At 61.0% G+C, this 56,458-nt stretch carries 56 protein-coding genes (2 of these 56 only partly in view); 32 read left to right on the top strand and 24 right to left on the bottom strand.

Translation table 11 applies throughout. The features are described from left to right. Positions 1-473, bottom strand: the beginning of a protein-coding gene (locus A7J50_RS03290) for an aspartate aminotransferase family protein (protein WP_064450534.1). Its footprint begins 877 nt before the window's first position; 473 of the gene's 1,350 nt are visible here — the first part of the coding sequence; the start codon lies at positions 471-473; the stop codon falls past the left edge of the window. A 125-nt stretch (positions 474-598) separates the two neighbouring features. Here A7J50_RS03290 and A7J50_RS03285 point away from each other — a divergent pair, with 125 nt between their 5' ends. The 6 genes from A7J50_RS03285 (at position 599) to A7J50_RS03260 (ending at position 6,769) form a co-directional block, all read left to right on the top strand. Beyond that, positions 599-1,519, top strand: coding sequence for a LysR family transcriptional regulator (locus A7J50_RS03285; RefSeq protein WP_064450533.1), 921 nt, complete (start codon positions 599-601; stop codon positions 1,517-1,519). A gap of 88 nt (positions 1,520-1,607) precedes the next feature. Further along, positions 1,608-3,002: a uracil-xanthine permease family protein gene (locus tag A7J50_RS03280; RefSeq protein ID WP_064450532.1), complete on the top strand. Its 1,395-nt coding sequence runs from the start codon at positions 1,608-1,610 to the stop codon at positions 3,000-3,002. An 87-nt stretch (positions 3,003-3,089) separates the two neighbouring features. Beyond that, positions 3,090-3,749 carry a TetR/AcrR family transcriptional regulator gene (locus tag A7J50_RS03275; RefSeq protein WP_053254183.1) on the top strand — a complete coding sequence of 220 codons (660 nt, stop codon included), beginning with the start codon at positions 3,090-3,092 and terminating at the stop codon, positions 3,747-3,749. 12 nt (positions 3,750-3,761) lie between these two features. After that, positions 3,762-4,343 carry an IMPACT family protein gene (locus A7J50_RS03270; RefSeq protein ID WP_064450531.1) on the top strand — a complete coding sequence of 194 codons (582 nt, stop codon included), beginning with the start codon at positions 3,762-3,764 and terminating at the stop codon, positions 4,341-4,343. A gap of 186 nt (positions 4,344-4,529) precedes the next feature. Further along, positions 4,530-5,216: an SDR family oxidoreductase gene (locus A7J50_RS03265; protein ID WP_064450530.1), complete on the top strand. Its 687-nt coding sequence runs from the start codon at positions 4,530-4,532 to the stop codon at positions 5,214-5,216. A gap of 194 nt (positions 5,217-5,410) precedes the next feature. Continuing rightward, positions 5,411-6,769, top strand: coding sequence for an 8-oxoguanine deaminase (locus A7J50_RS03260; protein ID WP_064450529.1), 1,359 nt, complete (start codon positions 5,411-5,413; stop codon positions 6,767-6,769). 134 nt (positions 6,770-6,903) lie between these two features. On the opposite strand, the gene A7J50_RS03255 is transcribed toward A7J50_RS03260, so the two are convergent. Beyond that, positions 6,904-7,995, bottom strand: a complete 1,092-nt coding sequence (locus tag A7J50_RS03255; protein ID WP_064450528.1) for a calcium:proton antiporter — start codon at positions 7,993-7,995, stop codon at positions 6,904-6,906. Positions 7,996-8,189: 194 nt separating this feature from the next. Here A7J50_RS03255 and A7J50_RS03250 point away from each other — a divergent pair, with 194 nt between their 5' ends. Then, on the top strand, positions 8,190-9,143 hold the full coding sequence (locus tag A7J50_RS03250; RefSeq protein WP_064450527.1) for an adenosine deaminase: 954 nt from the start codon (positions 8,190-8,192) through the stop codon (positions 9,141-9,143). Positions 9,144-9,277: 134 nt separating this feature from the next. Here A7J50_RS03250 and A7J50_RS03245 read toward each other — a convergent pair whose 3' ends face one another. From A7J50_RS03245 to A7J50_RS03235, 3 genes are all read right to left on the bottom strand, one after another. Further along, positions 9,278-10,648 (bottom strand): MFS transporter, encoded by a 1,371-nt coding sequence (locus A7J50_RS03245; RefSeq protein WP_064450526.1) that lies wholly within the window; start codon positions 10,646-10,648, stop codon positions 9,278-9,280. A 102-nt stretch (positions 10,649-10,750) separates the two neighbouring features. Beyond that, a complete protein-coding gene (locus A7J50_RS03240) occupies positions 10,751-11,437 on the bottom strand; it encodes an ArsR/SmtB family transcription factor (protein ID WP_064450525.1) in 687 nt (228 codons plus the stop codon). 137 nt (positions 11,438-11,574) lie between these two features. After that, on the bottom strand, positions 11,575-12,501 hold the full coding sequence (locus A7J50_RS03235) for a LysR family transcriptional regulator (protein ID WP_064450524.1): 927 nt from the start codon (positions 12,499-12,501) through the stop codon (positions 11,575-11,577). Positions 12,502-12,619: 118 nt separating this feature from the next. On the opposite strand from A7J50_RS03235, the gene A7J50_RS03230 reads away from it, so the two are divergent. The 3 genes from A7J50_RS03230 (at position 12,620) to A7J50_RS03220 (ending at position 14,280) form a co-directional block, all read left to right on the top strand. After that, entirely contained in the window at positions 12,620-12,913 is a 294-nt protein-coding gene (locus tag A7J50_RS03230; RefSeq protein WP_064450523.1) for a putative quinol monooxygenase, read from the top strand. A 24-nt stretch (positions 12,914-12,937) separates the two neighbouring features. Next, entirely contained in the window at positions 12,938-13,951 is a 1,014-nt protein-coding gene (locus A7J50_RS03225; protein WP_064450522.1) for a zinc-binding alcohol dehydrogenase family protein, read from the top strand. A 146-nt stretch (positions 13,952-14,097) separates the two neighbouring features. Then, on the top strand, positions 14,098-14,280 hold the full coding sequence (locus tag A7J50_RS03220) for a hypothetical protein (protein WP_064450521.1): 183 nt from the start codon (positions 14,098-14,100) through the stop codon (positions 14,278-14,280). Between the two features lie 8 nt (positions 14,281-14,288). Here A7J50_RS03220 and A7J50_RS03215 read toward each other — a convergent pair whose 3' ends face one another. Both A7J50_RS03215 and A7J50_RS03210 read right to left on the bottom strand, forming a co-directional pair. Continuing rightward, positions 14,289-15,482 carry a multidrug effflux MFS transporter gene (locus tag A7J50_RS03215; protein ID WP_064450520.1) on the bottom strand — a complete coding sequence of 398 codons (1,194 nt, stop codon included), beginning with the start codon at positions 15,480-15,482 and terminating at the stop codon, positions 14,289-14,291. Between the two features lie 87 nt (positions 15,483-15,569). Further along, on the bottom strand, positions 15,570-15,770 hold the full coding sequence (locus A7J50_RS03210; RefSeq protein WP_064450519.1) for a heavy-metal-associated domain-containing protein: 201 nt from the start codon (positions 15,768-15,770) through the stop codon (positions 15,570-15,572). Positions 15,771-15,917: 147 nt separating this feature from the next. On the opposite strand from A7J50_RS03210, the gene A7J50_RS03205 reads away from it, so the two are divergent. The 3 genes from A7J50_RS03205 (at position 15,918) to cueR (ending at position 18,964) form a co-directional block, all read left to right on the top strand. After that, positions 15,918-16,298, top strand: coding sequence for a hypothetical protein (locus tag A7J50_RS03205; protein WP_053254169.1), 381 nt, complete (start codon positions 15,918-15,920; stop codon positions 16,296-16,298). A 66-nt stretch (positions 16,299-16,364) separates the two neighbouring features. After that, positions 16,365-18,566 carry a heavy metal translocating P-type ATPase gene (locus A7J50_RS03200; RefSeq protein ID WP_064450518.1) on the top strand — a complete coding sequence of 734 codons (2,202 nt, stop codon included), beginning with the start codon at positions 16,365-16,367 and terminating at the stop codon, positions 18,564-18,566. Next, on the top strand, positions 18,563-18,964 hold the full coding sequence (cueR, locus tag A7J50_RS03195; RefSeq protein WP_064450517.1) for a Cu(I)-responsive transcriptional regulator: 402 nt from the start codon (positions 18,563-18,565) through the stop codon (positions 18,962-18,964). The genes A7J50_RS03200 and cueR overlap by 4 nt, the downstream gene beginning before the upstream one ends. A 126-nt stretch (positions 18,965-19,090) precedes the next feature. Here cueR and A7J50_RS03190 read toward each other — a convergent pair whose 3' ends face one another. After that, positions 19,091-19,990 carry a PA4780 family RIO1-like protein kinase gene (locus A7J50_RS03190; protein ID WP_064450516.1) on the bottom strand — a complete coding sequence of 300 codons (900 nt, stop codon included), beginning with the start codon at positions 19,988-19,990 and terminating at the stop codon, positions 19,091-19,093. A gap of 134 nt (positions 19,991-20,124) precedes the next feature. Further along, positions 20,125-21,402: an acetyl-CoA C-acetyltransferase gene (locus A7J50_RS03185; protein ID WP_064450515.1), complete on the bottom strand. Its 1,278-nt coding sequence runs from the start codon at positions 21,400-21,402 to the stop codon at positions 20,125-20,127. Between the two features lie 114 nt (positions 21,403-21,516). Here A7J50_RS03185 and A7J50_RS03180 point away from each other — a divergent pair, with 114 nt between their 5' ends. The 4 genes from A7J50_RS03180 (at position 21,517) to A7J50_RS03165 (ending at position 27,673) form a co-directional block, all read left to right on the top strand. Further along, entirely contained in the window at positions 21,517-22,869 is a 1,353-nt protein-coding gene (locus A7J50_RS03180) for a 3-oxoacyl-ACP reductase (RefSeq protein WP_064450514.1), read from the top strand. 2 nt (positions 22,870-22,871) lie between these two features. Further along, positions 22,872-23,720 carry a MaoC family dehydratase gene (locus A7J50_RS03175; protein ID WP_064450513.1) on the top strand — a complete coding sequence of 283 codons (849 nt, stop codon included), beginning with the start codon at positions 22,872-22,874 and terminating at the stop codon, positions 23,718-23,720. A gap of 301 nt (positions 23,721-24,021) precedes the next feature. Then, on the top strand, positions 24,022-25,818 hold the full coding sequence (locus A7J50_RS03170) for a collagen-like triple helix repeat-containing protein (protein WP_237140881.1): 1,797 nt from the start codon (positions 24,022-24,024) through the stop codon (positions 25,816-25,818). Positions 25,819-25,990: 172 nt separating this feature from the next. Then, a complete protein-coding gene (locus A7J50_RS03165) occupies positions 25,991-27,673 on the top strand; it encodes a ShlB/FhaC/HecB family hemolysin secretion/activation protein (protein WP_064450512.1) in 1,683 nt (560 codons plus the stop codon). A 34-nt stretch (positions 27,674-27,707) separates the two neighbouring features. Here the strand turns inward: A7J50_RS03165 and A7J50_RS03160 are convergent, their stop codons facing one another. The 3 genes from A7J50_RS03160 to A7J50_RS03150 all read right to left on the bottom strand — a co-directional run bounded on the left by A7J50_RS03160 (position 27,708) and on the right by A7J50_RS03150 (position 28,629). Then, a complete protein-coding gene (locus A7J50_RS03160) occupies positions 27,708-28,115 on the bottom strand; it encodes a response regulator (protein ID WP_053254161.1) in 408 nt (135 codons plus the stop codon). Between the two features lie 60 nt (positions 28,116-28,175). Beyond that, a complete protein-coding gene (locus A7J50_RS03155; RefSeq protein ID WP_064450511.1) occupies positions 28,176-28,370 on the bottom strand; it encodes a Flp family type IVb pilin in 195 nt (64 codons plus the stop codon). A gap of 64 nt (positions 28,371-28,434) precedes the next feature. Further along, positions 28,435-28,629, bottom strand: coding sequence for a Flp family type IVb pilin (locus A7J50_RS03150; protein ID WP_053254159.1), 195 nt, complete (start codon positions 28,627-28,629; stop codon positions 28,435-28,437). A 330-nt stretch (positions 28,630-28,959) separates the two neighbouring features. Between A7J50_RS03150 and cpaB the strand changes: the two genes are divergently transcribed. Genes cpaB through A7J50_RS03110 form a run of 8 tightly spaced genes read left to right on the top strand, consistent with a single transcriptional unit; the run spans position 28,960 to position 36,381 of the window. Next, complete coding sequence (cpaB, locus tag A7J50_RS03145) at positions 28,960-29,886, top strand: Flp pilus assembly protein CpaB (protein WP_064450510.1); 927 nt, start codon at positions 28,960-28,962, stop codon at positions 29,884-29,886. 15 nt (positions 29,887-29,901) lie between these two features. Then, positions 29,902-31,131, top strand: coding sequence for a type II and III secretion system protein family protein (locus A7J50_RS03140; protein ID WP_064450509.1), 1,230 nt, complete (start codon positions 29,902-29,904; stop codon positions 31,129-31,131). Beyond that, positions 31,128-32,321, top strand: coding sequence for an AAA family ATPase (locus A7J50_RS03135; RefSeq protein ID WP_064450508.1), 1,194 nt, complete (start codon positions 31,128-31,130; stop codon positions 32,319-32,321). Before A7J50_RS03140 ends, A7J50_RS03135 begins: the two co-directional genes overlap by 4 nt. Next, positions 32,318-33,586, top strand: a complete 1,269-nt coding sequence (locus A7J50_RS03130) for a CpaF family protein (RefSeq protein ID WP_064450507.1) — start codon at positions 32,318-32,320, stop codon at positions 33,584-33,586. Before A7J50_RS03135 ends, A7J50_RS03130 begins: the two co-directional genes overlap by 4 nt. 13 nt (positions 33,587-33,599) lie before the next feature. Beyond that, positions 33,600-34,481 carry a type II secretion system F family protein gene (locus A7J50_RS03125; protein WP_064450506.1) on the top strand — a complete coding sequence of 294 codons (882 nt, stop codon included), beginning with the start codon at positions 33,600-33,602 and terminating at the stop codon, positions 34,479-34,481. A gap of 1 nt (position 34,482) precedes the next feature. After that, positions 34,483-35,376, top strand: coding sequence for a type II secretion system F family protein (locus A7J50_RS03120; protein WP_064450505.1), 894 nt, complete (start codon positions 34,483-34,485; stop codon positions 35,374-35,376). Positions 35,377-35,386: 10 nt separating this feature from the next. Next, positions 35,387-36,109: a tetratricopeptide repeat protein gene (locus tag A7J50_RS03115; protein ID WP_064450504.1), complete on the top strand. Its 723-nt coding sequence runs from the start codon at positions 35,387-35,389 to the stop codon at positions 36,107-36,109. Positions 36,110-36,111: 2 nt separating this feature from the next. After that, positions 36,112-36,381 carry a DUF3613 domain-containing protein gene (locus A7J50_RS03110; protein WP_064450503.1) on the top strand — a complete coding sequence of 90 codons (270 nt, stop codon included), beginning with the start codon at positions 36,112-36,114 and terminating at the stop codon, positions 36,379-36,381. Between the two features lie 142 nt (positions 36,382-36,523). On the opposite strand, the gene A7J50_RS03105 is transcribed toward A7J50_RS03110, so the two are convergent. Together A7J50_RS03105 and A7J50_RS03100 are read right to left on the bottom strand one after the other, a co-directional pair. Further along, complete coding sequence (locus A7J50_RS03105; RefSeq protein ID WP_064450502.1) at positions 36,524-37,306, bottom strand: response regulator transcription factor; 783 nt, start codon at positions 37,304-37,306, stop codon at positions 36,524-36,526. A 126-nt stretch (positions 37,307-37,432) separates the two neighbouring features. Beyond that, positions 37,433-37,906 (bottom strand): prepilin peptidase, encoded by a 474-nt coding sequence (locus tag A7J50_RS03100; RefSeq protein WP_064450501.1) that lies wholly within the window; start codon positions 37,904-37,906, stop codon positions 37,433-37,435. 71 nt (positions 37,907-37,977) lie between these two features. Here A7J50_RS03100 and A7J50_RS03095 point away from each other — a divergent pair, with 71 nt between their 5' ends. After that, positions 37,978-38,415: a TadE/TadG family type IV pilus assembly protein gene (locus tag A7J50_RS03095; RefSeq protein ID WP_064450500.1), complete on the top strand. Its 438-nt coding sequence runs from the start codon at positions 37,978-37,980 to the stop codon at positions 38,413-38,415. Next, positions 38,412-41,144: a PAS domain-containing sensor histidine kinase gene (locus A7J50_RS03090; RefSeq protein WP_064450499.1), complete on the top strand. Its 2,733-nt coding sequence runs from the start codon at positions 38,412-38,414 to the stop codon at positions 41,142-41,144. Before A7J50_RS03095 ends, A7J50_RS03090 begins: the two co-directional genes overlap by 4 nt. Here A7J50_RS03090 and A7J50_RS03085 read toward each other — a convergent pair. From A7J50_RS03085 to A7J50_RS03065, 5 genes are all read right to left on the bottom strand, one after another. Further along, a complete protein-coding gene (locus A7J50_RS03085) occupies positions 41,141-43,117 on the bottom strand; it encodes a pilus assembly protein TadG-related protein (protein ID WP_064450498.1) in 1,977 nt (658 codons plus the stop codon). The genes A7J50_RS03090 and A7J50_RS03085 overlap by 4 nt on opposite strands. Before the next feature lie 132 nt (positions 43,118-43,249). Beyond that, the gene (locus A7J50_RS03080) at positions 43,250-43,807 is read right to left on the bottom strand and encodes a DUF4136 domain-containing protein (RefSeq protein ID WP_064450497.1); all 558 of its coding nucleotides are present in this window, start codon (positions 43,805-43,807) and stop codon (positions 43,250-43,252) included. Between the two features lie 45 nt (positions 43,808-43,852). After that, a complete protein-coding gene (locus tag A7J50_RS03075) occupies positions 43,853-44,455 on the bottom strand; it encodes a DUF4136 domain-containing protein (RefSeq protein ID WP_053254146.1) in 603 nt (200 codons plus the stop codon). Between the two features lie 23 nt (positions 44,456-44,478). Beyond that, entirely contained in the window at positions 44,479-45,228 is a 750-nt protein-coding gene (locus A7J50_RS03070) for a methyltransferase (protein WP_064450496.1), read from the bottom strand. Continuing rightward, positions 45,221-45,529: a MazG-like family protein gene (locus tag A7J50_RS03065; protein ID WP_064450495.1), complete on the bottom strand. Its 309-nt coding sequence runs from the start codon at positions 45,527-45,529 to the stop codon at positions 45,221-45,223. The genes A7J50_RS03070 and A7J50_RS03065 overlap by 8 nt, the downstream gene beginning before the upstream one ends. A 163-nt stretch (positions 45,530-45,692) precedes the next feature. On the opposite strand from A7J50_RS03065, the gene A7J50_RS03060 reads away from it, so the two are divergent. The 3 genes from A7J50_RS03060 (at position 45,693) to A7J50_RS03050 (ending at position 47,879) form a co-directional block, all read left to right on the top strand. Beyond that, the gene (locus tag A7J50_RS03060; protein WP_053254143.1) at positions 45,693-45,983 is read left to right on the top strand and encodes a hypothetical protein; all 291 of its coding nucleotides are present in this window, start codon (positions 45,693-45,695) and stop codon (positions 45,981-45,983) included. 3 nt (positions 45,984-45,986) lie between these two features. Then, positions 45,987-47,342 (top strand): MATE family efflux transporter, encoded by a 1,356-nt coding sequence (locus A7J50_RS03055; protein WP_064450494.1) that lies wholly within the window; start codon positions 45,987-45,989, stop codon positions 47,340-47,342. A 105-nt stretch (positions 47,343-47,447) separates the two neighbouring features. Next, on the top strand, positions 47,448-47,879 hold the full coding sequence (locus A7J50_RS03050) for a hypothetical protein (RefSeq protein WP_064450493.1): 432 nt from the start codon (positions 47,448-47,450) through the stop codon (positions 47,877-47,879). Between the two features lie 8 nt (positions 47,880-47,887). On the opposite strand, the gene A7J50_RS03045 is transcribed toward A7J50_RS03050, so the two are convergent. The 5 genes from A7J50_RS03045 to A7J50_RS03025 form a co-directional block, all read right to left on the bottom strand. After that, positions 47,888-48,751 carry an alpha/beta hydrolase gene (locus A7J50_RS03045; RefSeq protein WP_064450492.1) on the bottom strand — a complete coding sequence of 288 codons (864 nt, stop codon included), beginning with the start codon at positions 48,749-48,751 and terminating at the stop codon, positions 47,888-47,890. A gap of 156 nt (positions 48,752-48,907) precedes the next feature. Next, the gene (gene speA / locus A7J50_RS03040) at positions 48,908-50,821 is read right to left on the bottom strand and encodes an arginine decarboxylase (RefSeq protein WP_064450491.1); all 1,914 of its coding nucleotides are present in this window, start codon (positions 50,819-50,821) and stop codon (positions 48,908-48,910) included. Between the two features lie 212 nt (positions 50,822-51,033). Beyond that, positions 51,034-51,405, bottom strand: coding sequence for a translation initiation factor Sui1 (locus tag A7J50_RS03035; RefSeq protein ID WP_064450490.1), 372 nt, complete (start codon positions 51,403-51,405; stop codon positions 51,034-51,036). A gap of 193 nt (positions 51,406-51,598) precedes the next feature. Then, positions 51,599-52,135, bottom strand: coding sequence for an NUDIX hydrolase (locus A7J50_RS03030; RefSeq protein ID WP_064450489.1), 537 nt, complete (start codon positions 52,133-52,135; stop codon positions 51,599-51,601). A gap of 2 nt (positions 52,136-52,137) precedes the next feature. Next, a complete protein-coding gene (locus tag A7J50_RS03025; RefSeq protein WP_407015981.1) occupies positions 52,138-53,115 on the bottom strand; it encodes a DUF2333 family protein in 978 nt (325 codons plus the stop codon). A gap of 404 nt (positions 53,116-53,519) precedes the next feature. Between A7J50_RS03025 and A7J50_RS03020 the strand changes: the two genes are divergently transcribed. After that, positions 53,520-55,190, top strand: a complete 1,671-nt coding sequence (locus tag A7J50_RS03020; RefSeq protein ID WP_064450487.1) for a response regulator — start codon at positions 53,520-53,522, stop codon at positions 55,188-55,190. A 53-nt stretch (positions 55,191-55,243) separates the two neighbouring features. Further along, positions 55,244-56,458, top strand: the 5' portion of a protein-coding gene (locus tag A7J50_RS03015) for a methyl-accepting chemotaxis protein (RefSeq protein WP_064450486.1). 747 nt of this gene lie beyond the right edge of the window; only the first 1,215 of its 1,962 coding nucleotides appear in the window; the start codon lies at positions 55,244-55,246; its stop codon lies beyond the right edge, outside the window.

Genomic DNA, 56,458 nt, shown 5'->3' with positions numbered 1-56,458 from the left:
ATGTTGACACCGTGATAACCACGGGCGCGGCCGATCATTTTGGTCTTGGTCGCCTGGCCCTTCAGGCGCCAGTAAGCGCGCACCATCTTCACTGCGGTATCGGCGCACTCGGAGCCGGAATCAGTGAAGAACACGTGGTTCAGGTTGCCTGGGGTCAGGTCGGTAATCTTTTCTGCCAGTTGGAATGACAATGGATGACCGTATTGGAAGCCCGGGGAGTAGTCCAGGGTGCCCAATTGCTTGGACACAGCTTCCTGGATTTCCTTGCGGGTGTGCCCTGCGCCGCACGTCCACAGGCCCGACAATGAGTCGTACACCTTGCGGCCCTTGTCATCGGTCAACCAGCTGCCTTCGGCGGCCACGATCAGGCGCGGGTCACGCTGGAAGTTACGGTTGGCGGTGTAGGGCATCCAGTGAGCATCCAACTTCAGTTGGCTGGCCAGGGACGAAGGGGCGTTTTCGGGCATGTTCATCAGCAAAACCTCGCAAGGCAAAAGGCAGCGTCGGGATTGAAAAGCGTTCTTGCAGCTAAATTGCCACGGGGATAAAGTCGGTGAAATTCAACTCTTCTAACCTTCAGTTAGGCCTTCACTAAACTATGAGCATCCGTCGACCCGATCCTCTGGCCCAAGTCAGCGACTTCGATATTCGCCTGTTGCGCATTTTCCGCAGCGTGGTGGAGTGCGGTGGCTTTTCGGCGGCGGAAACCGTACTGGGTATCGGCCGCTCGGCTATCAGCCAGCAAATGAGCGACCTGGAGCAACGCCTCGGATTAAGGCTGTGCCAACGCGGGCGCGCCGGGTTCTCCCTGACCGAAGAAGGCCGTGAGGTTTATCAATCGGCCCTGCAGCTATTGAGTGCCCTGGAAAGTTTTCGCACTGAGGTGAACGGACTGCACCAGCATTTGCGCGGCGAGTTGATCATCGGCCTCACCGACAACCTCGTCACCCTGCCCCATATGCGCATCACCCATGCCCTGGCGCAGCTGAAGGAACGCGGCCCGGACGTGCAAATCCAGATTCGCATGATCGCCCCCAACGAAGTCGAGCAAGGTGTACTCGACGGCCGCCTGCATGTCGGTGTGGTGCCCCAGGCCAGCGCCTTGTCGGGCCTCGAATACCAACCGCTGTACAGCGAGCGCTCGCTGCTCTACTGCGCGGTCGGCCACCCATTGTTTTATGCCGACGACAAGCAACTGGACGACACCCGTATCGACAGCCAGGACGCCATCGCCCCAACCTTCCGCCTGCCCGCCGACATCCAGGCCCATTACCAGGCACTCAACTGCACCGCCAGCGCCTCGGACCGCGAAGGCATGGCCTTCCTGATTCTCACCGGCCGCTATATCGGCTACCTGCCCGATCACTACGCCAGTCTTTGGGTACAACAAGGCCGACTGCGCGCGCTGAAACCGGCTACCCGTTTTTACGATTTAAGCCTCGCATCGGTCACGCGCAAGGGGCGTCGCCCTCATTTGGTGCTGGAAAGCTTTCTCGAGAGTCTGGCGGCAACGCGCTAACGCGCGCCTTTCGCTAAAAGCTGAGCAACTGGACAGCTTTTTGCAAGGGAGCAAGGACCTTGAACCGTCCGCCTCGAGTTTGCCCGCCATGCCACCAGAATCCTCCAGCCCCAGCGACCTGATCTACGGCCTCAACGATCGCCCCAAACCGATCCCCGCTCTACTGGCAGCCCTGCAACATGTGCTGGCTGCCTTCGTCGGCATCATCACTCCACCGCTGATCATCGGCTCCACCCTGGGCCTCACCGCCCACCTGCCCTACCTGATCAGCATGGCGTTGATGGTTTCCGGCGCAGGAACGTTCATCCAGGCGCGTAGACCTTTTGGTATCGGTGCCGGGATGATCTGCCTGCAAGGCACCAGCTTTGCGTTTCTCGGCGCGGTGTTGTCGGCGGGGTTCCTGGTGAAGCAACGTGGCGGCAGCCCGGAGGACATCATGGCGATGATCTTCGGCGTGTGCTTCTTCGGCGCGGCGGTACAAATTGTGATGAGCCGGTTTATCGGGCAACTGCGCCGAGTCATCACGCCATTGGTCACCGGAATCGTCATCACCTTGATCGGTATCAGCCTGATCAAAGTCGGCATCACCGACCTTGGCGGTGGTTTCAACGCCCCCGACTTTGGCGCGCCGACCAACCTGGCCCTGGGCCTGTTCGTGGTGCTGACCATCATCCTGCTGAACCGCTCGAACACCCCGTGGGTGCGCCTCTCGGCGATCATCATCGGCCTGGCCCTCGGCAGCCTCGCGGCATGGTTCAGTGGCAAGCTGGTGCCGCAAGCCTTGCCCGACCTGCCGCTGGTCAGCCTGCCGATACCGTTTCGCTTCGGTTTCAATTTCGACTGGAGCGCCTTCCTGCCCATCGCGCTGATTTATCTGATCAGCAGCATCGAAACCGTCGGCGACCTCACCGCCAATTGCATGATCGCTCGCCAGCCTATCAGCGGCCCGTCTTATATAAGCCGGCTCAAAGGCGGCGTACTCGGCGATGGCGTGAGTTGCATGATCGCCGCCACCTTCAGCGCTTTCCCTAACACGACCTTCGCGCAGAACAATGGCGTGATTCAACTCACCGGCGTGGCCAGCCGCTACGTCGGCTTATACATCGGCGTGGTGCTGTGTTGCCTCGGCTTGTTTCCGCTGATTGGCGCCGTACTGCAGCAAATCCCCAAGCCGGTATTGGGCGGCGCGACCCTGGTGATGTTCGGCAGCGTGGCCGCCGCCGGTGTGCGCATCCTCGCGCAGGCACCGCTGGACCGGCGCAGCATGCTGATCATCGCCACCTCATTTGGTGTCGGCCTGGGCATTGCCGCCCAGCCGAACCTGCTGCATTTGATGCCGCCCTTGGTGCAAAACCTGTTCGACTCGGCCATCACCAGCGGCGGCCTGACCGCTATCGTGTTGTGCCTGTTATTGCCGGAAGCCAAAGCAACATCAGTTGCCGCAAACCACGCACTGGAAAGCGACACGCTGGAACCGCTTTGACGGTTTTATTGCATCGGGACTTGTCTGAGGCTTGAGGGTGGGTTATCTGTGCACACGTCGTCTCTATCGATCAGCACGGAAACCTCCATGAGCCTCGAAGTTCCTGCCCACAGCAACCACGCCGGTAAACCCGCCAGCCGCATTCGGCAAAAGAACGAACAAGCGATTCTCCAGGCTGCTGAAGACGAGTTCGCGCGCCATGGCTACAAAGGCACCAGCATGAACACCATTGCGTCGAGTGCCGGGCTGCCCAAGGCCAACTTGCATTACTATTTCACCAACAAGCTCGGCCTGTATATCGCGGTGCTCAGCAATATCCTCGAACTGTGGGACAGCACCTTCAATGCGCTGACCGCCGAGGACGACCCGGCCGTGGCGCTCACCCGCTACATCCGTACGAAGATGGAGTTTTCCCGGCGCCATCCGCAAGCTTCGCGGATCTTCGCCATGGAAATCATCAGTGGCGGCGAATGCCTTACCGAATATTTCAGCCAGGACTACCGCGCCTGGTTCAGCGGTCGGGCAGCCGTGTTCCAGGCCTGGATCGACGCCGGCAAGATGGACCCCATCGACCCCGTGCACCTGATCTTCCTGCTGTGGGGCAGCACCCAGCACTACGCCGACTTCGCCACCCAGATCTGCCGTGTCACCGGGCGCACCAAGCTGACCAAGCAAGACATGGAAGACGCCGGCACCAACCTGATCCACATCATTCTCAAAGGCTGTGGCATCAAGCCGGCCCTATAAACGAAGCGATTTATGCCTTTCACGCTCACAGGCCTTTGCGAATTTCGTGAAGAAATACGCAAAAGCCGCTTTATCACCCTGGCGGCGCCGATCACCAGCCCGCAAGACGCCCAGGCGTTTTTCGAGCAGCACAGTGACCTGAACGCCACGCACAACTGCTGGGCCTGGAAACTGGCCGACCAGTACCGCAGCAATGACGATGGTGAGCCCGGCGGCACTGCCGGGCGACCGATTCTGGCGGCCATCGAAGCCCAGGGGTTTGATCAAGTCGCGGTACTGGTGATTCGCTGGTACGGCGGCATCCAGTTGGGCACCGGCGGCCTGGCCCGTGCCTACGGCGGCGGTGCAAACAAATGCCTGCAGACTGCCGACCGCATCGAGTTGATCAGCCGCGTACCGCTGAGTTGCGCCTGCGGCTTTTCCGAATTGAACCTGGTGAAACTGCGCGTTGCCGAACTGGGCGGGCTGGTGATGGAAGAAACCTTCACCGCCAACGGCGTCGAGTTACAGCTTGCGCTGGGAGAAGCACACATCGACACGCTGCAGACTCAACTCGCCGACCTGAGCCGTGGGCGTATCCTGCTGGAACGCTGAAACTGCCCACATCTACTGTGCACCCGCCTGTGGATAACCTGAGCACATCCGCCTGTAACCCTTCTGTCACAAGGCGTTGCGCGCGCTGTTCACTTTTTGTCCAATGAGACTTCGCGCCATTTACCCAAGTCTGCGCTAATGTAGTTCGCTCAATTCCCTGAACCGCGACGTCAAAGGAAGCCCTGCATGTCTACGCCAAAAACTGCACTGATCATCGGCGCCTCGCGCGGACTGGGCCTTGGCCTGGTCAAGCAATTGCTCCAGGACGGCTGGGACGTGACCGCCACCGTGCGCGATCCGAACAAGGCCGATGCCCTGAAATCCGTTGGCCCGGTACAGATCGAGAAACTGGACATGGACGATCAGCAAGCCGTGATCGCCCTGAGCCAGCGCCTCAAGGACCGCACCTTCGACCTGCTGTTCGTCAACGCGGGCGTCAAAGGCCCGGCCAATCAGGAACCCGGCCACGCCACCCTGGCGGAAGTCGGCCAGCTGTTTTTCACCAACGCCGTCGCGCCGATCAACCTGGCCCAGCGTTTTGTCGGGCAGATCCGCAAAGACAGCGGCGTTCTGGCCTTCATGAGCTCAGTGCTCGGCAGCGTGACCATTCCCGATGGTTCGGACCTGGCGCTGTACAAGGCCAGCAAGGCCGCACTCAACTCCATGACCAACAGCTTTATCACCCAACTGGGCGACCACAAACTCACCGTGCTGTCGCTGCACCCGGGCTGGGTGAAGACCGACATGGGCGGCGAAAACGCACAGATTGATGTCGACACCAGCGTGCGCGGCCTGGTGGATCAGGTGAATGCCTACACAGGCAAGGGCGGCCATCATTTTGTCGACTACAAAGGCGACACCATCGCCTGGTAAGGACCACGGTTCAACAGGTGGGAGGGCGCGCGACTTGCTCCCTCCCACACTGATCGCACCCGATTTCCTACACCTAGACCAGATCGCGAACTACACGTAATCTAGCCACCTCGCCTTTACCGGCGACCCTGGATCAGCAGACAGGGCAACACTGAGCTGGCAAACCTGAACCCATCATTCAGAGGAGCCGGCCAATGCCTGCGACCCGTATCTGGTTAAAAAACCCCCTCGCGATTTTCACTGCCAATGGCCTCGATGCCCGTGGTGGCCTGGTGCTGCAAGACTGTGTGATCACCGAAGTGCTGGGCTGGGGCCAAGAGCCCGCAGTACCTTGTGGACAAGTGTTCGACGCCCGTGAGCACGTGATTCTTCCCGGCTTGATCAACACTCACCACCATTTCTATCAAACCCTGACACGCGCCTGGGCGCCGGTCGTCAATCAGCCGTTGTTCCCGTGGCTGAAAACCCTGTATCCGGTTTGGGCACGGCTAACCCCTGAAAAACTCGCCCTGGCCTCAAAAGTCGCGCTCGCGGAACTGCTGCTCTCGGGCTGTACCACGGCAGCCGATCACCACTACCTGTTTCCCGACGGTCTGGAAAATGCCATTGACGTACAGGTGGATAGCGTGCGCGAACTGGGCATGCGCGCCATGCTCACCCGAGGTTCCATGAGCCTGGGCGAAGCCGATGGCGGCCTGCCGCCGCAACAAACCGTGCAACAAGGCCAAGTCATTCTTGAAGACAGCCAACGCCTGATCCGCGAATACCACCAGCGTGGCGACGGCGCGCAGATCCAGATTGCCCTGGCGCCCTGCTCGCCGTTTTCCGTGACGCCGGAAATCATGGAAGCCAGTGCCGAACTGGCCAACAGCCTCGACGTGCGCCTGCACACTCACCTGGCGGAAACCCTCGACGAGGAAGACTTCTGCCTGCAGCGTTTCGGCCTGCGCACCGTGGATTATCTCGACAGTGTCGGCTGGCTCGGCCCACGCACCTGGCTGGCCCATGGCATTCACTTCAACCCGGATGAAATCGCGCGCCTGGGGGCTGCAGGCACGGGTATCTGCCATTGCCCGAGTTCAAATATGCGCCTGGCTTCCGGAATCTGCCCGACCCTGGACCTGCTTGCCGCCGGTGCGCCCATTGGCCTTGGCGTGGACGGTTCCGCCTCCAACGATGCGTCCAACATGATTCTCGAAGCCCGCCAGGCCCTGTACATTCAGCGCCTGCGTTACGGCGCCGAAAAGATCACGCCTGAAGGCGTGCTGGGCTGGGCGACCAAGGGCTCGGCGCAACTGCTGGGGCGTACGGACATCGGTGAGTTGGCGGTAGGCAAACAGGCTGACCTGGCGCTATTCAAACTCGACGAGCTGCGTTTCTCCGGCAGCCACGATCCGATTTCGGCGCTGCTGTTATGCGGCGCCGACCGTGCGGACAGGGTGATGATTGGCGGCAAATGGCGAGTCATCGACGGCCAGGTTGAAGGCCTGGACCTCAAAGGCTTGATCGCCGACCACACCCAGGCGGCGCGGCAGTTGATCGCCGGAACCTGAGTCAAACATAAATCAAAATGTGGGAGCGGGCTTGCCTGCGACAGCGGTATGCCAGTCGACGCTGAAGGTGACTGAACCACCGCCATCGCGGGCAAGCCCGCTCCCACATGAGTTCTTCGGCACTACTAAATCGGTTACAACCCAAGCAGCGACAGCATGATAAAGGTCGCAAACAACACGAAATGGGTCATCCCTTCGATGGCGTTGGTTTCGCCATCGTTGAGGTTGATCGCGCTGACGACCAGCGTGATCAACACCATCACGGTCTGCACCGGCGTCATCGCCATCTGGAACGGCTGGCCGGTGTAAAGCGCCATGGCCTCCATCACCGGCACCGTCAGAATGACGGTCGACAATGAAGCGCCCAAGGCGATGTTCACGACAGATTGCATACGGTTGGCCAGGGCCGCGCGCAATGCAGTCAAAATTTCCGGTGCCGCCGAAATGGCCGCGACCACAATTGCCGTGATGACCGGCGGTGCGCCGGTGCCTTCCAGGCCCAGGTCGAGGGTCTTGGACATCACCTCGGCCAGCGCGCCGATCACAATCACCCCGAACACCAGCGTACCGATGGAGAACGCCAGACTTATCGGCGGTTCCTGCTGTTCTTCAGGCTGTTTTTTGCGGCGTTTTTCCGGGTAGCTGTAGCTGAAGAAATAGCTGTGCGGCCCTACCTGCATGCGCAGAAACAAGGTGTAGAGCACCACCATCGCGCCGATGGTGAAGGCCGAGTAAATTTTCCAGTCAGCCTCTGGGATAAATTCCGGCACCACCATCGACACGCCCATCGCGGTGAGGATCATCACACTGTAAGTACGTGCCGAATCGTCGTTGTAGGACTGCTCGCCATGCTTGATGCCGCCCATCAATGCGGCCAGGCCGAGGATGCCGTTGATATCGAGCATCACCGCCGAATAGATGGTGTCACGCACCAACGTGGGCGACGGCTCGTTGCTCATCATGATCGCCAGGATCACCACCTCCACCAGCACGGCGGCGAGCGTCAGGATCATGGTGCCATAGGGGTCACCGACTTTTTCCGCGAGTTGTTCGGCATGGTGCGCCACGCGCATCGACGCCACGACGATAAAGCCGATCAGTGTTACGCCGGCCAGCAGCGCCACCATTTGCCCGTTGTGGAGCATCCAGTGCTCCAGCGGGTAGGCTGCGATGGCGGCAATCAGCGCCAGCAGCATGTATTTTTCTTGCTTGAGGGATGTGAGCATTCCGGGCCTTTTCATACGGCTAATCAGTCATTGATGGGGTACAGACTGCACCACGCTGCTAACGTTTCGTTACACCTTAGTTCACAAGGCCTATACGTGAAGAAAAACGAATACTCTCCTGCTGGTCAGGTTTTGCCGATTATTTCAGCCATGGCCTGTAGAATGCCGCCATTGCACCTGATGAGAATTTAGACATGTACGATTGGCTCAACGCCCTGCCCAAGGCTGAATTGCACCTGCACCTGGAAGGCTCGCTGGAGCCTGAGTTGCTGTTCGCCCTGGCCGAACGCAACAAGATTGCGCTGCCGTGGAACGACGTCGAAACCCTGCGCAAGGCCTACGCCTTCAACAACCTGCAAGAGTTTCTCGACCTGTATTACAAGGGCGCCGATGTGCTGCGCACCTCCCAGGATTTCTACGACCTGACCTGGGCCTACTTGCTGCGCTGCAAAGAACAGAACGTGATCCACACCGAGCCATTCTTCGATCCGCAAACCCACACCGACCGTGGCGTGCCATTTGAAGTGGTGCTGAACGGCATCGCGGCGGCACTCAAAGATGGCGAACAGCAACTGGGCATCACCAGCGGCTTGATCCTCAGTTTCCTGCGCCATTTGAGTGAAGCCGAAGCCGAGAAAACCCTCGACCAGGCGCTGCCGTTCCGTGACGCGTTTGTGGCCGTGGGCCTGGACAGTTCGGAAATGGGTCACCCGCCGAGCAAGTTCCAGCGTGTGTTCGACCGTGCCCGTCATGAAGGCTTCCTCACCGTGGCCCACGCCGGCGAAGAAGGCCCGCCCGAGTACATCTGGGAAGCCCTCGACCTGCTGAAAATCCAGCGGATCGACCACGGCGTGCGCGCTATCGAAGACGAGCGTTTGATGCAACGGATCATCGACGAGCAGATCCCGCTGACTGTGTGCCCGTTGTCCAACACCAAGCTGTGCGTGTTCGATGACATGGCTCAACACAACATCCTCGACATGCTCGAACGTGGCGTGAAGGTAACCGTGAACTCGGATGATCCGGCGTACTTCGGCGGTTATGTCACCGAGAACTTCCACGCGCTGCACACCTCGCTGGGCATGACCCAGGACCAGGCCAAACGCCTGGCGCAGAACAGCCTGGATGCGCGGTTGGTAAAGCCATAAGCAACTACAGCTGACGCAACAGAGATCAATGTGGGAGCTGGCTTGCCTGCGAAGGCGGTGTATCAGTCAGCCATCTATAGCCTGGCCTACCGCTATCGCGGGCAAGCCCGGCTCCCACATTGACCTCATCAGTCTCACGCCTCGGTGAGCTCTTCCAGCGTCTTGCCCTTCGTCTCCTTCCCGAACACCCACACCACCAGCGCCGCCACCGCAAAGCACAGCGCGCCCAGGGCAAACACCCCGCCCTGCCCGGTTATCGGGAACACCAGCCCGGTCACCAACGGCCCCAGCAATGACCCGACCCGGCCAATCGCCGACGCAAACCCGGAGCCCGTCGCCCGCGCCGAGGTGGGATACAGCTCAGGCGTGTAGGTGTACAGCACCGCCCACATGCCAAACAGAAAGAACTGCATCAACAACCCTGAAGTAATCAGCAGCCCTACGTTGCCGCCGAATACCGCACTTTGCCCATACAAAAACGCCATCACCCCGCCGCCCAGCAATGTCACGACGCACACCGGTTTGCGCCCCCAGCGTTCCACCAGCCAGGCCGCCATCAGGAACCCGGGAATCCCGCCCAGGGAAATGATCACCGTGTAGTACACCGACTGCGTCACGGCAAAACCCGACTGCTGCAATAACGCACTCAGCCAGGACGTCAGCCCGTAGAAGCCGAGCAAGGCAAAAAACCACACGCTCCAGATCATCATCGTGCGCTGGCGGTACTGCGCCGACCACAATTGCTGAAACGCCGAGAAAAAAGTGCCCGGCACGCTCTCCACACGTGGCAAGGCAATCGGCTCCGGCAAGTCAGCGCGGCCCAGGGACTCGCGCACTTTGCGCTCAATGCCCTGCAACACCTTATCCGCCGCCTCATGCCGCCCTGCCTGCTCAAGCCAGCGCGGCGACTCCGGGATAAAAAATCGAATCGCCAACACAAACACCGCCGGCACCGCCAACACCAAAAAGATGTCCCGCCATCCAATCACTGGCAGCAGGAAATAAGACAGCACACCCGCCGCGACAAAACCCAAAGGCCAGAAGCCATCCATCAAGGCGATATAGCGCCCGCGCCCTTTGGCGGGGATCAGTTCTGAAAGCATCGACTGCGCGATCGGAAACTCCATGCCCATGCCGATCCCCAGCAGGATGCGAAACAGCGTCAGCGTCTCCACCGTCTGCGCCGTGGAACACAGGTAGCTGGCGATGCCCCACAACACGATGCTCCACTGGAACACCGGTTTGCGCCCAAAACGATCAGCCAACATGCCGGATAAAGAAGCACCGACCACCATGCCGAAAAAGCTCGAACTGGCGAGTAACCCCGCCTGGGCAGTGCTCAGGCCGAACTCGGTTTTGATCGAACCTAAAAGGAAGGTCATCATCGCCAGGTCCATGGAGTCGAAGAAAAACGCCAGGGCGATGATGATGAAGATGATTCGGTGGTAACCGCTGATGGGCAACCGTTCCAACCGTTCCGCTGCGCTATAGCCTTGCATACCCATGCCGCACCCCTGTGTGAAAAATCCCCAAAGCGAGTGTGCGGCATCGTTTTGCCCGGTTATTGCTGGATACGACCTGACTGAAACTCTGAACGACGCTTGCGTCTATCCCGCAGTCAGCCGGTTGATTTGCGCAAGCCCGATATCGGTCACCGACAAAGCGCAGGACTCGTTGATCACGTTGATCCATCCGGACTGTAAAAAGAGTTGCAACAGCCCCACCCCCAACGTGCCCCCCAAGTGCGGTTGCTGCTGACTCCAATCAACACAGTCGCAGGCCAGGGGTGCTGCCAGTGCCTGGGTAAAAATACCCAGGCCCGCCAGATGCTGAGCGCCCTTGACGGTGACGTCGGTGCGCTGTTCATGACGGTTGATCCAGCCTGCTTCCAGCATCCGCCGGTACAGCCTTGCCGCCAACTCACCGCCCAGATGCCCATGACATAACCGGGCATGACGCAATGATGCCGGGGCTGCCAATGCCTGCGGCACAGCCAGCGGTGAACCACGCGCCGCGCTGGCCATGGTGGTACTGGCCAAGGCATCGATAGCGGCACTCACATCGGTAGCCGCTACACGATAGAGCCGCTTGCCACGCCGAGCCTCGATCCGCAGCAAACCGCCGCCCGTCAGACGTGCCAAATGCGCATTGGCCGATGCCGCTGACAGCCCGGCGAGTGTCGCCAACTCATCCGAAGTCTTTGCCGAGCCGTCCATCAAGGACCAGAGCATCGCGGTGCGCTTGGGTTCAGCGAGCAAGCTGGCGATCTGACTGATGCAAGGTGCTTCTTCCATGTATTCACTCCTTGTTAAATCATTTGTCTGCTGCGGTTGGAACCGAAGTATAAGGGCGCAAACCGCCCGCTCCGCGGCGTCTGACAGCGCGGATTGGGACAGGATCTGAGTGAAATTTCCTGCTGTAGTGAAGGCGATTACGCAGTACGCAATGGCCCCGGCCGTTGCGCGGTCAAAACCGCACAACGGGACACGAGCATTTCCCGCAGCAGGTTAATGGGTTTGCTCAATTGCGCACGGTGGGCGCACAGCAAATTGAGCGGCGTACGCTCGCCGCGCAACTCCGGCAGGATCAAGCGCAAGCGCCCGGCCAACACGTCGCTGCTCACATCCAGCCAGGATTTGTAGGCAATGCCGACCCCCGCCACTGCCCAGCGGCGCACCACATCGGCGTCGTCACTGAAGCGGTCCCCGGTCACCGTCAGGCTGACCTCGCGTTTGCCATCGTGAAAACTCCAATGGTCATGCACACGACTGCCGAGCATGTACAACAGGCAATTGTGCTGGGCCAGTTGCTCCAGATGGCGGGGTTCGCCATGCCGGGCGAGGTAGCTGGGTGCGGCGCACAGCACCCGGATATTATCCGGGGCGATGGGCAGCGCGATCAGGCTGGAGTCTTCAGGCTCGCCGTAGCGCAGCGCGATGTCCACCGGCTGGCGGAACAGGTCGGCCATCCGGTCGCCGAGCAGCAGGCGTATGTTCAGTTGCGGGTATTCACGCTGAAACTCATCCAGCCACGGCAACAACTGATTACGCCCGAAGTCCGAAGGTGCCGACAGTTGCAACACGCCGCTGACATGGTCCTGCCCGCTGGCCAACAAGCGCCGCCCTTCGTCCAGCGAACTCAACGCGGCGCGGGCATATTCCAGGAAGCCCTCGCCCTCGGCAGTCAAACGCAGGCTGCGGGTGGAGCGTGCCAGCAAGCGTGCACCGAGTTGCTGCTCGATACGCTTCAACGCGGCGCTGGCTACCGCGGGCGACAGGTCCATCACCCGTGCCGCCGCCGACAAACTGCCCAGGTCCGCCGCCCGCACAAACAACTGCAAATCATCAAAGCGCAGCATGCATTCCCACCCACTATCAAAATTCTATTGAAACAGACTGCTGTTTTAGCCGCTTTTATCTTGATGGGAAATAGCCAATCATCTGCCCATCCCGTTCATCACGTGCCAGGAGTCGAATATGTCCGCTGCCTTTAACGTCATCGCCACTCTGATCGCCAAACCCGGCCAACACGCCACCCTCGAGCCCCTGTTGCGCGATTTGCTGGAACCGACCCGCCTCGAAGCCGGTTGCGAGCAGTACGACCTGCATCAGGACCTGCAACACCCCGAGACCTTCTACATGCTCGAACGCTGGAGTGACGAGGCAGCGCTGGCCGATCACGACCAGAGCCCGCATATCCAGAACTTCCGCGCCAAGGCTGCCGATGTGATCGAACACTTCGAACTCAAGCGCCTGAAGTTTCTCGCCTGATTACCGCCTTTTTCCGGAGCCCCCATGAAAGCTATTGCCTACTACGCCTCACTGCCGATCAACGATCCAAAATCCCTGCAAGACATTGAACTGCCAGAGCCCGTCGCCGGCCCACGCGACTTGCTGGTGGAGGTCAAAGCCATCTCGGTCAACCCGGTGGACACCAAGGTGCGCCAGAACGTAGCCCCGGAAAATGGCGCCGCCAAGGTGCTGGGCTGGGACGTGGCCGGTGTGGTGAAGGCCGTCGGCAGCGAAGTGACGTTGTTCAAAGCCGGTGACAAGGTGTTCTACGCCGGCTCCCTGGTCCGCCCGGGCGGTAACAGCGAGCTGCACATGGTGGATGAACGCATCGTCGGCCACATGCCCAAAAGCCTGGGTTTCAGCGATGCCGCCGCGCTGCCGCTGACCGCCATCACCGCTTGGGAGCTGCTGTTTGAGCGCCTGCAAGTACGTGAAGGGAAACAGGACGAAGGCCAGAGCCTGCTGGTCGTCGGCGCCGCTGGCGGTGTGGGTTCGATCCTGACCCAACTGGCCAGCCAGCTCACCGCGCTGAAAGTCATCGGCACCGCCTCGCGCCCGGAAACCCAGGAATGGGCAAAGGCGCTCGGCGCCCACCTGGTGATCGATCACAGCCAACCGTTGAGCGAAGCGCTGAAAAACGCCGGCCACCCACACGTGACCCACGTCGCCAGCCTGACCCAGACCGACCATCACCTGGACCAACTGGTGGAAGCCCTGGAACCTCAAGGCAAGCTGGCGTTGATCGACGACCCCAAGGCGCTGGATGTGAGCAAGCTCAAGCGCAAGAGCCTGTCGCTGCACTGGGAGTTCATGTACACGCGCTCGATGTTCGAGACGCCGGACATGATCGAACAACACAACCTGCTCAACCGCGTGGCAGAACTGATCGACGCCGGCACCTTGAAAACCACGGTGGGCGAGCACTTCGGTGTGATCAATGCGGCAAACCTGCGCCGCGCCCATGCGCTGCTGGAAAGCGGCAAGGCCAAGGGCAAGATTGTGCTGGAAGGGTTCTAATAGAAAGTCTGTCGGTGTGGTCCATTATTCATGTGAGTAATGGACCACACCGCTAGTCAGAGAGTTGATCTTTGTCATATTTGTGAGCGCATTCGGGTTTATATTGGCCGCCTTTGCCACGATTCTTTTACGTGAGGAAGTCAGCAATGAAGATCCTGATAAGAGCGTTAGCAAAATCCCCAGGCAACAAATGGCAAGTCAGCCTCGACGGCGACGCCTTCACCTTCCGCAATGAAGCCGAGGCCCGTGCCTTTGCCGACACCCTGCAGGCGCGTATCCAGGCGCCCCACCGCATTCCCCTCAGCCAGCAACGTTCCGCCGCTGGCTGATCCGTACCTCAGACCTGCGCCTGTGCGGCCCTCGCCCGTTGCAGGCGCTGGGTCGACATTGCAATGGTCACCGCCAACACACCGCACACGCTGATGACAATCGCCATCGGCATGGCCGTGCCGTCATGCAATACGCCCACCAGCGACGCCGCGCCCGCCGCCACACCAAACTGAATGCAGCCAAGCAGCGCCGACGCACTGCCGGCCCGCGCACCCTGCCCGCTCATGGCGCAGGCCGAGGTGTTGGGCAAAATGCAGCCCAGGCTTGCGATGCAGATAAACAGCGGCACGAGCAATGGCCACAAGGCTTCAGTACGCAGGGCGGCAATGCCCAGCAGCGTCAACGCTGCCGCTACGTAGACCCACACCGTGCGCGACAGCAAAAACGCCGGGCCACGCTTGGCCAGCAAGCGCGCATTGAGCTGTGCTACCAGGATAAATCCGGCGGCGTTGGAGCCGAACAGCCAGCCGTAATGCTCGGCAGGCACACCGTACAGCTTGATGAATACGAACGGTGAGCCGGCGATGTAGGCAAACATCCCGGCAATCGAGATGCCGCCGGTCAAGGCGTAGCCGAGGTAAACCCGGTCTGACAACAGCGCGGCGTAGCGGCGCAGTGACCCGGACAACGGCTGGCGAGGCTGGTTGGCCGGAAAGGTTTCCGGCAACCCGACGGCCACGGCAATGGCCGCCATGACGCTGAACACCGACAACGCCAGGAAGATCGACTGCCAACCCCACAACCCGACCATCACCCCACCCGCCAAAGGCGCGAGGATCGGCGCCAGGCCGGTGACCAGCATCAGTTGCGAATAAACCTTGGCCGAACCCACGGCATCACATTTATCGCTGACTACCGCCCGTGAAATCACCATGCCCGCGCAGCCACCAAGGGCCTGCACGAAGCGCGCGCCGATCAGCCATTCCAACGACGGCGCATAAGCGCAGGCGAAGGACGCCAAGGTAAACAGGGTGACGCCGCTGAGCAGCGGCACGCGCCGACCAAAGCGGTCCGCCAGTGGGCCGTAAATCAATTGGCCGATGGCCAGGCCGCCGAAATACACCGCCAGGGTCAGCTGGATATGTTTTTCATCGGTCGCGAAAGCCGTGGCCATTGCCGGAAAGCCCGGCAGGTAAAAGTCGATCGCCAACGGCGCGAAGGCGCTCAAGGCGCCCAGGATCAGGATTATGCGGAGGTTCATCAGACACCCAAGTGAGTCGGCAGCCCGACAGTCTAGCCGCGCTTGGGTGCCCTGAACATTACGATAGCTCGCTAACTATCAAAAAACTCAAGCAAGCTTGGCGTTGTAGCCTTCTTCAGTGATCAGGCTGATGACCTGATCGGCAGACAGATGGCTATTTTCAACACTCACTGCTTTCGCCGCCAGGTCGACCTTGACGCTCGCCGCCGGGTCCTGGCTTTGCACCGCCTGGGTAACCGCCCGGACGCAATGGCCGCAGGTCATTCCTTCAACGCTGAATACTTGCATGACATGACTCCTTTGATGAGGTTGTGGCCAGTTTTGACCTTGCCACGATGGCAAGGTCAAGCGTTGAAACTGTCGGCCGGGCTGGTATTCAGCCGCCGCCTCGGCCAAGCTTCATTTCTCTTAGATATGAACCACGGAGCATTCGCCATGCGCTGGTCGTTTTTTAGCCTTATCGGCCTGTTGAGCTTGTCTGCCGCTGCGCCCATGGCCTGCGCCGATGAGGATTATGCGGTGCTGATCATCTCCCGCGAACGCCTGGAAGTACCGACCAACTGCGAGATCGGCCTCTACATTCAGGACCAGTTGGCCGGGCGCCTGTTCCAGGAACAGGCCACCTCGTTTAACTTGCCTGCCGGCAATGTGTCGCTGCGCCTGAAGCTGCTGCCGGGCCAATCGCCTGGTTGCCTGCCGGGCATGCTCGCCCCGCCGGCGCAGAACATCACGCTGAAAGCCGGCGACATACGCAAGTTGCGGATCGCCCAAGGCCCGGACGGTATGTACCTGAAACCCGCTGCACTGGAATATTAAAGGCGCTTGACCTTCCCCACAGGTCAAGGTTGATCCTAGGGGCAACTTCTTCTGGAGGACTGCCCCATGAATGGATCCACCACATTTGACCTGCCCATCGGCGGCATGACCTGCGCCAGCTGTGCCGGCCGTGTCGAGCGGGCGTTGGGCAAAGTGCCAGGGGTGCAAAGCGTCAGCGTCAACCTGGCCAATGAACGCGCGCATGTCGAAGTGCTGGGCAAAATGGACCCCGCAGTATTGATCGCCGCCGTCGACAAAGCCGGTTACACCGCCACGCTGCCCCAAAGCGAAACCGTTACCGACGCCAATCAAGCCCAACGCCTGTACCGCGAGCGTTGGGCGTTGCTGCTGGCGATTGTATTAGCACTGCCGTTGGTTCTACCGATGCTCGTGGAGCCCTTCGGCCTGCACTGGATGCTCCCTGCCTGGGTGCAGTTCGCCCTGGCCACGCCGGTGCAGTTCATTTTGGGCGCGCGTTTCTATATCGCCGCCTGGAAAGCCGTGCGCGCCGGCGCCGGCAATATGGATTTGCTGGTCGCCATCGGTACCAGCTCCGGTTACGGCCTGAGCCTGTATGAATGGCTCACCGCGCCCGCAGGCACCCTGCCGCATCTGTACTTCGAAGCCTCCGCCGTGGTGATCGCCCTGGTGCTGCTCGGTAAGTACCTGGAAAGCCGCGCCAAACGCCAGACCGCCAGTGCCATCCGCGCCCTCGAAGCCTTGCGCCCCGAGCGCGCGATTCGCGTGCTTGAAGGACGCGAAGAAGACGTCGCCATCAGCACGTTAAAGCTCGACGACCTGGTGCTGGTGAAGCCCGGCGAACGCATCCCGGTGGATGGCGAAGTCGTGGACGGCCAGAGCCATGCCGACGAAGCCTTGATCAGCGGCGAAAGCCTGCCCGTGCCGAAACAGCCGGGTGACAAGGTCACCGGCGGCGCCATCAACGGTGAGGGCCGTTTGTTGGTGCGCACCCGGGCTGTTGGCGGGGAAAGTGTGTTGGCACAGATCATCCGCCTGGTGGAAGACGCCCAGGCGGCCAAAGCCCCGATCCAGAAACTGGTGGATAAGGTCAGTCAAGTCTTTGTGCCCGCCGTGCTGGTGCTGGCGCTGATCACATTGGTGGGCTGGTGGCTGTACGGTGCACCGCTGGAAACCGCGATCATTAATGCCGTCGCTGTGCTGGTAATTGCCTGCCCGTGCGCATTGGGGCTGGCCACACCGACGGCGATCATGGCCGGCACCGGCGTCGCCGCGCGCTACGGCATTCTGATCAAGGATGCCGAAGCGCTGGAGCGCGCCCATGACGTCAGCGCCGTGGTCTTCGACAAGACCGGCACCCTCACGTCCGGCACGCCGAAAATTGCGCATTTGGCGGCGATGGACGGTAATGAGGCTCTGCTGCTGCAACAAGCCGGCGCGCTGCAACGCGGCAGCGAGCACCCATTGGCCAAGGCCGTACTGGATGCCTGCAGCGAAAAAGGGCTACACGTGGCGGATGTGAGCGCCAGCCAATCGCTGACCGGGCGCGGCATTGCCGGCACGCTTGACGGCCGGCAACTGGCGCTGGGCAACCGTCGAATGCTGGAAGAGAACGGCTTGAATGCAGGCAACCTGGCCGACTCCGCCAAGGCGTGGGAAGCCGAAGGCCGCACGTTATCCTGGTTGATCGAACAAGGCGCACAACCCCGTGTGCTGGGGCTGTTCGCTTTTGGCGACACCCTCAAGCCCGGCGCACTGGAGGCGGTGGCACAACTCAAGGCCCGGCACATCAGCAGCCATTTGCTCACCGGCGACAACCGCGGCAGTGCTCGTGTGGTGGCCGAAGCCCTGGGTATCGACGATGTACACGCCGAAGTCCTTCCCGCCGATAAGGCCGCCACCGTCGCCGAGCTGAAAAAAACCGGTGCAGTGGCAATGGTCGGCGACGGCATCAATGACGCCCCGGCCCTGGCCGCCGCCGACATCGGTATCGCCATGGGCGGCGGCACCGACGTGGCGATGCACGCGGCCGGGATCACCCTGATGCGCGGCGACCCACGCCTGGTGCCGGCCGCGCTGGAGATCAGCCGCAAGACCTACGCCAAAATCCGCCAGAACCTGTTCTGGGCCTTTGTGTATAACTTGATCGGTATTCCGCTGGCGGCGTTCGGCTTCCTCAACCCGGTATTGGCGGGTGCGGCCATGGCCTTGTCCAGCGTCAGTGTGGTGAGCAATGCGTTACTGTTGAAAACCTGGAAGCCCAAGGATTTGGAGGATCAACACCCATGAACATCGGCCAGGCAGCCCGTCAGAGCGGGCTGAGCGCGAAGATGATTCGCTATTACGAATCCATCGGCCTGCTCAAAGCCGCGCACCGCACCGACAGTGGCTATCGGGTGTATGGCGCCGACGACTTGCACACGCTTGCGTTTATCAAACGCTCGCGGGACTTGGGGTTTTCGTTGGAAGAGGTCGGCAAGCTGCTGACCTTGTGGCAAGACCGGCAGCGGGCCAGCGCCGACGTAAAAGCCTTGGCGCGCCAGCACATCGAGGCGCTGAATCAGAAGATTCTGGAGCTGGGGCAACTGCGCGATACGTTGCAGGACCTGGTGGAGCACTGCCAGGGCGATCATCGGCCGGAGTGTCCGATTCTCAAGGAGTTGGCGTCGGGCAATTGTTGCGCCTGAGGGATGCACACAACACACCTGTGGGAGCTGGCTTGCCTGCGATGCAGACACCTCGGTATGTCAGTTACACCGCGGTGATGCTATCGCAGGCAAGCCAGCTCCCACATTCGATCGCCGTACTGAGCCTTACTGCATCCAGGGCGGCGGCGGTGGCTCGTCGGGCACTTTACTCGCAGGCGCATCATCCGCCGCCCGTATCGCCTGGCGACGCTCTTCATCCAGCCGCGCCGCTTCGATCTCGCGGATCACACCGCCCACGTCCGCCAACTCTTCCGGCTCGTCGAACTCGCCGGTCAAGACGCTGGCCGGGTGCAAGGTGCCGGCTTCATACAACGCCCACATTTCCTTGGCGTACTTGGTCGTCTTCAACTCCGGGGCAAAGCGCCCGAAGTAGGAAGCCATGTTGCCCACATCCCGCTCCAGCATGCTGAACGCGTGGTTGTTGCCCGCCGCATCCACCGCCTGGGGCAGGTCGATGATCACCGGGCCCGTCGGCGTGAGCAGTACGTTGAACTCGGACAGGTCACCGTGCACCAGGCCGGTACACAGCATCAGCACGATCTGGGAAATCAGGAAGGCGTGGTATTCGCGCGCCTGGTCCGGCTCCAGCGTTACGTCGTTCAAGCGCGGGGCCGCATCGCCGTATTCGTCGGCCACCAATTCCATCAACAGCACGCCTTCAAGGAAGTCGTACGGCTTGGGCACGCGAACGCCCGCACCCGCCAGACGGAATAATGCCGCGACTTCAGCGTTCTGCCAGGCGTCTTCGGTTTCTTTCTTGCCGAACTTGGAGCCCTTGGCCATGGCCCGGGCCTGGCGGCTGTTGCGGACCTTGCGGCCTTCCTGGTATTCGGACGCCTGACGAAAACTTCGTTTATTAGCCTCCTTGTAAACCTTGGCGCAACGCAATTCGTTGCCGCAGCGCACCACATAAACAGCTGCTTCTTTACCACTCATGAGTGGGCGCAGCACTTCGTCGACCAGACCGTCTTCGATCAGGGGTTCAATGCGTTTAGGAGTCTTCATCAGCTTTTATTGTGGGTCCTTTATTACCAAATACGCGTATGGCACTCGTTATACGGCAATCAGCTCGCCGGTGGGAGGGGCTACCGACCTCTGACCACTGAAGAATGCATGCAATAGGCCAATTTTGTCGGCAATTACCGTTCGATGATCGCCGTCACCCCCTGACCGCCGGCGGCGCAGATCGAAATCAGCCCGCGGCCCTTGCCCGCTGCATCCAGCAATTTGGCCAGATTGGCGACGATGCGCCCGCCGGTGGCGGCAAACGGGTGACCGGCTGCTAATGAACTGCCTTTGACGTTCAGCCGGCTGCGGTCGATGGCGCCCAGCGGCGCATCCAGCCCCAGGCGCGTCTTGCAGTAGTCGGCATCTTCCCAGGCCTTGAGCGTGCACAACACCTGGGCAGCGAACGCTTCGTGAATCTCGTAGTAATCGAAGTCCTGCAATGTCAGGCCATTCCTCGCCAGCAGGCGCGGCACGGCGTACACCGGCGCCATCAACAGCCCTTCGGCACCGTTGACGAAATCCACCGCGGCCGCTTCACCATCGCGCAAGTAGGCGAGGATCGGCAAACCCCGCTCCTTGGCCCAGGCTTCACTGCCCAGCAATACCAGGGAGGCGCCGTCGGTCAGCGGCGTCGAGTTGCCGGCGGTGAGCGTGCCCTTTTCGCTGCGTTCGAACACCGGTTTGAGGCTGGCGAGTTTTTCCAGGGTCAAGTCCGGGCGCAAGTTGTTGTCACGGGTAAGACCCAGAAAGGGCGTGAGTAAATCGTTGTGCCAGCCTTCAGCGTAGGACGCGGCCATTTTCTGGTGGCTCTCCAGCGCCAGTTGATCCTGCTCGGCGCGGGGGATTTGCCAGGTCTGCGCCATCAACTCGCAGTGCTGGCCCATCGACAAGCCGGTGCGCGGCTCGCCATTACGCGGCAGTTCCGGCTTGAGGTGATGCGGACGAAGTTGTAACAAGACTTTTAACTTATCCGCCATGGACTTGCTGCGGTTGGCTTGCAGCAGGATCTTGCGCAGCCCCTCATTCACGCCGATCGGCGCGTCGGACGTGGTGTCGACGCCACCGGCAATCCCACATTCGATCTGGCCCAGGGCGATCTTGTTGGCCACCAGCAACGCAGCTTCCAGGCCGGTGCCGCACGCCTGCTGAATGTCGTACGCCGGCGTTTGCGGCGACAGGCGCGAGCCCAGCACGCACTCGCGGGTCAGGTTGAAATCCCGTGAATGCTTGAGCACCGCACCCGCCGCCACCTCGCCGATGCGCAGGCCGTGCAGGTTGTAGCGTTCGATCAGGCCTTCCAGCGCCGCCGTCAACATCGCCTGATTACTCGCCGTGGCATAAGGGCCATTGGAGCGGGCGAAGGGGATGCGATTACCGCCAATGATCGCTACACGGCGCAATTGAGTCATGGAAAGCTCCCTGAAGGTTATGAGGTGAGTCTGTGAGACTAGCCTAGGCTCAATCGAACGACTTTCACCTCTTGATGGTCCACCGTTTGAACCCCAGCACTCGGAGAGCGTTCCATGTCTGACCGTTATATCGACTTCGCCAACTCAAGCCTCGGCCATCGCCTGGTCGCCGCCATTGGCCTGCCGTCACCGGTACGCCTGGAACGCTGGCAGGCCGGGCGCCTGCGTCCGGTGGAAGGTGCGCTGTTGCTGGGCGGCGGCGCGCTCGCGGCCAAGGTGCTGCCGTTTGCCAATAAACTCACCGACGCCATTTACAGCTACGGCCCCGAGCCATTGGCAGCGCCCGCGTGGATCCCCGGGCATGGCCCCAAACTCAAGGCCGTGGTGTTCGATGCCAGCGACTTGCAGCACACCGACCAGCTCAAACAGCTGCGCGAGTTCTTTCAGCCGTTGCTGAAAAATCTTGAGCACAGCGCCCACGTGGTGATCCTTGGCCGCGCCCCGGAAACCCTCAGCGATCCGTTCGCCGCCAGCGCACAGCGTGCCCTCGAAGGCTTCAGCCGGTCCCTGGCCAAGGAGCTGCGCAGCGGCGGTGTGCTGCAATTGTTGTATGTCGGCGAAGGCGCCGAGGACCAGTTGGAGGGCGCTCTGCGCTTTTTCCTCTCACCCAAAAGTGCCTACATCTCCGGCCAGGTGATTCGCCTGCAAGCCTGCGCCACGCCGGTCGAGGATTGGACTCGCCCGCTGGCCGGGCGCAAGGCGCTGGTCACTGGCGCCGCGCGTGGCATTGGCGCCGCCATTGCCGAAACCCTGGCCCGTGACGGTGCCGATGTGATCGTGCTGGACGTGCCCCAGGCCAAGGCTGATCTCGACGCCCTCGCCGCGCGCCTGGGTGCGCGTACTATCGTGCTGGATATCTGCGCCGAAGACGCCGCTGCGCAATTAATCGAACACCTGCCGGACGGCATCGACATCGTGGTGCACAACGCCGGCATCACCCGCGATAAAACCCTGACCAATATGACCCCGGAATACTGGGACGCCGTGCTGGCGGTGAATCTCAACGCGCCGCAAGTGCTGACCAAAGCCCTGCTGGACAGCGGCACGCTGCACGATAATGGTCGTGTGGTGCTGCTGGCTTCCATCAGCGGCATTGCCGGCAACCGTGGGCAAACCAATTATGCCGCCAGCAAGGCCGGTTTGATCGGCCTGGCACAGGCGTGGGCACCCTTGCTCAAAGAACGCGGCATCAGCATCAACGCGGTCGCCCCTGGTTTTATCGAAACCCAGATGACCGCACACATTCCCTTCGCCCTGCGTGAGGCCGGGCGCCGCATGAGCTCACTGGGCCAGGGTGGCTTGCCGCAAGACGTGGCCGAAGCCGTGGCCTGGCTCGGCCAGCCGGGTTCTGGAGCCGTCAGCGGCCAAGCGTTGCGGGTGTGCGGGCAAAGCCTGCTGGGAGCGTAAGCATGGAGTGGCGGACATTAGACAGCACCCCGTTTCTGCCGCCGCTGTACTGGCGGGCCGCGCTCAAGCGCAAGATCACCGGCAGTACGTTGCCTGATGCAGGGCTGCGCTGCCACCTGCGCGTGAACCCCGAGGACGTGGCCGCTTATCGCAAGGTCTGCGGGTTTGCGGACAGCCCGGTTCTGCCGGGCACGTACCCACATGTCCTGGCGTTCGGTTTGCAAATGCAATTACTCACCGACAATCAGTTTCCGTTCCCGCTGCTGGGGCTGATTCACCTGAGCAACCGCATCCGCATCCATCGCCCGTTGGGGGGAGTGAGCAACCTGATGGTGGGGGTGTACGCGAACAACCTCCAACCCCATGCCAAGGGAGCGACCTTTGATATCGTGACCACGGTGGAGGATTCGCTGGGTCTGTTGTGGGAAGCCGAGAGCCGAATGCTCTGTCGCGGGGTGAAACTGGAAGGCACAACGCACGATGATCACATGTCGGCCTCCGCTGACGTCAGCGAGTTGGCCCGCTGGAAAGCACCCGCCGATATCGGTCGCCGATATGCCCGGGTATCCGGCGACTACAATCCGATCCACCTGAGTGCGTTGACGGCCAAGCTCTTCGGCTTCCCGCAAGCAATTGCCCACGGGCTGTGGAGCCTGGCACGAACGCTGGCCGCGCTGAATGAGTATTTGCCTGCTGCCAATGTTGAAATAGAGGTCGAATTCAACAAGCCCGTCCGCCTGCCCAGTGAAGTCATCTTACTGACCCGTGCCGCAGGTGCCAGCGGCGAGTTGCTGTTAAAGGGAACGGGTGACCTTCAGCATATGGCGGGCAAGTGGCGCCCGATTGCGTGAAACGCGCCATTTAATTGTATATATACACCCTAAGTTATAGCGGACGCCCTGGCGTCCGCTTTTTTATTCAACCCACTGATATGTAAAGCATCGCTAACTTTAGACGCCCCTCTATTACACCCTTCGTATTAGCTATTAAGCCGATTAAGACCTTGTGTATATAAATCGTTAATACCAAGTTGAGCGTTGCGAGAAAGAGTCCCCGGGTCTGTGATAACCACACGGACAAACGTATCGCTATCCCAAGAAATAACGAGCGTTTGAAACAACCAAGGTTGTACAGGTGCAAGGGAACTCAATCATGAAAACTCAAACTCAAGTAGTGTTATGGAAAACAAGTACCGCGCTGGCCCTGATCATGGCGATGAGCCTCGGTGGCTGCAGCAGCGGTGGTGGCGGGCATCACAGCAGCGTGGCGGCATCCTCTCCTGACGCAGGTGCGGGAACAGGCGCGGGCACAGGTGGCGGCTCGGGCGGAACGGGTGGCGGAACCGGCGGTGGTACTGACGGCGGCACGGGCAGCGGTACTGGTGGCGGTACGGGCGGTGGAACCGGTGGCGGTACTGACGGAGGCACGGGCGGCGGAACCGGTGGTGGCACTGGCGGCGGCACGGGCGGCGGAACCGGTGGCACTGGTGGCGGAACCGGTGGTGGCACTGGCGGCGGCACTGGTGGCGGAACCGGTGGTGGCACTGGCGGCGGAACTGGCGGTGGCACAGGTGGCGGAACTGGTGGTGGCACAGGCGGCGGAACCGGTGGCGGAACTGGCGGTGGCACAGGCGGCGGCACTGGCTCGATAACTACACCTCTGGTAACAGGCCAGATTGTCGGCGCTCTGGGCACCACTGTCGGTAACGTAGGTACAGCGGTGGGCAACATTGGTTCGAGCTTGAATGGTGTTCCAATTGTCGGCGTTACCGCTGGCGGCCTGGTCACGTCCACTGGCAATGCCGTCACCAGTATCGGCACCGGTGTGACGACAGGCCTGGGCTCCCTGGGTACCGACAGCAATTCCCTGGGCAAAACGGTTGCTGGCGTAGGCAACGGCGTCGCCAACCTGGGCACCGGTGTTTCCACTGCGGGCCAATCCCTGGGCACCACGCTGAGTGGCGTGCCGGTGGTGGGCGGCTTGACCGGTGGCGTAGGCACAGCAGCGGGCGGCCTGGTTAGCACTGCCGGTCAGGCAGTCACCATGCTCGGCGATACCCTCAGCACCGCCAGTACCACTGGCCCATTGGGCTCGTTGACGAATACGGTTGGCAGCAAAGTGCTGGTGCCTGTGGTTTCCCTGGTGGAAAACACCACCGGCAACCTCGGCACTGCCACCGGCCTGGGCACTCCGGTCAATGGCCTGCTGAATAAAGTCGGCAGTACCGTCACAGGCGTGGGTGGTCAAGTGGCCAGTGCCGGCGGTGCGGGCAACCCTGTCACGACTGTCGTGGGCGGTGCGTTGACCGGCGTTGGCAGCGTGCTCGACAAGTCCGGCGGTTATGTCGCTCCCGCCAGCACTGCGCCAGCCTCAGGCTTGCCAGAATTGGTGGGTGGCCTGGTGGCCAACGTGGGTAACGGTCTGAATGCCGGTAACACCAATGGCACTGTCAGCGCAGCAGGTGTAACCGGCGGCGCACTGGGCGGCACCGTCGCCTCGCTCGGCACCGTGATCGGTGGTAATGGCGTCGCCAATACGGCCGCCACGGCGCCGGTTGCAAGCGTGGCCACTACCGTCGGCGCAGCCCTGAACCCTGTGACAACCGGTGTTTCCAGCCTGACGCAAAATGTCGGCACTACCACAGGCGTCGGCGCGCCGGTCAACGGTCTGGTAACGCAAGTCGGCGGTGCAGTCAGCGGTGTCGGCACAACGTTGACCGCAGCCAACGCCAACCCGGTGACTAACGCCGTAGGCACCACCGTCACCGCAGTCGGCAACACCGTGGGCGCGGTAGGTGGGTTGGTCACCGGCGGTACCGGCAGCGGTGGTGGCCTGCTCGGCGGTCTGACCGTCGGCGCCGGCACCAGCGCCCCGGCCAGTGGCAGCGCAAGCACCGGCACAAGTGGTGGTCTGGGAGGTTTGTTAAACGGTCTGACCGGTAAAAAATAGAATTGCACCTGGCCGATTAGACGGCCTCCCCTACAGCGCCTACGCTTGGTTGAGACGAGAGACCCTATAAGTCTCTCGTCTTTTTTATGGGCTTGATGCCATGCCCTCCCGAACCGCGTCCCAGAACCCGGCGGGCCCGAGACGCTGCTGCAGTCTGACCATGGAGTGTCCTATGCGCGTGTTGACTCCGTTGTTATTACTTACCCTCAGTGCTTACGTTCAGGCCGAGACCCTTCCCAGCTTCCTCAACAGCAACGACACCATTCGCAATCTGCCGGTGCCTAACCTACCTGCCGACGCCTATCGCCCCGTCACGCCACAAACCCAGGTGCCGCAAGCGCCCGCCACCCAGAACCAGCCGTTGCAGATGGACACCAAAGTCACCATCCGCAAGCTGCAGATCGAGGGCGGCACGATCTACCCACTGACCGAAACGGCCAAGGCTTACGCTGCGTTGCTCGGCCATGAAACCAACCTCGCGCAATTGATCGAAGCCACCCGCAGCATCACGCGTCGCTATCAACAGGACGGCTACCTGTTGTCCTACGCATTCTTGCCGCAACAGACCTTCGAAAATGGCCTGGTGCGTGTGGTATTGGTGGAGGGGTACATCAAGGATTACCAGCAAAGCGGTGACATCGGCGCGGTGTCGGCCTACATCGACAAACTGGCCAACAAGCTCATGGCCGAACGCCCTCTCACGCGCAAGACGTTCGAGCGCTATACCACCCTGATGGGGCGTATCCCCGGTGTAACCCTGCAAGCGCAAGTGCCGCCGCCGGGCACCACCGATGGGGCCGCGCACATGAAGATCGAAGCCACGCGCAAACCCTTCACCACCAGCATGAGCCTGGTCGACGACAACCGTAACGGTACGCAAGCGTTGCTCACCGCCACCAGCAACTCCCAGACGTCGATGGGCGAGCAACTCTACGTCAGTGGTTTGTTCCCACCGGGTGACGACAAAGAGCATTACTACCGCGTGGGCTACAGCCAGTTCATCAATGCCGAGGGCAGCCAAGTGGTGGTGGGCGCCGAGCGCTATCGCGCCGACCCCAAAAGCAACATACAGCTGGACGGTGGCTTCGAACTCAAACCGCATCAGTCGATTGATCGCTACACCATCGGCCTCAGCCACCCGCTGATTGCCTCACCGAATGAATCACTGACCGTGGCTACACGCCTGTACGCGGTGGACCAAACCACGCGCTATCAACTGGTGGGCTACCCGCAGCGTTTCGACATCGAAACCAACCTGCGCGCCCTGGCTTTCGAGGGCGACTGGCGCAAGTCCGACACGCGGCAACTGCGTATCCTCAGCGCCGGGCTTTACCAAGGCATCAACGGCCTGGGCGCCACCACGCGCAGTGACCTGGCGGTGACCAAACCGGACCTGGACTTCTTCCGCCTGCGCCTCTCCGGCGTGCAGAGCGACAAGTTCTTCGATAACTGGCAAGGCGTGCTGTCGGGGGCGTTCTACTGGAGCGACAGCACCTTGCCCGACAGCGAGCGCGCCACATTCGGCGGGCAGAACTTCGGCCGTGGATACCCCGATGATCAAGCGTCGGGCGACAAGGGCTGGGGCGCGGCGTATGAGGTCAACTACAGCTTCAACCGCGCCGGCGATTGGCTGAAGGTCGTGCAACCCTATGTGGTGCTCGACCGTGCCAAGACCTGGTTCAACGAGCTGCCGGCCAAAAGCAATGACCTGTCATCGGCTGCCGTGGGCGTGCGCTTTGGCGATAACAAGTACTACAACATTGCGCTGGAAGCGGCCAAACCGATGTCGGACATCGCGCTGGACAGCTTCAATCGGCGGCCGCGTTATACGCTGAGCTTCAGCTATCAACTCTGAATGAGGAGACTGTGCAGAGGGCTTTAAAGCCCTCTCACAGGGAGGACTTTCTCAGGGGGAAAAGGCTGTCGAGGGTATCGAACAAGCGCTTCAGGTAAATAGGCTTGCGAAACAGATCCAGCACTTGCAGGCGCAGCATATCGCTGACGTCATCCATTTCGGCATGGCCCGACATCACAATCACCGGCAGGTGTTGACGAGCCGTGTGTTCGCGCAAACGCTTGATCAGCGAGATACCACTTTCCTCGGGCATCCGCAGGTCGGTAATGACCAGCGCGATATCGGGGTGCAAGGTCAATTCCTGCAAGGCAAAGGTGACGGAGGTTGCCGTAAAACAAACGAAGCCCTCGTTCTCCAGCGACTCCGCCAGTTCAACGAGGGCATCTTCTTCGTCGTCCACCAACAGGATCTGTTGGCGGCAAGGTATAGCTGCAGCATTCATAGGCACTACCTGATGTTTCCATTCAACAACGCGTGTACTCAACAGGAGGCCGTCTAAAACTCATGTAGTAGTAATGGCGGTCTGAATTTTACCAAAGAAGGTCGTAATCTGAGGTCCCAGCGTAGTCCCGGCCGCCAGTACCACCAGCGCTACAATTGCAACGAGAATAAGGTATTCAATCGCCGTTGCGCCGTCCTTGCGCTGAAAAAACACCTGGAGTTGAACATACAGTCTCATCAACAGATTAAAGACCATCTTACTTCTCCTCTGGCGACATGACGCCATATCAAGGTTTTGCTCACGCTACTCGCAGTTATGATTACGTTGTCGTAATGGCCGTCTGGATTTTCCCGAAGAATGTAGTGATCTTCGGCCCCAGCGTCGTCCCGGCTGCCAGTATTACCAATGCTACAATCGCCACGAGAATGAGGTATTCAATCGCCGTCGCGCCATCCTTGCGATGAAAAAGTAACTGAAGTTGAACATGAAGTTTAATCAACAGATCAAGAATCATCGGAATGCTCCTTGGGCGACCAGACGCCCTGCCTCGGTGCTGCACAGTAATTGCTATGTGCCATCTGAGCATTGTCAACAAACCTCACCCTCACAACTGTAAGAAGGGATTAATCACAAAGTAGTGGTTGCTTTGCTGCCCCCTTAAACCCTCGATTTCAAAGGCCGCTTCCTGCGCCGCAAAGAAATGTTTCTGTCAGTAATGGCATTTTGTCCTAGCTGAACTACCTTCAAATAGCTAAATAGTTAGTTACCGTTCACAGCAGCCAGGTGGCGGATTTAGCCTGTTTGGATAGGCGGTTTTTGGTGCAACAGGAAAGGGAGAGCCGTCATGAACACGCGTTTCAGCATGATACTGGCCGGTGTGCTTTTGGTCGGTGCGCTGTTTGCCGGTTATTGGGGGCTGGTGCTCAGTCGTCAACCTGCCCCTGCCCCACCCCCGCCGCCACAGGCCGCACCTGTCGAAAAAGCGGTTGCCGTGGTGGAAGATCAAACCCGCCAACCGGTGGTGGTACTGGCCCACGATGTGCCGCCGTTTGTTGCGCTGAATGCCACCGATTTAACCGTGGAGAAACTGCGCACCGTACCGGCCGGCAGCTTGACCAGTGTTGACCAGGCCATCGGCCGCACACCCTGGCGAGCCCTGCGCGCCGGCACCTGGCTGAACGACGACAGTTTCACCCCCGGCGGCCCGCTGGCCCGCATGATCCGCCCTGACGAACGCGCCCTGGCCGTCGCCGTCGATGAAGTGATTGGTGCCGCTGGCCAACTGAGTCCCGGCGACTACGTGGATGTGCTGCTGTACCTGCGCCAGGACGCTGCCAACCTCGAACAATCGGCACAAGTGGTGGTCCCGGCCATGCGCCTGCTCAGCGTCGGCGATCAAATGGGCCTGACCAACGACGGTGCCCCTGCCACACCACCGGCGCTCACCGCAGAAGAAAAAGCCCAACGCCACGCGCCCTCTCGCACCGTGGTGCTGGCGGTGCCCGAGCAACTGCTGAGCCGACTGATGCTGGCGACCCAGGCTGGCACCTTGCGCCTGGCCGTGCGCAGCGCCGATGAACGCTTGCTGAGCCACTACTGGGCCGGCGAAAGCGATGCGCCGGGCAACCTGCAAAGCGCCAACCGCGACCTCTACCAATTCACTCAACTGGCCTTCGCCCAAGCCCCGAAAAAACTCGCCCAGGGCAGCCCACGCCGCACCGGTGTCGAAGTGATACGCGGCAATCAAGCAACCCAACAAACACCCGACTGAACAAGGATGCTGTGCATGAGCCGACGTTTCGCACCGGTGTTCACGCTGAAAATCGCCTGTGCCCTGATGCTGTCGAACTTGTCTGTAGGAGTGGCCGTGGCCGCCCCAGGCAACTGTGGCAGTTTGGGCCAACTGCCCGCAGCACTCTCGGTTGGCGAGGGCCTGCAACAGGAGCTGCAATCACCGGTCGCGATCACGCGCCTGGCGATAGGCGACCCGAAAATTGCCGATGTCCACCTCAACGGGGATCGCGGTTTCCTGCTCACCGGTGTGGCCTCCGGCACCACCAGCCTGATGGTCTGGACAGCCTGCTCGAACACGCCGCGCCAGAGCATGGTGTTCGTCAAGGGCAAGGCCACATCAGCCCTCACCAGCCTCGCACTGTCGCCTTCCGATGACCCACTGCTGCCCAGCCAGGTGCAGACCGACATTCGTTTTGTCGAGGTCAGCCGCACCAAGCTCAAGGAAGCCAGTACGTCGATCTTCGGGCGCGGCGGCAACTTCCTGTTCGGCAGCCCCAGCAACGTGGCCAACCCGGTGAGTACGGCGTTTCGCGGCAACCTCCCGGTCAACGGCGATACCTTTAATATCGGCTTCGGTGGCGGGCGTGTGTCGGCCATGATCAACGCCCTGGAAAGCAGCGGTTTTGCCTACACCCTGGCGCGTCCGAGCCTGGTGGCCATGAGTGGCCAGAGCGCAACGTTCCTCGCGGGCGGCGAAGTGCCGATTCCGGTGCCCAGCAGCGGCAGCAACAGCATCTCGATCGAGTACAAAGAGTTCGGGATTCGCCTGACCCTGACCCCGACAGTGATCGACCACAACCGGATCTCCCTCAAAGTGGCACCGGAAGTCAGCGAACTGGACTACACCAACGCGGTGGTCATCCAGAACATCTCGGTACCGGCCCTGACCATCCGCCGCACCGACACCAGCGTGTCGCTGGCAGACGGCGAAAGCTTCGTGATCAGCGGCCTGATCAGCAGCAACAACACCACCAATATCAGCAAATTTCCTGGCCTCGGTGACATCCCGATCCTGGGTGCGTTCTTTCGCGACTCCTCGGTTAACCGCCAGGACAAAGAGCTACTGATGATTGTCACGCCACACCTGGTGCAGCCATTGGCGGCCAACGCCCAGTTGCCGTCCTTGCCGGGCGAGAAGCTGCGCAACTACGACCCGAACTGGTACCGCCTGTACTTTCTGGAAAACGGTAATTTCGACCGACTCAATGGTTTGTCCCAATGAGCGATAGCCTGAGCCAGACGTTTCTGGCAATCACGCGCAATACCACCGACCTGGAATGGCTGCAGGGCGCGCTGGCGCCGCTTGGCCAAGTGGTCAGTGCCGGTAGCGGCACCCTGGACGAGTTGCTGGCGCTGGTGGATGTAACCTTCGCCAACCTGGTGTTTATCGGCCTCGACCGTGAACACGTGGTCGCCCAAAGCGCGCTGATCGAAGGTGCACTGGAAGCCAAGCCGATGCTGGCCATCGTCGCCCTCGGTGACGGCATGGACAACCAGTTGGTACTCAATGCAATGCGCGCCGGCGCCCGGGATTTTGTCGCCTACGGTTCACGCTCCAGCGAAGTCGCCGGGCTGGTGCGCCGCCTGAGCAAGCGCCTGCCACCGGTCACCACCAATACCCAACTGGGCGGCCTTACCGTGATGTACGGCACCCAAAGCAATGCCGACGGCGCCCTGCTGGCCAGCCATTTGGCGTTGGTCGTGCAAAAGAGCGGCCAGCAAACCCTGCTGCTGGACCTGGGCCTGCCCCGCGGCGACAGCCTGGCGCTGCTGGGGCTGGAAAGCTCATTCAATTTTGGCGATGCCCTGCGCCACCTCAGGCGGCTGGACACCACCCTGATCAACAGCGCGTTTACCTCAGCCGAAGACGGTCTGCGCATCCTTGCCTATGCCCCCAACGACGAGCCCCTGGAGCTGACCAGCGCCGCCGAGCTCTACATGCTGCTCAGTGCCTTGCGCCAGCACTTCCAGCACATTGTGGTGAACCTCGCCGGCCAGCCGGACAGCGAAGCGCTGCGCACGTTTGTCAGCCACTGCGACAAGCTGTTGTGGTGCACCGACCAGAGCGTACTGGACTGCCGTCGCAACCTCGGCGTGCTAAAGCAGTGGCGCGAAAAAGGCATGAAACTGGAGCACGCCAAGCTCTTGGTCGACCGCTATATCAAAGGCTGCGCGCCCGACTCCGAGGCCTTGGGCAAAAGCTTCGGGCTGGAAGTGATCGCCGTGTTGCCGTTGAGCCCGGAGGTGCGCCTTAACGCCAAGAACCAGGGGCAGACCCTGTTCACACTGGCCCCTCGAGAAAGCCTGACCCTCGCGCTGAAAACCCTTGGGGAGCGGCTGGCAAAGCGTTCGGAAGGCATGAAGAAACCGTCCAACACCTGGCTTGAACGCTTACTGAGAACAGGCAAATGAACGGCGAAAAACTCTTTGGCACACCGGCTCGCGGGATCGCTGGCAACACCGACCACGACGGGCTGAAGCTGGTGCTGCATCGTTACATCATCGATGCCATCGAAGAGTCGGGAAAAAACCTGCTGGAGGGCTCGCGCCAGCTGTTGGCGCAGTTTGTCATCGACAAAGTCGCTGAATACATCAACCGCATGCACCTGGCGATTTCCCGTTATGAGATGGAGCGCCTGGCCGAAGAAATCGTCGACGAGTTGACCGGTTTCGGCCCGCTGGAAGTGCTGCTGCGCGACCCGTCCGTGACAGAAATCCTGGTCAATGGCCCACACCGCGTGTTTATCGAACGTGACGGTTTGCTGCACCTGAGCGACCTGCGCTTTATCGATTCGCACCACGTCGAGCGGGTGATGCAACGCATCCTCGCGCCGCTGGGCCGACGCCTGGATGAGTCATCGCCGATGGTCGACGCCCGCCTGCCCGATGGCAGCCGGGTCAACGCGATCATCCCGCCGATCGCCCTCGATGGGCCCTGCCTGTCGATTCGTAAATTTCGCAAGGACATGCTCAAGAGCAGCGACCTGGTCGCGATGCAGACCATCGACCAGAACATCTTCGACTTCCTCCAGGAAGCAGTCGGCAAGCGCTGCAACATCCTGATCAGCGGCGGCACCGGCACCGGTAAAACCACACTGCTGAATATCCTCAGCCAATTGATCAACCCCCATGAACGCCTGGTCACCATCGAGGACGTGGCCGAGTTGCAACTGGGCCACCCGCACGTCGTGCGCCTGGAAACCCGCCCGCCGAACGCGGAGGGCCACGGCGAGGTCAAGGCCAGCGACCTGATCCGCAACGCCCTGCGGATGCGCCCCGACCGCATTATTCTCGGCGAGATCCGAGGGGTGGAAGTGCTCGATGTACTGACCGCCATGAACACCGGCCACGACGGTTCCATGAGCACCGTGCATGCCAACAACGCCGGCGATGCGCTGCTGCGCCTGGAAACCCTGGTGGGGTTGACCGGCCGCGTGGTGGCGGAGAAAACCCTGCGGCAAATGATCTGCGCGGCCCTGGATGTGGTGATCCAACTGACCCGCCTGCCGGACGGGCGTCGTTGCGTCAGTGAAGTGGTCGAGGTGGTGGGCATCCGCGAAGACGTCTACGTGACCAACACCCTGTTCCGGCATGACCGGCGTACCGGCTTCGGTTTTCTGCGCGAGGCGGTCAACCCTGCCGGCGAAAAACTGCGCCGCGAACCGACACTGCCTTGAAGGAGGCACAACCATGACCGGGGCCATCCTGCTGCTCATCTGCCTGATCCTGATCGGCCTGTCGATTCGATCCTTTCAAAACGGCCTGCGCCGCGCCCAGACCGAGCGCGTGCTGGGACGGCTCGCCGAGGGCCAACCGCAGCTGACCGAGGAAGCCGGCCAGTGGAGTGGCGTGGAAAAAATGTTCCTGCGGGCGGGCCTGGGCAAACCCACCGACAGCTTGGGCCTGTGGCTGACGATGTGGGGCCTGGGCGTGGTGCTGGGGGGATTGGTGGCCGGCTGGGTCGGCCTGCTGGTGATGCTGGTATTGCCGCTGTTGCTGTTGCGCCTGTACATCGCCTGGCGCTACCAACGACGCATCAAGCGCATGATCGAACAGCTGCCGCAATTGCTCGACCATACGGTACGCAGCCTCAAGGCCGGGCGAACCTTGGCCGATGCGGTGCTGGGCGGTATCGAGATCACTGAGGACCCGCTGCAAGAGGCCATGGGCCGTATCCGGCGCAATGTGCAGCTGGGTGTCAGCCTGCCGGAGTCCGCCCACGACTTTGCCGAGTTCTACGAGCGTGATGAGTTTCGGCTGTTCGCGTTGGGCTTGAAGGTCAACCACCGCTATGGCGGCAACGCCAGTGAATTGTTGGAAAACCTGATCAAGATGATCCGCGAGCGCGAGCAGGCCGCTCGCCAGCTACGCGCCCTGACCGGCGAAACCCGGGTGACCGCCTATGTGCTCACCGCCCTGCCGATCTCGATGATCGGCTACTTCCTGGCGGTGAACCCCGCCTACCTGATGACCATGTGGAACGACGGCACCGGGCGCATGCTGTTGTTCGTGGCGCTGATCATGCAGCTGTTGGGCTGCTTCACCTTGTGGCGCATGTTGCGGAGCGTATGAGATGGCTATTTCGCTGCTGATCAGCGCCGTACTGTTCCTGGCCGCTCTGGCGCTGGTGCTGGCCAACTTGATAAAACATCGGCGCAGCCAACACCTGGTCGCCCAGCGTTTACAGGGCCAGATGGGCCGTGAGCACCGGTTTGGCACGCTGATGCGTCAATTGGGCAACAGCCCCATCGCGCAACGCTCGGTCAGCCTGGACAACGAAACCCAAACCCTGCTCAACCGGGTCGGCTGGCGCCAGGCCACCCAGCGCTCCATGTTTGCGGCCATACAAGTGGGCACCCCGTTACTGCTGTTGGGCGTCGTACTGGTGGGCCAGCAACTGCTGTTTCCCCACACTGCTTCGCCGTGGCTGGCGCCCTTGATTGGCCTGGGCATCGGCTATCTGCTGCCCAAGCGCATTCTGGCCAGGGCCGCCAAGGCGCGGCAGCAACGCATTGCGCGCGAGGTATCCACTTTCATTCCGCTGCTGCGCATTCTGTTCGAGTCCGGCATGGCGGTCGAACAAGCGTTACGCGTGCTGAGCATTGAAGCGCAGCGCCTGCTGCCGGCACTGACCTCTGAACTGCGCCTGATCCTGACCCGCGTCGACTCCGGCCTGGAACTCAGCGAAGAGTTGGGTAAAACCGCCAGGATGCTGGCCGTGGATGAGTTCACCGACACCTGCACCATCCTCCAGCAACTGGTTCAGCAGGGCGGCGGCGCGATGAAATCGTTGCTGGCGCTCAAGCAATTGCTCGACGACCGACGTCTGACGCGCATCCAGGAATTCGTGTCGAAGATGTCCGCGAAAATGTCGGTCGTGATGATGGTGTTTTTGTTTCCCGCCCTGCTGATCGTGCTCGGGGGGCCGGCGTTCATCGGCATCTCTCGGGCCTTGAGTAACTTATGAGGAGCGCCCGATGAAAGCCTTGATAGCCGGAATGAGCCTGTTATTGCTCGGCGGTTGCGCCACCAATGGCCAGACCCCGTGGGCTGCCCTGACGGCAACCGGCACCTGCCCCAAACCCGGCGCCGACCAGGAACTGTCGCTGAACCTGGCCGATGAAATGGCCAACGACGGCAAGCTGCACGCCAGCCTGGCCAACCTGCAGAGCTTGCCGGCCAATCTGCCCCAGGTACGCCTGCGCCAGGCCAAGGCCTATCGGTTGCTGGGACGCAGCGAGGCAGAGCCACTTTATCGCAGCCTGCTCGGCACCTGCATGGCCGCGGAAGGCGAACACGGTTTGGGGCAACTGGCCTCGGCCAAGGGTGACAACGGGCAAGCCATGTCGCACTTGCAACGCGCGGCGCGACTGGCCCCCACTGACGAAAAGATCCGCAATGACCTGGGCGTGGTGTACCTCAACCAACTGCGTCTTGAGGATGCGCGATTCGAATTCATGACCGCCATGGAGCTCAAGCAGAGCGACACGCTGGCGGCGATCAACCTGGTGACCCTGCTGATCTATCAGGACAACTGGACGCAGGCCGCACAACTGGTCACGCAAATGGGCCTGAGCCCCGAACAAGTCACCGACGCCCAGGCCAGGGCCGAAAAACTCAAGGGCTCAAGCGCCCCCATCGCCAAGGCCAAGGACCAGATCGCCACGGTCGTCGATGCAGCCAGCAACCCGAGGAATTAATGATGAAAGTGCCTTATCTCACCAGCCTGGCAGTGCTGGTAATGCCCCTGAGCGTCATGGCCATAGAACCCGGCCCCTCCTCGCCGCAGCAAGCGGCCACCGAGAACTGGCTGACGTTGCAGTCCAGTGGACGTGTCGCATCAACGACGCCACAAAAAGCCACGGCCGTGGAACGCGAACAAGCCGCCCAGCGTTTACTGGAGAGCTACAAACATCCGATTCCGGAGTATTTCGAACAGAAAGTCGGTGGGCAGACCCAAGGCAGTAATTGAGCCAATCCGGCACCCGCGTCGTGCCAAATGGAGGAGCGGGTTTGCTCGCGAATGCGTGGTGTCAGCCGAGACATCCTCAGCCGATTCACCGCTTTCGCGAGCAAGCCCGCTCCCACATTTTGGCCGAGTATGAAAGGACAGGTCAGTGGGCAGTGACACGCTGGCGCATTGCCGAATTGTTCGGCGATAGCGCCAACGCCAACTGCGTGCGGTTATGCATGTGGGTCAGGCGCAAAACCTGAGACACATACAGCTTCACCGTGTTCTCGGTGATGCCCAGCTCGCAGGCGATTTGATAGTTGGTCTGCCCCTTGCCCACCAGCCGCGCGACGTCCAACTGACGCGGCGACAACTGGTTGAAGATCGCCGGAGTATCCACCGAGCCGACCTCCTCGGCCGACACGTCTTCGCCCTCGAGCGCTTGCGGGCTGCGGCGCACTTTATCGAGGTCCTGGTACAGATCGTTGATGGACTCGGAAAGAAATTGCAGCTTCTGGTTCAGGTGCCCCAGTTGCAGCTCCTTTTTGCGTTCTTCCAGCGCGGCTTCCTGGCGCTGCAAGCCCTCGAGCAGCTCGTGCAGATCAATCGGTTTCTGGTAGTAGTCCGCGATCCCGGCGCGCAGCGCCTTGATCACATCTTGCTTGTCGGCGCGGCCGGTCAACATGATCGCCTCAAAGGCACGTTGCTTGCCGGCAACCTTTTGCAGGGCCTGGACCAACTCAATGCCGTCCATGTCCGGCATATGCAGGTCGCACAGCACCAGGCCGATCTCGTCATCTTCGCTGAAGCGTTTCAGGGCCTGTTGGCTGGACCCACATGGGACGCAGCGGAAACCGCTGCTTTCAAGAAACTCACAGAGCTCTTCCACGATCAACGGCTGATCATCGACCACGAGCACTTTTACTGCAGAGGTAAGCTTGTTCACGCGCTACTCCATGCCTAGCAAGCCAATAGTTTGACTAATCCTTCACCACGAAATATTCCTTACACCTACGTATTAAACGTAGACGTACTTTCTGACTATGTACATAGCGTTAATACCCTCTGACGACTAATGGATCCAAAACCAGGCTGCAGCAAAACCCACCAGTAAAAACGGCGCGAACGGCAGCTTTTTTGACGAGTCCGGTGCCAGGTGAACCAAATGAGTTTTAAGCCCTTGACGCATAAGCGGCCAAAGCTTTGGCGCCAGTAACAGCCAGAGCAAATTGACGGCCGCAGCCCCTACAAATGCCACCAGCAAATACTCGGCATTCGATGCCAGCGCCAGGGCCGCAAGCAGCTTGACGTCCCCCGCCCCCAGACGGCCAAGGGCGTAACCGGGCAAGGTCAACAGCAGTGCCAGGATAAAGGCCCACAGCCCCTGCCCGACGGATGCTCCGAGCCAGGTGTTGCCCGTCCACACCAGATAAATCAACGCCAACAGGGCAGCGCCCAGCGTCAGGCGATTGGCAAGCAATCGTTGCCGGACGTCCTGCACCGCACACAGCGCCAACCACAACAGCACCACCGCACCCTGGATCACTAAAAAACATCCCTTTTTGCTGATTGATTCTATGCTGATATCTAGTAGTAGCCGTCAGGGTAGACGCGGTGATGAAAACAAGCCTCCCAAGAAAGCAAAAAGGCACGGCAGCGATTGAATTCGTGGCCGTGTTCGTGATTTTTTTCGCCGTGTTCTACGGCATGGTCAGCTATAGCCTGCCGCTGCTGTTGTTGCAGTCGTTCAACCAGGCAACCGCCGAAGCCGTGCGGCTGAGCGTGGCCCTGGACCCGACGATGCCGGGCTACCAGGCCGCAGTGCAGAGCACCGCCAAAAACGCTATCACCACGCGTTTGTATTGGATTCCGCCGGCGTTCAACTTCAACATCAACCAAATCAACACCACCTTCAACAACGGCCTGCTGTCGGTGCAGATCAACTACCCCTCGGCCAATCTCCAGGCGGTAATGCCCTTTATTGTCCTGCCCGGCATTGGCACCGTGCCGCAATTGCCGGTGACATTGCAGGCCCAGTCGAGCCTGCAGTTTTGAGTTCGGGCGACAAACTCTTCGGGCGCCTGCTCGGCCGCGGTGGCGCGCTGGCTATCGACACGCCGGCGCCTCCTGCTGCCGGGCTGCACATACAGTTGGATGCTCAAGGCCATGTGCTGGAGATCAGCGGCACGCTGCGCCCACAGTTAGGGCAGCACGTGAACTCGCCACGCTTGCACGACCTGCTGTGCGCCCACAGTGCCCTGGCGGTGGAAGGTGTTCCGGCCGATTGGCAACGCCACAGCCTGGACCTGGATTTCCAGAGCCCGGCCGGGCACATCCTGCACACCCGGGCGATGATAGAAGCCCACGAGCACGGCTGGCTGTTGCATGCCGTGGATATCGGCGATTTGCTCGGCGGCCGAGACCGGGCCGAGCAGCGCGAACAGAACCAGCAACTGATCAGCCTGGTGAGTGAGCAATTGCGCGTGTGCAGCCTCAGCCGCTTGCCCGAGGTGTTCAACGAACAGCTATGCAATATCGCGCAACGCTGGCGCATCCCCTGTGTCGCCCTCGCGTTGCTCGATCAGGAAGATCAGGGCTGGATGATCTACAGCCAGTACGCCAACCATGACGCACCGCTGTTCTGGCACACCGGCCAGCGTCTCGGCACCTGCCTGGACAGTCTCAACGGCACGACGCCGCTGAGCCTGCAAGCACCTTATGGGCGTGGTGAGCACCCGCGTTTGCACAGCGTGTTTGGCAATGCCGATGGTTTTCTTGTGCCCTATCGCGACGGCCAAGGCATCGCCGCATGGCTGCTGTGCGGCGCCTACAGCGGCCAACCGCACACCGGCGACCGAGACTGGCTGAACCTCGCCGCCGCCCTGGCCGCGCCGTTGCTCAGCCGCCTGCGCGAACACCGTCACCATCAACAACTGGAACGCCTGGAAGCCCTGCAGGGCTTGCTGGGCACTGGCTGGTTTGAGTTGTTGCCCGTGAGCGGCGAAATCCAGCTTGCCCCCCAATTGATGCGCAACCTCGACCCGGAAGAAGGTCCGACCCGGCAACCCCTGGACGCGTGGCTGACCCTCATCCACCCCGCCGACCGCCAGGAGCTGCACAGTCGCCTGCGGGACCTGCAAACCCTCGGTAAGCCCTTGCTCGCCAGCGTACGCCTCAACCGCAGCGACACCGACCGGCCGCCGACCTGGTATCGCGTGCAGGGCCAAGTGTTGGGCGCCGGCGAGCGGCGTCGTTGGGTCGGCTTCATGCTCGATATCAGCGACATCAAGAACCAGCAATTGCAGGCCGACGCCGCCCACGCCCGACTGGACAACCTGATCGCCAGCTCACCGGCAGTGATCTATGTGCAGCGCTATGTGAACGGGGCCCTGCAACCGGTGTTTTTCAGTGACAGCCTGCTCCCCTTGCTCGGCCGCACGCTCGCCGAATGCAACCACGACAGCCTGGTGCAATGGGTGCACCCCGACGACCGCGACCTGTACTTCCAGCGCACCCGCCAACTGCTGCGTGAAGGCAGCGTGCGCAGTCGTTATCGTGTGCAGAATAAGCAGGGCGACTACCACTGGCTGCTCGATGAAGCCAAGTTGCTGCGCGACGACCTAGGCGTGCCGGTGGAAGCGGTCGGCCTGTGGCTTGATGTCACCGAGGCGACCCTGGCGGCGCAACAGGTCAAGGACAGCGAGGAGCGCTACCGAATTCTCGTGGAAGACTCCCCGGCGATGATTTGCCGCTACCGCCCGGACCTGACCCTGACCTTTGGCAACACGCCACTGGCCAACTATCTGGAATGCCTGCCCGCGCAGTTGCACGGAGTGAACCTAGGGGACTGGCTGTCGGCCGAACAGCGCGGGGCATTTGTGCACCGCATCGGGCAACTGACGCCGGAATTTCCTGTCAGCACCGCAGAAATCAGCCTGCAATTACCGGGGCGCGAACATGCCTGGTGGGTGTGGTCGGACCGCGGGGTATTTGATGAGCACGGCGCTTTGGTGGAAGTGCAGGCCGTGGGCCGCGACAACACCGAAGTGCGCCGCTCCCAGCAACAACTGACGCAAAGCGCGAAAATGGCCACCCTCGGCGAAATGGCCACAGGTCTGGCCCATGAGATCAACCAGCCGCTGAACGTGATGCGCATGGCCATCGTCAATGTGCTCAAGCGCCTGAGCAATGGCGACGCGCAGGTCGATTACCTGACCGAAAAACTGCAGCGCATTGACGCACAGGTGCAGCGTGCGGCCCGTGTGGTGGACCATATGCGCGTGTTCGGCCGCCGCTCGGAGGTCGAGCAGCAACCCTTCGACCCGGCGCAGGCGCTGGAGGGCACGCTGTCGTTGCTCAGCGAAGGCCTGCGCGGCAAAGGCGTGGACGTGCGCCTGACCCAGGCGGAGGTTCCGGTGCAGGTCAAAGGCTACATCGACCAACTTGAGCAAGTGTTGATCAACTTGATGGTCAACGCCCGCGACGCGCTATTGAGCCAACGCGAGAAAAACCCCGAGCTGCGTCCCTGGATCGCCGTGCACACCGAACACGACAGCCGCCACGTGCGCATCTGGGTCGAAGACAACGGCGGCGGCATCGACCCACGGTTACTGGAGCGAATCTTCGAGCCGTTTTTCACCACCAAACCGATTGGCGTGGGCACCGGGTTGGGCTTGTCGGTGAGCTACGGCATCGTGGAAAACATGGGCGGGCGGCTGAGCGTCAGCAACGGTGAACACGGCGCGCGCTTTTGTATTGAGCTGCCCAGGGCCACCGACGCTTAAATTACCAGGTAGGCTTCGCCGGTCTGGCCACAGGTCAGGTTGGCGCCAACGTTCACATTCGCCAGGCTGATCCCCAGGCTGTTCAGCAAGTTGTTCAGAATCGGGTTGAGCAGCGGGCCCAACAGGTTATCCACGACCGGCGTGACGATGGCGCTGACACCGCTTAACAGCGAGACCGTATTCGCTATCAGGCTGCCCAGCGGATTATTGCCCACCGGCTGATAGGCCGTGATGCCCACGCCACTGAGGGTGGTTGAAAGGCTGCTCACCACATTGGTGGCTGGCGTGGCGGCCAAATAGGTAGGCGTGAGGCCTACGTTGGGTGGCGTGGCAAAGGGTGTGGTGCTGGAAAACACCTGGGTTTGGTTGCTCCCAACGATCGGGCTTTGCACCTTGATCCCGATCCCACCGCCGGCAAACGGCACCCGGGTGCCGCAACTGCCGATAAAGGCAATCATATGGCAGGTCTTGGTGCCAATATCGATCAGCGCCATGGGCGCCACCGTCATCGGCTGTGTGGTGGAAAACGCATTCGTGATACTGCCCACATTCAGCGACGCCACAGAGGTTGTGGTCGTGGCCGTCAGACTCTTGGTACCCGCGTTGCCGGTTGGGCAGCTGTACGCGGTGACGTAACTGCTGGCGCCCCCGGCATCCAGGACGATATTGAGCGGCAGGTTGCCCGGCAACGGCAGCAAATCCAACTGTTGGCACCCGGCCCCCAGCAAACACAACGCCGAGTTGATGGCGGTCACCAGGTCCAAGCTCAGCAGGCCATTGACCACCGGCGTCAGCGGACCCACCAGGTTATTCACCGCCGTGGTCAGCCCCGACAAACTGCTCAACACCGGCAAGCTGACCGTCACCTCCGTACGCACCTGAGCGGTACGCACATAAATCGCGTTCGGCCCCAGCGGGTTGGCGGCGGCAAGTGCCGGGTTGCCAATGGCCGACAATTGCGGCGGCTCTATCACTTTGACTTGGGTGGTGATATTGGCCAGCCCCAGCAGGCTCACGGGCAAGGTCGCCGCCACCGCGCTCTGGCTGTTGGACAGTTGCACCACGCCCTGGATCAGTTGAAACACTTGCAGGTTGGCATTCAGCGCCGCAGCGGTGGTGCCGGTTTGCAATTGCAGGATTTGCCCAAGGGTTAATGGCGCCTGATTGATCGCGGCGACTTGCAGGTTGCCCAGCGCGGTCAACACGTCTGCCGTCGCACCGTTGGCGGTCAGCACAGTGATTGCGGCCTGGATCAACTGCGACGCGGTGACCGTGGTGTTGAGCAATTGGGTGTAGTTACCGGCGGCCACGTTCAGGTTGACCGCCAACTGGTTGAGGTAACTGAGCAGATTGATGTTGGTGTTGAGCAAGCCATTCCAGCCAGCGAGGGTCAGGTTGACGTTGCCGCCGAGCAAGCCGCTGAACAGCGGGTTCAACAGGCTCGCGCTGGCCGTGTTGACGCTGGCCAGGGTGCTGTTGATGGTGAGCTGGGCCAACGATGGCGCAGGCATCGCCGCGACTGCCGTCGCCGTCAATACAGTGTTGACGCTGACCGGGCCGCCGGAAAAGAGTGTCCAGATTCCGCCGGCCACGCTGGTGGTGACGGTTTTGCTGACCACCACTTGAATCGCCGATGACACCGCAGGGTTTGCACTGAAGGTGCGCAGCCCCGACGCGGCGGTCGTTACCGTGCCGCAAAGGGTCGCCAGGGTATTGCCGTTACCCACCACAAAATTGTTCCGAGCCACACTCTGCGCCGCGTAAGCCGCTGCGCTCAGACCAGCCACACAGGTCCCGCCGCGACTCACGGCCTCCAGCGCCGCCGTATCCGCCACGCCCTGCAGCTTGCGCTTTTCCAGGTACAAACGGCCGCTGTCGACCACCAGCAAGGTACAGACCAATACCAACGCCAACACGCCGACCGCCATCAAGCCAATGGCACCGCGCTGCTTGTAAGCCAATCGGGGAGACATCGAGCACTCCTGTGCCGGCGAGTTGCCGAGCGCTTACTCTCCTGGGGTGTCAATGAGTGTAGACAAGGGCTGGGGAGGATGACGGGCAAATGTGGGAGGTGCCTTGCTCCCACACAGCTCAAATGGCGGGGTTCAGTGCGGTGGGTAATTGGAAAGGATCTTGGTCACCGTGGTGCGGATGGCATTGCTGCGGTCCTGCGGGTTCGGCGTGCTGCTCATCATCTGCTCGTCGCTGCCACGCCACACCAGCTTGCCATCCTTGCCGTCCAACAGGTCGACCTGCAGGGTTGCAACCTTGTAGGTGATGTTGCGCGTTTCGTTGTACATCGGCGCGCCCCAGTAACCGTTCCACGGGCCGCCCCATGCTCCACCGTAATTGGTGGTGACTTGTTGCTGGCGGTCTTCGACGATCAGGTAAACCTGCACCTTCAGGTCGGCCATGGTGCCTGCCGCAGCGGGACGCAGGCCGCGTTGGTCGAGTTGTTCGCCCACAGCCTGGCGGATGCGTTGCTCAGTGAGGTCACTCTTGATGCGCGGGTCATCCGGTCGATATTGCAGGGCCGGGTCTTTCCAGGCCCAGTTGCGATAGGCGCCGAAGTCGCGGCTGGCGTCATAGTCGTTGTTGACCTGACTGGTCTGGCAGCCCCCCAGCAGTACAACAACAGCAAGTGCAGCGAAGCGACGAAGCATGGTTGTTCTCCAAAAAACGGTATAAGCCTGAGATGAGAATAGCTGCTAACTGGGTGGGTAGGCAGTCATTGCCTTCTGCATTGCCTCGCGCAGTGCATCCGCGCGTTCGCTCAAGCTGCCCTGGCTGGTCGTTTCGGCGCTGGTGCTCCAGACCGGCTGGCGGGTGCGGGCATCGAACAGGCTGATACGCGCCACCGCCACCGTCACTTCATAGGTGCGCACCACCGGCACCGAGTTGTACATGCCGTAACCGTTGCCATAGCGGTTATAGCCACCGTAACCATAGCCATAGTCGTCCTGGACCTGGCGCAGGCGCTTTTCCAGGCGCACATCGGCGCTTACCAGCAGGTCGGGCGCACGGTTGTCATGCAAGGGGCGCAAGCCGCGCTGGTCAAGGGCGCCGCTGACCGCCTCGGCAATTTGCGCCGAGTCGGCCCACGCCGAACCCGCCGGCAGTTGGCCGTTAAGCCAGGCCCAACTGCGGTAGGCGCCATAGTCGCGCACCGGCGCCGGGTAGGCGCTGGCATCAAAGGTGTTGGCCGCCTGTGCCGGAGCCGGCGGCATCGGGGCCGAGGCGGCCACGTAAGGATTCGGGCTGGAACATGCTCCCAAACCCAGGGACAACAGGATCAAACAGAGACGACGCATTTCGACCTCCGCAGACTGGGCCGCTAAACCGGACGGCATATCCAGTGCAAATAACGCCCAAGCCCGGCAAAGCTTGGGTGACGACGGTGAGCGAGTTCCATCTCCAACAAATCCTGTAAATCGGCGCGGGCCTGGAATTCCACCGGCATATAGTCGTGGAACACCCGCACGCCACTTTGGCTTTCGACCTGCCATAGCCCTTCGAGTTGCGCCGCCAATTCCCGTGGGTCGAGGGGTTGTTGCGGCGTAAGGCTCTGCTTTTCGCCGGCCATGTCGTTCTTGCGCATTTTGCGGAAGTGGCCTTTGAGCAGGTTGCGGTAAATCAGCGCATCACGGTTGTAGAACGCCAGCGACAACCAGCCGCCGGGCACCGTGAGTTGGTGCAGCACCGGCAGTATCGCATGGGGTTCGGCCAACCATTCCAGCACCGCATGGCACAGCACCAGGTCGTAAGGTTCGGTGAGTTGGCCGAGCAGGTCCTGCCAGGGCGCGTGAATAAACGTCGCCGTCTGCCCCGCATCCGCAAAACGCTGGCGCGCGCCTTGAAGCATCGGCTCGGCGGGCTCGGCCAGTGTGACCTGATGGCCGCGTTCGGCCAGCCACAACGACATATGCCCCAGGCCAGCGCCGATATCCAGCACGCGCAACGGGCGGTCCGGCAACGCTTCGGTCAGGTCGGCCTGGAGCACCGCCAGGCGAATCGCCCCTTTGGCGCCCCCGTAGATTTTCTCGGCGAAGCGCGTGGCCAACTGGTCGAAATGACGATCACTCATGGGCAAACCGCCGTTCGCTGTCGGCCAGTTTGGCGCGTACCACTTCATTCATATCCAGGCCCAGCTCACTGCACAGCAACAGCAGGTACAGCACGATATCGCCGACTTCCTGCCCGGCATGGGCGAGCTTGTCTGCGGGCAGTTGGCGCGATTGGTCTTCGGTCAGCCACTGGAAGATTTCCACCAGCTCGGACATTTCCACGCTGGCGGCCATGGCCAGGTTTTTCGGGCTGTGGAACGGCTTCCACTGATTGTCATCGCGGATACGGTGCAGGCGTTCGGTGAGGTGTTCGAGGTTCATGCGGGGGCTCCTGAAGGTGTATAGCTTCGGGCGGATGATTAGCGAAGGCAAGTGAATCCCTGCACGCCGTAAACCTCTATGCTAGAAGGGAACTCGCGTGCGCCGATAACGACCAAAGGCTCAGGTCCGGCAGCTACGCCCACCTATTCATCAGGACACACACATGCAAACAGACTTTTTCGGCTGGCTGGGTCTCAAAATCGGCCAGATCATCCACTTTATCGTCGAGCTGTTCAGCGGGCTGTTCAACACGCTGTCCCATGCCGGCGGCGATTTTGTCGACGGGCTATCCAAATCCCTGGGCATGGACACGTCGATCATCAGCATCATCACCCTGATCATCGGGCTGTTGCTGCTGTACTCGGCAGTGCGCGCGTTTATGCGGGCATCGATCATTGCGGGCATTATCTGGTTGATGCTGGGCCTTTGGCTGCTCAGTTGGGTTGTGCACTGATACTTGAAAACACTCACGTTACTCACCGACTGGCGCGACCGCCCCACCCATCGCCGTGTCTGGGCCCTGGCCGCGCCGATGATTTTGTCGAACATCTCGGTGCCACTGGTAGCGCTGGTCGACAGCATGGTCATCGGCCACTTGCCACACGCCCACCAACTGGGCGCCGTGGCCGTTGGGGCCAGCCTCTATACCTTCCTCGCCTGGGCCATGGGTTTTCTGCGCATGGGCTCCACCGGGTTTGCCGCGCAAGCCGCCGGGCGTGGCGATGGTGCAGCGTTGCGGCAGGTCCTGCTGCAAGGTCTGCTGCTGGCGCTGGGCCTGGCGATGCTCTTGGGCACGGTGGGCATCCCGCTGAGCCAGTTGGCGCTGGAATGGATGCAGCCCTCCCCCGAGCTGAATCAACTGACCCGCGATTTTTTCCACACTCGCTTGTTCGGCCTGCCTGCCGCGCTGGCCAGCTATGCCTTGGTCGGCTGGTTCCTCGGCACCCAGAACGCCCGTGCACCGCTGGCGATTCTGCTGACCACCAACCTGGTCAATATCGCCCTGAACCTGTGGTTCGTTCTTGGCCTGGATTGGGGTGTGGTCGGTTCCGCGCGCGCCTCCGTCATTGCCGAATGGACCGGCGCCCTGCTTGGCCTGGCGCTCACGCAAAAAGCCCTGCGCGCCTACCCCGGGCATATCGCCTGGGCCGCACTCAAGCGGTGGCAAAGCTGGCGCCCGCTGCTGGCGGTGAACCGCGACATCTTCATCCGCAGCCTGGCCCTGCAATCGGTATTCTTCATGATCACGGTGCAAGGCGCCCGCCTGGGCGATGCCACCGTGGCGGCCAATGCGCTGCTGCTCAATGGCCTGTTGCTGACCGCCCATGCCCTGGACGGTTTGGCCCACGCAGTCGAGGCCCTGTGCGGGCACGCCATCGGCGCCCACGACCGGCAGGCGTTACGCCGTTCATTGGTGGTCGCCTGCGGTTGGTCATTGATCGCCAGTGTGGGCTTCGCGCTGCTGTTCACCTTTGGCGGCCACCTGTTTATCGCCATGCAAACCAACATCCCCAGCGTGCGCGAAACCGCCGATATCTACTTGCCTTATCTGGCGGTGCTGCCGCTGATTGCCGTGTGGAGTTACTTGCTGGACGGCCTGTTTATCGGCGCCACCCGCGCACGGGAAATGCGCAACGGTATGCTGCTGACAGTGGTGATTTTGCTACCGTTCGCGTGGGTATTGCAGGGCTACGGCAACCACGGCTTGTGGATAAGCTTTCTGCTGTTCATGGCCTTGCGCAGCCTCACGCTGTGGGCGATCGCTTGGCGATTGAACAAAAGAAACGCGTGGCTCGGCGAGCCGACCTGTTAGTTCTCACAGGTTACAAAACCCCGCTACCGACGTTGAATGAAGGTTGGGCCTGCAAAGCGATACGTTTCTGGCCTCAACCTTCTTTCAACTCAGGGACGGACAAACATGGGCACCAATATCGTATTTATCCTCGGCGCGTTGCTAGTGGTCGGTTTAATCGTGGCCGCCACAATGCGTGCGGCCAAGGCGAAAAAATCGCCGCCACCCAGCGACGTCGTCGCTGAACCTGCCATTCAAACCCCACCGATCACCCCGGGCACCGGCGAGTGGGCAATCAAACCGGGAAGCGACACACCTGCAACGCTGCCGGAGCTGCCTGTCTCAACCGCAGTTGAGGTCTGGAACCAGACGGGTTTCCAGGTGTTCGTGACGCAGCAGGGCATTAGAGCGACCCTGTCGCCCCAGGGTCGCACGCTAATGAATAATGGCGTTGCGCTGACAATCACGCCCGCATCACCGGATGACACGCTGCGCTCCGTCGCGCTGGAGGAAGCCAGTACCGAGACCTCAACCGTGTACAGCCTCATCGTCCGGTAGCGCCAGCCTCACTGGCCCGGAGTGGACTGGATAAACGCCGTGACCCGATCAAGCACCGGCGCCAGCCAGCGCAAGGGCTTGGCAATGGACGCCACCAGCGTCGCATGGTTGGTCTTGGTGAAGTAAAACTCCTCGACCGGCACCCCCGCGTCGCGCAACTTTTTCGCCAGCCCGCCCGTGTTGCGCGTGGGGTTGACCAGCGTGTCGCTCGCAGAGGCAATCAACAGGCTCGGCGGCGCGCCATGGCTGACGTGGTTGATCGGCTGGGAATCAGGTGGGGAATTCGGGAAGAAGAACACCGGGCGCACATCGCGGTTATCAATCGGCAGGAAGTCATAGGGCCCGGCCAGGCCGATCCAACCCTTGAGCATCGAGGGCGACAATCCCACGGCTTTCAACCAGCGCCCATCCAGTGCCAGCATCGAGGCGTTGTAGGCACCGGAGCTGTGGCCCATCAGGTAGAACTGCGTGGGGTCGGCGCCGTATTCGGCGATGTGTTGACGTGTCCAGGCCACCGCTTGGGCGCCGTCTTGAAGAAAGGTGGGGTAACGCACTTGGGGGTAGAGCCGATAGTCGGCGATCACGACAACGATGCCGCGTGAGGCCAGTGCCTCGCCGACGAAACCGTAATCGTCCTTGGAGCCGCTGTTCCAGCTGCCGCCGTAAAAAAACACCACGACGGGCGCATTGGGTGCGGCCGCGACAGGACGGTAGATATCGAGTTTTTGGCGCGGATCAGTGCCGTAGGCGATGGATGCGGTTTTGGTGAAGGTGTTGGAGGGCGTCAGTGCGTTGAGCACTTTGATCGGGGAGCATGCCGCGAGGAATGCGGCGACTGCCAGGGTGAACGCTTGCAAGAGTTTGCTCGACATCGTTCAGACCTCACAAAGAAGGTACAACCAAACGAAGATACAAATGTGGGAGTGGGTTTGCTCGCGAAAGCGGTGAATCAGTTAACACATGTGTGACTGATGTACCGCTTTCGCGAGCAAGCCCGCTCCCACATTTTAGATCTCTGCCAGCCGATATTACGAGGACAGGTACGAAGAGCGGGTCAAACCGAGACGCAACGCATCCAGGAACTGCGTGCGCTCACTGGCACTGATCTTCGCGCTCGCGCACTTGTCGCGGTAATGCGTCATCAACTCCTCCGGCGACAAGTGCACATAGCGCAGCATGTCTTCGATGGTGTCGTGGGTCTCGATACCGGCGCTGTACACCGAACCGTCTTCGCGCTGGTAGATGTTCACCGAATCGGTATCACCGAACAGGTTGTGCATGTCACCGAGGATTTCCTGGTAAGCGCCCACCAGGAAGATGCCCAGCAAGTAGTCTTCACCTTCATTCAAGGCGTGCACCGGCAGGCTGGTCTCGATGCTCTGCTCGTCGACGTATTGCTTGATCTTGCCGTCGGAGTCGCAGGTCAGGTCTTGCAGCACGGCGCGGCGCAGCGGCTCTTCGTCGAGGCGGTGCAGCGGCAGAATCGGCAGGACCTGGCCGATGGCCCAGGTGTCCGGCAAGCTCTGGAATACCGAGAAGTTGCAGATGTACTTGTCGGCCAGCTTGTCATTGAGTTCGTCCAGCACTTGGCGGTGCGAGCGCTGACGGGCTTTCAACGAGTTGTGCAGGCGACGGCACACGGCAAAGTAGCACTGCTCGGCGAGGGCTTTTTCCGCGAGGGTCAGTTTGCCGTCGGCGTACTGGGTGGCTACGTCGCTCATGTAGTGAGTGGCGCGCCAGTAGGTTTCGGTGACCATCTCGATGTCGGTCGGGCCCAGCAGGTCCACCAGCCATTGCACGGTTTCCGGCAGGCTTTCCTTGTTTTCGATTTCCGGCACGTCGTCGTTGTGTTTTTCGACGTCAGTGACTTGCACCACCAGCATGGCGTGGTGGGCGGTCAGGGAGCGACCGCTTTCGGAGAAAATGTTCGGGTGCGGCAGGCTCTGCGCGTCGCAGAATTCCTTGAGCATGCCCACGACCACACCGGCGTAGTCGTCCATGTCGTAGTTGATCGAGCTGGCGTTACGCGAGTGGGTACCGTCGTAGTCCACGCCCAGGCCGCCGCCGACGTCGATGTGGTCCACCGGCAGGCCGAGGTTACGCAGTTCGCCGTAATAACGAATGGCTTCCTTGAACCCGTGCTGGTAGTCGGCCAGGTTGGCAATCTGCGAGCCCATGTGGAAGTGCAGCAGGCGAATGCCTTGATCGAGGCCAGCCGCGCGGAAGCGCTCGACCACCGACAGCAACTGCGCCGCCGACAAACCAAACTTGGACTTCTCGCCACCCGTGTCCGCCCATTTGCTCGACGCCAGCGACGACAAACGCACGCGCAAGCCAACCTGCGGCTTGACCTTGAGGTTGGCGGCTTCTTCGATCACCAGGCCAACTTCGGATTCTTTCTCGATCACGATGAAGACGTTATGGCCCAGCTTCTGGCCCATCAGCGCCAGGCGGATGAACTCACGGTCTTTGTAACCGTTGCAGACGATGGTGCCGCCCTTGGGTGCCAGGGCCAGCACGGCCAGCAGCTCAGGCTTGGAACCAGCTTCCAGGCCGATGGAAACGTCCTGGGTGGCGATGATGTTCTCGATCACCGCTTCCTGCTGGTTCACTTTGATCGGGTACAGCGCGGTGTACTTGCTCTGGTATTCCAGGCGTTCGATGTTGGAATCGAAAGCGCCGGTCAGTTGGCGTACACGGTCTTGCAGGATATCGGGAAAACGCACCAGCAGCGGCAAGGACAAACCGCTTTTGCGCAGCTCGTCGACTTGCTCGTACAGATCGACGGGCGTGCTGTTCGGGCCGTTCGGACGGACTTCAACGCGACCGGCATCATTGATCGCGAAATACCCGGCCCCCCAATGGCGAATCCCGTAAACACTGCGGCTGTCCGCAACTGTCCATTGGCTGCCATCGTCTTTGCGTGTGCGTCGTACGGACATCGAAGTCCCCTATATAAAGTCGAAGATCACCGCGCCCTTCTGTAAGGCTGGCGAAGTCTAAAGAATGAAAATGACGATTTGCCTGTAAGCAAGGTAGACCCCACTCGCAGGACAGAGTTTAGACACCGGTCAGGAACAGGCTCTGTGAAAACCATGGAGACGAAAGTTCGCGTTCAGCAAACCGGCGATCGGGGTGGGTTTCACAGAGGCTGCTAGCCGCCGGATTTCTTCGCCTTGTAACCGAGCTTGATCAGCTCGGCCAACAGCAACTCGACGTGATCGCCCTGAATCTCGATGACGCCGTCTTTCAGGGCGCCACCCGTGCCACAGCGCTTTTTCAGCGTGGTGGCGAGTTCCTTCAGGGCTTCTTCGGCCAGGGGCACACCGGTGATGGTGGTCACCGTCTTGCCGCCACGGCCTTTGTTCTCGCGTCTAACGCGGGCAATGCCGTCGCCTTCAGGGATCAGGGTCTGTTTGCAGGTACACGAATCCACGGGCTGGCGACAGTCCGGGCAGTGTCGACCTGCGTCGGTGGAAAATACCAAGCCACCAAGGGCGGCGAAGGATGCGGCTTTTTTGGCCACCGGCAATCCTCTTGGGAGGACAAAGACAGATCGCTGCTCGATTCTCGTAAAAAGAACAGGGCATCGACCGCGAAGCCCCACTCAGGCAGGGGCAGCGCTACCGAACCGCAAAGGCGGTTTGGGTGAAAAGTCGCGCAGTGTAACGGCAAAAAGCCGACTTGCTAAGAGCCAAATAGCGCCAATTTATGCAACTTTAGCGACGCGAGGCCAGATAGCGCCGCAAGCCCTCTTGAGCGTCCGGGCAGTAAGGCTTTTGTTCAGCTTCCTGCAGAACCATTTCAAGGGGTAAAAACCGTGCTTCCATGACTTCTTCGGGCTGCAGGCGTAATGGGCCATCCCAGACCGCCGAATAGGATTTACACCAGAGCCGGCTGGCGCCATCCTCGAAGTAGAAATGGTCATGTTCGACCAATTCCACGCCGCCAACCCCGAGCTCTTCTTCCAACTCACGGGCCGCCGAATCGGCGTAACACTCGCCTGCCGCGACCATTCCGCCCGCGGCCGTGTCCCAAAAACCGGGGTACAGGGCTTTACTCAAGGTACGGCGATGCACACACAGTTCGCCGGCCGAATTGAACAGGAAGATAAAAGTGCAACGGCCAATCAGGCCGCGCTCACGAAGGTCAGACCTGACGAGATGGCCGAGCAGGTTGTCCTGTTCGTCGACCCAACAAATCAGCTCAGCATCAGAGGCCGCGCGGTGCGCGGCCTCATTTTGAGTAGCGTCCATCATCACCCTTGGTTGAGGAGCTGACGCAAGTCGATCACTGCAGCGTTTGCCCGGGAAATATAGTTGGCCATGACCAGCGAGTGGTTGGCGAGAATGCCAAAGCCACTGCCGTTGAGAATCATAGGGCTCCAAACCGGCTCCTGCGAGGCCTCCAGCTCACGAATGATCTGACGCACGCTGACGGTGGCATTTTTCTTGGCCAGCACGTCGGCAAAATCGACTTCAATGGCGCGCAGCAAGTGAGACAAAGCCCACGCCTGGCCACGGGCCTCGTAGAACACGTTGTCGATCTGCATCCATGGGGTTTCCACCACTTCTTCATCGACCTGCGGTACTTCACCCGGCGCCAGGGCTTCGGTTTTCAGTGCCGTGTTCAGCTTGACCCGACCGACACTGGCCGACAGGCGTTGCGACAATGAACCCAAACGAGTGGCGACATCGCCCAGCCAGTTGTTCAGGTTGTCGGCACGCGCATAGAACAGCGCGCCCCTCTGGTTAGGGTCGGACAGACGCGCTTCGTAGCGGCTCAGGGAATTGATGCCTTCCTGGTACTCCGACTCGCTCGATGGCAACACCCAGCTCTTATTGTCAAAGTTAAAGCGTGGCTCGGCCTTGGCCAAATCGGCGTCTTCAGCCGATTGCGACTGGGAACGGGCGAAGTCTTTACGCAGGGCACGGGTCAAGTCACGCACCTGCACCAGCACGCCGTATTCCCAGCTGGGCATGTTGTCCATCCACAGGCCGGGCGGGAAACGGTCGTTGGAAATATAGCCACCGGGCTTGTTCAGCAACGTGCCGACCACAGTCTTGAGGGTTTCGACGGTGGTGTAGCCAATTACCATCTGCTTGCCTTCCTTCTCGGCGGCAAGCTGGGCGTTTTGCTGGACCGGAAACAGCGCCGGCTCTTCGCTCCAGTACCAACCCAGGCCACCGGTGACCAACAGGTACAAGGCCAGCACGCTGAGCAACGCTTTGCTCATCAGCAGGTTGCGAAAGTAGCCGCGGTGGGTCGGCTTTGGCTCAGGGGCGGGGCCTTTGGCACTGCCTGCACGGTTTTTCCAGTCCAGCATGGCGATATCCTTTCAATCACTTGAGTTCATGCACGTCAATTGTCCGGGTGCGGTCAAACACTCCGACCACAACCCTACCCCATCGTGCCCATCGGTGCGGGCCTTTTAACCAAAGTGGCGCACGGGGCAGGTTCGACTATAAAGATCTTCAACCATAACGCATGCAGGCTTTTTACGCAGCGCGACCATAAGGTCAAAAACTGAATCGCACAGACTTGTACTTAATTGACGTATGACACTCATATAGAAGAAAAGAGGTGCTAGCATAGAGCCATCAGTCGACCTCAGCATGCACCCTAACTAGTAGTCAGGATATGACCGAGTCAGAAGACCCCAGCCGTGAGCGTCTCAAGCAGCACTTTGCCCAGCGGGTAATTCATCAGGCACGTCAAATTCTTGAGATCTGGCAACGCCTGCAGCGAAGTGAATGGTCAAACGCAGATTTGTCCGAACTCAGCGAAGCGAACCTGCGCCTGCTGCGTTTTGCCGAACGCTTCGAACAGCCGGAACACGGCCAGCTCGCGCGGCACATTGGCGAGTCCCTCAAGGTCGTGGACGAGAATCGCGGCCGCCTCAGCAGCCAGGTGATCACCGAACTCAACCGCCTGATGCAGCGCCTGTCCCGCACCGGCCTGCGCCAGGGCGACCAGCTGGAGCAAACGTTCCTGCCGCCGATGCGCAAGCCGATCTACGTCATGCTGGCTGATCACGACCGCGCCGAGCGCCTGGCCAAGCAACTGGAATTCTTCGGCATGAGCGCCCAGTCCCTCGACAGCGTGGCGGCGTTCCGTGCGTCCCTGGCCGAGCGCCTGCCTTCGGCGATTGTGATGGATGTGGATTTCTGCGGTGCCGGCCTGGGCCTCAAGCTCGCGGCCGAAGCCCAGGAAGGTCTGGAGCAAAAGCTGCCGCTGTTGTTCTTCAGCCTGCACGAAACCGACACCCCGACGCGCCTGGCCGCCGTGCGGGCGGGCGGCCAGGAATTCCTCACCGGCACGCTGGAAGCCTCCAGCCTGCTGGAAAAGATCGAAGTGCTGACCTGCGTCGCGCAGTACGAGCCTTATAAAGTGCTGATCATCGATGACTCACGCGCCCAGGCGTTGCACACCGAGCGCCTGCTCAACAGCGCCGGCATCGTTACGCGCACCCTGATCGAGCCGATCCAGGCCATGGCCGAGCTGGCGGACTTCCAACCGGACCTGATCATCCTCGACATGTACATGCCCGCCTGTACCGGTACCGAACTGGCCAAGGTGATTCGCCACAACGACCGTTATGTCAGCGTGCCCATCATCTACCTGTCGGCCGAAGATGACCTGGACAAGCAGTTGGACGCCATGAGCGAAGGCGGCGATGACTTCCTCACCAAGCCGATCAAGCCGCGCCACCTGATCACCACCGTACGCAACCGCGCCGCCCGCGCGCGCAATCTCAAGGCGCGGATGGTGCGTGACAGCCTGACCGGGCTGTACAACCATACCCACATCCTGCAATTGCTCGAAGACTGCAGCTTTCGCGCACGCCGCGAGAACAAGCCGCTGAGCTTTGCCATGCTCGATATTGACCATTTCAAACGGGTCAATGACAGCCACGGCCACCCCATGGGCGACCGCGTCATCAAAAGCCTGGCGCTGTTTCTCAAGCAACGCCTGCGCAAGACCGACTACATCGGCCGCTACGGCGGTGAAGAATTCGCCATCGTGATGCCCGACACCGACCTGGAATCGGCCTGCAAGGTGCTGGATGAAATCCGTGGGCGCTTTGCCGAAATTCACTACCCCGCCCAACCCCAGGACTTGTGGTGTACCTTCAGTGCCGGGCTGGTGGAGCTGTGCGACGACTCCGACAGCCTGATGATGGCCGCTCAGGCAGACGAGGCGCTGTACCGCGCCAAGGGCGCGGGACGTAACCGTGTACAAGCCGCACGCACGTCAAAGCAAAGTGCCACCTTTTCACCTGAATTCACTGAATCCGTCATAACCCTGTAATGAAAACGCAATAACTTCAGGCACTTATCTTTTGCTGTCGGTTGAAACCACGCATGCGCCTGAAGCTGCTGACCAATCTGAATACCCTTCTTCTAGTGGCCGTGTGCCTGGCACTTGGGGCGACGCTGTGGTGGTCGCAACGCGCACTGGAACGACCTTACTGGCTGATGGAACGCTACCTGGGCTTGTCGCAAACCTTCCAGAACCAGGCAGCACGCAATATCGACGACTACCTGGCCAGTGGCGACGCCTTGCGTTTGAGTGGCGCCAGCCAGAGCCTGGAAAACCTCTTGCAGCACCTGGATGAATTGCCCGCCGAGCTGGCGCAAACCCTGCGTCCCAGCCTCGCGGATCTGGATGCCTTCAGCAAAACTGACCTGCTGGCCGCCGGTAAACTGGCCGGCGACCCGCAAGCACTGCTGCTGCAAGCCGAGCGAGAATTGAGCGCGAACCTGGAGCAACTCAGCCAGTACGCCATGGGCGTCAACTCGCCCGAGGCAGCCCGTTACTTGCCGCCACTGCTGGCCGCTTCCCAGCACTTGGGCAAGCTGTCCCTGGCACGCGACAAACTGGTGAGCAGCGGGCGCGCGGAATTGGCCGATGACGTAGAACGCGAAGTCGCCAGTATCCGCACCCAGGCCGACCTGTTAACGCAGTTACCGTTGCTTGGCGTAAAGGCCAGCGCGGAATCCAGTTCCGATGACTTTTCAGCCATGATGGGCCTTGAAAACAGCGAAAAAGCCGACGTTCAGGACACGGGGGTCGACCTCAAGCGCGAGCTCAACAGCCTGCTGACCCGCTACCCCGCCGAACTCAAGCGCACCCGTGACCAGATCCAGCAGCGCACCGCACTGGCTGCCGGCACCCACCTGAAAATCGCCGCTGTGCAACAATCCATCGCTGGCCTGGAACCTGTGGTGCGCGCGCAACACGCCAGGATCCAGGGTGAAGTACGCCTGATGCAAGGGGTGATGATCGGCCTGATCCTGCTGATCGCGCTGCTGATCGACACCCTGCAACGGCGCCTGGCGCGGGTGCTGACCAACCTGGCACCGGCCCTGTCCACCTGGGCCGAAGGCGACTTCAGCCAGCCGATTGCCCTGGGCAAGACCAACCGTGAATTGCACGATATCGAAGCCTCCCTTAACCGCTTGCGCGCCTACCTGGTGGACCTGGTGGGCACTATTCGCGGCAATGCCGAGGAAGTGGCCGGCAGCAGCCGCGCCCTCGCCGAGCTGAGCAGTGGCCTGCATGACGGTGCCGAGCGC

The organism is Pseudomonas antarctica (assembly GCF_001647715.1).
Lineage (GTDB): Bacteria > Pseudomonadota > Gammaproteobacteria > Pseudomonadales > Pseudomonadaceae > Aquipseudomonas > Aquipseudomonas antarctica_A.
The sequence above is the reverse complement of the archived record's forward strand: the minus strand, read 5'-3'. Positions and strand labels throughout refer to the sequence as shown.

Coding starts and splice junctions, on each gene's coding strand:
- A7J50_RS03285 (WP_064450533.1), top strand. CDS start 599: ATGAGCATCCGTCGACCCGATCCTCTGGCCCAAGTCAGCGACTTCGAT.
- A7J50_RS03280 (WP_064450532.1), top strand. CDS start 1,608: ATGCCACCAGAATCCTCCAGCCCCAGCGACCTGATCTACGGCCTCAAC.
- A7J50_RS03275 (WP_053254183.1), top strand. CDS start 3,090: ATGAGCCTCGAAGTTCCTGCCCACAGCAACCACGCCGGTAAACCCGCC.
- A7J50_RS03270 (WP_064450531.1), top strand. CDS start 3,762: ATGCCTTTCACGCTCACAGGCCTTTGCGAATTTCGTGAAGAAATACGC.
- A7J50_RS03265 (WP_064450530.1), top strand. CDS start 4,530: ATGTCTACGCCAAAAACTGCACTGATCATCGGCGCCTCGCGCGGACTG.
- A7J50_RS03260 (WP_064450529.1), top strand. CDS start 5,411: ATGCCTGCGACCCGTATCTGGTTAAAAAACCCCCTCGCGATTTTCACT.
- A7J50_RS03255 (WP_064450528.1), bottom strand. CDS start 7,995: ATGCTCACATCCCTCAAGCAAGAAAAATACATGCTGCTGGCGCTGATT.
- A7J50_RS03250 (WP_064450527.1), top strand. CDS start 8,190: ATGTACGATTGGCTCAACGCCCTGCCCAAGGCTGAATTGCACCTGCAC.
- A7J50_RS03245 (WP_064450526.1), bottom strand. CDS start 10,648: ATGGGTATGCAAGGCTATAGCGCAGCGGAACGGTTGGAACGGTTGCCC.
- A7J50_RS03240 (WP_064450525.1), bottom strand. CDS start 11,437: ATGGAAGAAGCACCTTGCATCAGTCAGATCGCCAGCTTGCTCGCTGAA.
- A7J50_RS03235 (WP_064450524.1), bottom strand. CDS start 12,501: ATGCTGCGCTTTGATGATTTGCAGTTGTTTGTGCGGGCGGCGGACCTG.
- A7J50_RS03230 (WP_064450523.1), top strand. CDS start 12,620: ATGTCCGCTGCCTTTAACGTCATCGCCACTCTGATCGCCAAACCCGGC.
- A7J50_RS03225 (WP_064450522.1), top strand. CDS start 12,938: ATGAAAGCTATTGCCTACTACGCCTCACTGCCGATCAACGATCCAAAA.
- A7J50_RS03220 (WP_064450521.1), top strand. CDS start 14,098: ATGAAGATCCTGATAAGAGCGTTAGCAAAATCCCCAGGCAACAAATGG.
- A7J50_RS03215 (WP_064450520.1), bottom strand. CDS start 15,482: ATGAACCTCCGCATAATCCTGATCCTGGGCGCCTTGAGCGCCTTCGCG.
- A7J50_RS03210 (WP_064450519.1), bottom strand. CDS start 15,770: ATGCAAGTATTCAGCGTTGAAGGAATGACCTGCGGCCATTGCGTCCGG.
- A7J50_RS03205 (WP_053254169.1), top strand. CDS start 15,918: ATGCGCTGGTCGTTTTTTAGCCTTATCGGCCTGTTGAGCTTGTCTGCC.
- A7J50_RS03200 (WP_064450518.1), top strand. CDS start 16,365: ATGAATGGATCCACCACATTTGACCTGCCCATCGGCGGCATGACCTGC.
- cueR (WP_064450517.1), top strand. CDS start 18,563: ATGAACATCGGCCAGGCAGCCCGTCAGAGCGGGCTGAGCGCGAAGATG.
- A7J50_RS03190 (WP_064450516.1), bottom strand. CDS start 19,990: ATGAAGACTCCTAAACGCATTGAACCCCTGATCGAAGACGGTCTGGTC.
- A7J50_RS03185 (WP_064450515.1), bottom strand. CDS start 21,402: ATGACTCAATTGCGCCGTGTAGCGATCATTGGCGGTAATCGCATCCCC.
- A7J50_RS03180 (WP_064450514.1), top strand. CDS start 21,517: ATGTCTGACCGTTATATCGACTTCGCCAACTCAAGCCTCGGCCATCGC.
- A7J50_RS03175 (WP_064450513.1), top strand. CDS start 22,872: ATGGAGTGGCGGACATTAGACAGCACCCCGTTTCTGCCGCCGCTGTAC.
- A7J50_RS03170 (WP_237140881.1), top strand. CDS start 24,022: ATGAAAACTCAAACTCAAGTAGTGTTATGGAAAACAAGTACCGCGCTG.
- A7J50_RS03165 (WP_064450512.1), top strand. CDS start 25,991: ATGCGCGTGTTGACTCCGTTGTTATTACTTACCCTCAGTGCTTACGTT.
- A7J50_RS03160 (WP_053254161.1), bottom strand. CDS start 28,115: ATGAATGCTGCAGCTATACCTTGCCGCCAACAGATCCTGTTGGTGGAC.
- A7J50_RS03155 (WP_064450511.1), bottom strand. CDS start 28,370: ATGGTCTTTAATCTGTTGATGAGACTGTATGTTCAACTCCAGGTGTTT.
- A7J50_RS03150 (WP_053254159.1), bottom strand. CDS start 28,629: ATGATTCTTGATCTGTTGATTAAACTTCATGTTCAACTTCAGTTACTT.
- cpaB (WP_064450510.1), top strand. CDS start 28,960: ATGAACACGCGTTTCAGCATGATACTGGCCGGTGTGCTTTTGGTCGGT.
- A7J50_RS03140 (WP_064450509.1), top strand. CDS start 29,902: ATGAGCCGACGTTTCGCACCGGTGTTCACGCTGAAAATCGCCTGTGCC.
- A7J50_RS03135 (WP_064450508.1), top strand. CDS start 31,128: ATGAGCGATAGCCTGAGCCAGACGTTTCTGGCAATCACGCGCAATACC.
- A7J50_RS03130 (WP_064450507.1), top strand. CDS start 32,318: ATGAACGGCGAAAAACTCTTTGGCACACCGGCTCGCGGGATCGCTGGC.
- A7J50_RS03125 (WP_064450506.1), top strand. CDS start 33,600: ATGACCGGGGCCATCCTGCTGCTCATCTGCCTGATCCTGATCGGCCTG.
- A7J50_RS03120 (WP_064450505.1), top strand. CDS start 34,483: ATGGCTATTTCGCTGCTGATCAGCGCCGTACTGTTCCTGGCCGCTCTG.
- A7J50_RS03115 (WP_064450504.1), top strand. CDS start 35,387: ATGAAAGCCTTGATAGCCGGAATGAGCCTGTTATTGCTCGGCGGTTGC.
- A7J50_RS03110 (WP_064450503.1), top strand. CDS start 36,112: ATGAAAGTGCCTTATCTCACCAGCCTGGCAGTGCTGGTAATGCCCCTG.
- A7J50_RS03095 (WP_064450500.1), top strand. CDS start 37,978: ATGAAAACAAGCCTCCCAAGAAAGCAAAAAGGCACGGCAGCGATTGAA.
- A7J50_RS03085 (WP_064450498.1), bottom strand. CDS start 43,117: ATGTCTCCCCGATTGGCTTACAAGCAGCGCGGTGCCATTGGCTTGATG.
- A7J50_RS03080 (WP_064450497.1), bottom strand. CDS start 43,807: ATGCTTCGTCGCTTCGCTGCACTTGCTGTTGTTGTACTGCTGGGGGGC.
- A7J50_RS03075 (WP_053254146.1), bottom strand. CDS start 44,455: ATGCGTCGTCTCTGTTTGATCCTGTTGTCCCTGGGTTTGGGAGCATGT.
- A7J50_RS03070 (WP_064450496.1), bottom strand. CDS start 45,228: ATGAGTGATCGTCATTTCGACCAGTTGGCCACGCGCTTCGCCGAGAAA.
- A7J50_RS03065 (WP_064450495.1), bottom strand. CDS start 45,529: ATGAACCTCGAACACCTCACCGAACGCCTGCACCGTATCCGCGATGAC.
- A7J50_RS03060 (WP_053254143.1), top strand. CDS start 45,693: ATGCAAACAGACTTTTTCGGCTGGCTGGGTCTCAAAATCGGCCAGATC.
- A7J50_RS03050 (WP_064450493.1), top strand. CDS start 47,448: ATGGGCACCAATATCGTATTTATCCTCGGCGCGTTGCTAGTGGTCGGT.
- A7J50_RS03045 (WP_064450492.1), bottom strand. CDS start 48,751: ATGTCGAGCAAACTCTTGCAAGCGTTCACCCTGGCAGTCGCCGCATTC.
- speA (WP_064450491.1), bottom strand. CDS start 50,821: ATGTCCGTACGACGCACACGCAAAGACGATGGCAGCCAATGGACAGTT.
- A7J50_RS03030 (WP_064450489.1), bottom strand. CDS start 52,135: ATGGACGCTACTCAAAATGAGGCCGCGCACCGCGCGGCCTCTGATGCT.
- A7J50_RS03025 (WP_407015981.1), bottom strand. CDS start 53,115: ATGAGCAAAGCGTTGCTCAGCGTGCTGGCCTTGTACCTGTTGGTCACC.
- A7J50_RS03020 (WP_064450487.1), top strand. CDS start 53,520: ATGACCGAGTCAGAAGACCCCAGCCGTGAGCGTCTCAAGCAGCACTTT.